The sequence below is a fragment of the Curtobacterium sp. MCBD17_003 genome (assembly GCF_003234885.2).
Lineage (GTDB): Bacteria > Actinomycetota > Actinomycetes > Actinomycetales > Microbacteriaceae > Curtobacterium.
Genome location: NZ_CP126275.1, coordinates 1,702,010 through 1,758,294, shown reverse-complemented (window position 1 = coordinate 1,758,294; position 56,285 = coordinate 1,702,010). Strand labels below are relative to the sequence as shown.

The window sequence follows — 56,285 nt, the reverse complement described above, 5'->3', positions numbered from 1 at the left end:
CGGGACGCGTGCGGTACTGAATGCCGATGATCGGATCCTCGAGCTCGTCCGAGACGTTGACGTTCAACGCGCAGAACGAGATCACCTCGTCTGGGTATAGCTATGACGGAGCGGGCAACCTCACGGCGTCGCCAGGAGTGACGTACACCTACAACGGAGCGGAGCAGATGACGTCTTCGACTACCGGCGGGAAGACCACCACCTACACGTACGCGGGTGCCGATCAAAACGAGCTGCTCAGCCAGAGCACGCCTGGCGGTGACTCGTACGTCTACACGTACGGCAGGGACGGCCGCCTGGCCCTGCAGGACAGCAGCGGACTCCGCTCCTACATGCTCAACGACCCGGCCGCCGGGCAGATCCTCGACGTCACCGGTCCCGATTTGACCACCGCGCTGTTCCTTGACCACGGCATCGGGAACCCCGTCGAGATGCTCAGCGACGGCGGCCAGCGGTTGTACTCAGTGTCCTTCGATCCCCACGGCGGGCGCATCTTCACCGCCGGCGGTAACTCGAACTGGTACCTCTACCTGCCCTATGGATACAAGGACGGCATCCGGATCTACGGCGACGGACTTGTCAAATTTGGACTCTGCTGGTGCCTGCCCGGCACCGGGTCGTGGACGCAGGAGGACACCCTCGACGCACCCCTCGAACCCAGCATCGCGAACCGCTACGCCTACGCTGCTGATGACCCAATCAACAATGTCGATCCGTCGGGGCGCATTCCTCATGCTCTGATCGCTAAGTTGATCTCGGCAGTATTTTCCGGGGCGAGCCTCGTATCGGTTCTAGAGGGCGAGAATCTGGCTGGTTACATCACCGGAACGGGGGTTGAGATCGCCTGCGACGCGTGCGTGACTGCTGCGACAGCGGGCATCGGGCTTCTTGCGTCAACCTTCGTATGTGGCGTTATTGGTGAGGCCGCCACCTACGCGATCAACGAGCAGGTAGAAGAAGCCGCGTAGATGATTCAGCGGTCAAATCCGAAGAGGAGGCAACCGAGGTGGCGAAGGACAACGGCCAAACACCGAGCGCAAGTCGCGTAATGCTCTTCGGCGCCGCCATTTTCAGCCTGGGCGTCATCGCGACCCTCATGCCAGTAGCTGTGAACGCTGCGAATCCACGTGTGGGCGGGGAAGCGCTCGTCATATTCGGCCTCCTTGGGGTTGTGCTCGGACTTATCCTCGTGGGTTACGGTCTGGCACAAAAACTTCGAGGGGGCGGAAAGTAGCAATTTCACATGCTCCGCGGAGGCAACCTAGTAGGGCGTTCGCGGATTGGCCCCGAAGGACTCGAGGCGGCGTCCATGAGTAGATTCGAGAAATGGGCAAGAAACCGCTGAGGGTACATCAGATGAACGCAACGCCACCCCAACCCTCATCATCACTCCACGAAACCAGTTACGGTTTCCGGCTCTTCGCAGCTGAGGGGGCAGCCGCCGGGGTGTGAGGGCTGGCGCGTTGAGCCGGGGAAGAAGGTCGAGGTCTCCCAGGATAGATGTTTTCACACTCACCGTCTGAAGACCTCGACGGGCACCACGCTACCTTCGCGACCCCCGACCTGACGACGCTCTGCTGTCTCAACTGCGAAGAGCCACTTAGATACCGAGGCGGTCTCTGCAAGACGGCGCCGCGCGGCCGTCCCACGCGCCGATAATCCATATTATGTCAGAGAGTAAGAGGGGCATCCGCGGATTCTGCTCTTCCCCAACGGCCGTGTACGTCTGCGTGAAGGATCGCCTCTCGCCCTCCGACCTGGGCTTTTGTTCCCCTAGTGGCCTCTTGGGAGCGGGATCCGGGGCTGGTTCAACTGCGTTCCGACGCCCCGAGCCAGACAGCCCCTGACCGGGGATTTCGGTCTTGTGCTCTGCACCTGATGCACTTGAACTGCAAAAACTGCACTCAGCGTGGAGGGCTCATGGCGGACGAAATCGGCGGCCTCTCGTTCCTGCCGCTCCCCGACCGGCAACCGGACGGGGATGGCTTCTTCACGCAGGTGCTGACAGGCTGGAAGCGATCCCAGGTCGCGCAGAACTTCACCGAGGGGACGATCCGTCGACGGCTCCGAACCGTCCAGCGCTTCGCTGATTTCACCGGCCGGTATCCGTGGGAGTGGACTCCTTCGGACGTGGACGACTACTTCGCGCACCTGCGCGGCGTCCGGAATGTTGCGCTCTCCACCGCCCGTGCGTACCAAAGCGACATCGCTCTGTTCTGCGCATACGCAACGAGTGAGTCGTACGAATGGAACGACGCCTGCATACGCACCTTTGGCACCGGGACGGCGCAGGTCGTTACCGACCTCAATCGCGCTCGGCATACGCAAGAGGCGGACATGGGCCCGGAGAAGCGGGCGTTCGACCTCGGGGAGCTTCAGGACTGCACAAGCGGTCTGTCGGGACGATGAATCAGGCGCACGTCGACGAGTACCTCGCGGAGGGCCCGTCGACGAGGAAGCACATTCGCAACTTGCTCCACTACCTCTCCAAGGAGCGAACGATCACGGGCATCGACGTGCCATATCGATTAGCGCAGACGATGCCGATGCTGACCCAGCAACAGCGGATCGACCACATCAAGACGCTCATGTCGACCGGCGAACTAGCGGTTTCGATCCGACTGTTTGGTCTACTCTTCCTGCTCTACGGCACACCGATCGGCAAACTCTGCATGCTTACCCTCGACGATGTGCACACGGACCCGACCGGGACCGCGATCAGGCTCGGCGCGCAGCCCGCGCCCCTCCCAGACGTCTTCGTACCGCTCCTGCTTGCCCACCTCGATGAGCTCGACCGACGGACCGCCACCAACGTCGACACCAACTGGTTGTTTCCTGGCACCCGGGCCGGACGGCCACGTGCGCCCTACACAATCCTGCCGAAGCTCCGGCAGATTGGCATCGAGATCCAGGGCGCCAGAAACACCACGCTCAGAACGTTGGTTGAAGAACTGGACCCCACTTCGCTATCACGCATGATCGGGTACTCCGCGATCACCCTGGACCGCCACGGCAATGCAGCAACAGTGCCCTGGTCCAGCTACGTCACGGATAAACATCCGCATCTCCGGAAGCCTCACGCGTAGACGACTTAAAGACCGGTTCTTGGTCACTCCACGGAGCTAACCGCTCCATCACCTTTCCCATCCCACTCCACCTTTGCTCCGAAGAGATCGAAAGCCTCCGCGTTGGCTCCGCGAACTGCTTCCACCATCGCGGTGAAGTTGGTTAGGGCGGAGTTCACCTTCTCGCGCGATTTGAGTCCTTGGTCGGTAGCTGTAACAAGTTGCGCCGTGAAAGACAGGAGCACATCAACAATCGGCTTCCAATTAGCCGCCGATGAAGCCGGGCTTACCTTCCTACTGAATCGAAGCGAGTAGCTATCTGGGACCGGACGTCCGACAATTGTTTCCAGTGACGCAGATACCGCAGAGACCAGGAGCAAGTTCGATCCACGAGTGCTGAAGAACTGTGCATGCCGCCTTTGTGTCTCAGTGCGGTCTGAGTCGGGAATCTTTGCGAGTCGCCGCTTCGTGTCATCCACGGCGGCAAGGAGGCTCTGTACAAATACGACGTGGTTCGCAGTCAGCGTCTCTCGGAACACGGAGGCGTATGTTCCGTCGGAGTCCCAAATCATACGAGTGTCGTTATAGGCAAGGTTTGGATTACCGTGGAATGCCGCAAGAGACTGTGCAACAGATGAATCGCTGAGCATCTGCCTGCTCCGCGAGATTGCATCGGTCGCACCGCCGCGACGCCCTCCTCGGTAGTCTGCGTCAGGAATTGCGGCGAACTCCTGACGAAGACGGGTTTGGACGGCATCTCCGCTGCGGAAGTCTGTCGCTTCAACCTTGTTCTGCGTATTATTGAATCGGACAATGCTGTCAAGGACCGTTGGGTCCGTGCAGGTGACAAAGCGGGCCATCACCCTCGCGTCCGCTAGCTCTTCTACGTCTGCAGCTGGCATCTCTCCTACTGCCCCAGTGGTCTGCCCGCCGTTGACGATGCCGATTCCAGTGGCGACAATGCTGCCTTCGTCATCGTTAACCCTATAGCCGTTCGTGAGTACGGTGATGCCATTATTATAGATGGCAAAATTCTTCGGCTCGCTCTTGGCGGTTTCTTTGATTCCATAGTTGATGTTCCCTGACTTCTTGACCACCCCAAGGTAGTCACGCACGTTGGGTGACATCAGTTGAACGCCGTGGGAGGTCCAAAGAGACCTCAGATCCTCGAGCTTGGTGGCCGTCGAATATGCCTTCCATCCGACACCACCAATCTCGAAACCGCCAGGAATCTCGAAGGTCCTCTCCTCGCTAACGAGGATCGGAGCGTTGCTCTGCTCGTAGTCTTTATCGATCTGATCTCGGCCTATCTCGAGGTGCCGAACATCGACGGTAGCGTCTGGGAAGTATTGTGCGATAGCGGACGAGGCAGACTTTGCCGCCTGCTTGAGTTCGTTCTCCACGTTCGTCGAACTTGGCAGATTGTGCACGAACCAAATTTCGAATTCAGAAACTTGGCCGTCCTCAAGAGCGGATCGCACTTCGGCCGCCGCACTGCGCAGCTTCTCCGGAACAGCATCAAGAGGACCCGTCAATAGCCAAGACACTGCCGTATTCATGTCTGATGCCTTGTTGGCGGGCCCGGCAGGTTTCTCGGTAAGGGCTTCATAACCTTGAGCGACGATAATCTTGCTTCTATCGGCAGTAAGGGCTACCATGTCGCATTTTTTGTCGTTCGAATGATCCGTGAGAGCGTTCGCAGCGAAGGCATCGACGTCATCGATGCCCAAGCGGAGTTCCGCGACAAAGAGAAGTAGTGCGTTAGGGTCGTGTATGTGCAGGTCTTCGCGTGCGTTATATGCAGCGAAGGCTGGCCTGGAAGCGGCCAATTGAGCTGCTAACTCGCTGACCCTCGCCTGGCCTTCATCCGACTGGGTGGGCTCTGGCGATGCACTCGGCGTCGAGTCTGCCTGCGTCATGACGCCATTATGGCAACGATTGGTGCGGAGCATCCGCTCCTACCGCCGTCGCGCTCTGCGTCAGTTCACCTTTCGCAGATATCGCGTCGAGCCTGAGGGCGCCACGCCTCCAGAGAGCAGCCTGGCCCGTGGGGCTTCTGCGCAGCTGGGGTTCCACCGGCCCGCTGGTCGAAGTCGCACCCTTGGCGCCAACCTTGATAGCCCACTTACCCAGTTGGCACCACCGCTGGACCGGCTTGGAACGGCGGACGGCCCCTGCTCGGAACGGCGGATGGCCCCGGCGTTCTGCCGAGGCCATCCGTCGATCCGCAGGAGTGTCACATGTGCTGCGAGATGATCGACGCCGCGACGATGATGTTCACGATCGCCGCGACGATGGCGATGGCGCCCAGGATGACGCCAGCCAGTGCCATGCCGCGCCCGCGCCCAGCGGCAGCGCCGCGTCGACGCGCCACGAGGCCGAGCACGAGCGCCAGGACGCCGCAGATGATCCCGATGATGGGGACGAGGAGCGCGAACACGACACCGATGACCCCGAGCACGAGGGCGGCGATCGTGAGACCGTTCGAGCGCGACGGAGCGGTGACGGGACCGCCGGGCTCAGTCGGTGCGGGCGGGTAGTTCTCGGACATGCGGGGTCCCTCTCGAACGGGACGCGCCCAGGGGCCGTCGGAGTGCGGCGTCGCGCGTCACCGCGGACGCTAGTCGCCGGACCCAGCCGTTGTCCGATTTTCGCTCACGGTTACTCGGCGTCCCGCTCTCCGAACCCGGAGGCCGTGAGCGCGACGAGCGCCTCGACCGCGTCCCGCGCGTCCTCCCCCGTCGCGTCGATGGCGACGGTCGCGCCCTGGGGCAGTGCGAGCGCCATGATCGCCAGCAGGCTCTTGGCGTCCACGCCGTTCACGGTGACCGAAGCGTCGTACTTGGCGGCGGTCTTGACGAACTCGGCCGCGGGTCGGGCGTGGAGTCCCGAGGCGTTCACGAGCTCGACCGTCGCCGAGACGACGGCCGTGGTCGGTCCGGCCGGGGTGTCACCGTCCGGTACGGACTCCGGCCCGTCCGGTGTGTCCGCTCCCCCGGCGGACTCCGAGGCCGAGACCACCGCGTGGGTGTCGCCTCCGGTCTGCGCCGCGACCGCGGCTGCGACGGTGCCCTCGACCAGCGGCGCGTGCGAGACGTGCACCCGACCACGGTCGTCGTCCGTCAAGAAGTCGAGTGCGGTGTCGGTCGTCAGGTAGGCCGAACCGAGGTCACACAGGACGACGACGCCGTCGGTGTCGCCGAGCGCGGCGATGCCGTCGGTGACGGCCTCGAAGCTCGTCCCGATGCCGCCGTCGTCGGTGCCGCCCGCGGTCGCGAACCGGACGTCCGGGGCCATCTGTGCCGCGAGCTCGACGACGCCCTCGGCGATCTTGGCGCTGTGCGAGACGACGAGGATCCCGACGCTCACGCCGGGCCGCCCGATGCGTCCACCGCTGCCCGGAGGAGCAGCGCGGTCGACTGCGCGCCCGGATCGCGGTGCCCCACGGCGCGCTCCCCCAGGTAGCTCGCCCGGCCCTTGCGCGCGACGAGCGGCTCGGTCGCCGCCGCGCCCTCGGCTGCCGCGTCGGCCGCCGCCACGAGCACGGCCTCCGGGGTCGCTCCCCCGGCCGCCGCGGCGGTGCCTGCATCGACGGCCGGCGTCCACGCGTCGATCATGGTCTTGTCGCCGGGCTCGGCCTTGCCGCGGGCGACGATGCCGTCCCGCGCGGCGGTCAGCAGGGCGACCACGGCGTCGGCGTCGAGCGTCTCACGATCCCCCAGCGCCTGCGACGCGCGCAGGAACGCGGTGCCGAAGAGCGGTCCCGACGCGCCGCCGACCGTGCTGATGAGCCGCGTGGCGACGAGCTTGAGGACCGCGCCGGGGGTCGGCAGGTCGCCGTCGTCGAGGGACTCGACGACGGCGTGGAACCCACGGTCGAGGTTCTCCCCGTGGTCGCCGTCCCCGATCTCGCGGTCGAGGGCGATGAGGTCGGTGCGGTTGTCCCGGATGACGTCGGCGGTCCTGCGGATCCACTGCGTCGCCCAGTCGGTGTCGAGCGGCATGTCGTTCCTCTCTGTCGGGGCGGTCAGCGGCCCCAGCGGAGCGCCGGGGTCTCGACCGGGGCGTCCCAGAGTGCGGTGGTGTCGTCGTCGAGCACCGTGACGGTGATCGAGAACCCCTGCATCTCGAGGGACGTGACGTGGTTCCCGACCAAGCTACGCGACAGCTCGAGTCCCTGGTCCGACAGGATCTCGGCGGCGCGGCGGAACACGATGTACAGCTCGGACAGCGGCGTCCCGCCCATCCCGTTGACGAACAGGAGCACGCGGGAACCGCGCGGTGCGTCGAGGTCCGCGAGCACCGGTTCGATCACCTGCTCGACGAGGACGTCGGCCGGGGCCATCGGGATGCGCTCGCGCCCGGGTTCGCCGTGGATGCCGATGCCGAGCTCGACCTCGTCGTCCCCGAGGGTGAACGACGGCTCCCCCGCGTGCGGCACCGTGCACGGCGCGAGCGCCAGCCCCATGGACCGTGTCGACGCGATCGCGCGTCGGGCGACGTCCGCGACCGCGTCGAGGTCGTCGCCGCGCTGGGCAGCGGCCCCTGCGAGCTTCTCCACGACGACGGTGCCGGCGACCCCGCGGCGCCCTGCCGTGTAGAGGGAGTCCTGCACGGCGACGTCGTCGTCGACGAGCACCGACACGACGCGGATCCCCTCGGCCTCGGCGAGTTCGGCGGCCGTCTCGAAGTTGAGGACGTCGCCCGTGTAGTTCTTGACGATGTGGAGCACACCCGCTCCCCCGTCCACCGCCTTCGTCGCGTCGACGATCGGGTCGGGCGTCGGCGACGTGAAGACCGGTCCCGGCACCGCGGCGTCGAGCATGCCGAACCCGATGAACCCGGCATGCAGGGGCTCGTGCCCGCTTCCCCCACCACTGACGATGGCGACCTTGCCGGCGACGGGTGCGTCGGCCCGGCGGAGGTGGACGGGGTCCTCCTGCAGGACGACCGCCCCGGCGTGGGCGAGCGCGAACCCGCGGACCGTCTCCGTGACGACCTCGCGCGGATCGTTGACGAGCTTCTTCATGCGGTGCCTCCCGTGGTCGGCCCGAGACGACGAGGGTGGTCACGGTCGTCGTCGTCCGGTGCTGGAGGTCAATGTAGCGCGAGGGCTCCGCAGCACTGCCTGCACGAACGTGCAGGATCGTCGGACCCTCGTGCGGTCGTCGAGCAGGAGCGGCCCGCTCCTCCCCCTGCACGTTCGTGCAACCCGTCCGCACGGCCGCGGATCGGCCATCCTGGGAGCCCTCGCCCGCCGCTATGCTCGGCGAGAATCACTCAACGGGGAGTGGCGGGTCGCCCGCACCTCCTCCTCATGACAAGGAGGTCGCCGATGGACGGCATCGGGATCAAGTTCCTCTCCGAGGTGGTGGGCACGGCGGTGCTGGTCCTGCTCGGCACCGGCGTCGTGGCGAACGTCGCCCTGACGAAGACCAAGGGGTTCGCGGCCGGCACGCTGATGGTCACGATCGGTTGGGGCTTCGCCGTGTTCGCCGGCGTCACGGTGTCGTACAAGTCGGGTGCGCACCTCAACCCGGCGGTGAGTCTGGCGCAGTTCATCCTCGGCAACATCTCGTTCGGCACGATGCTGCTGTACTGGCTCGCGCAGATGATCGGTGCGGTCATCGGAGCGGTGCTGTGCTGGCTCGCATACCGGCAGCACTTCGACCAGGAACCGGACCCGGCAGCCAAGCTCGGCGTGTTCTCGACCGGTCCTGCCATCCGCAACTACGCCTGGAACCTCGTGACCGAGATCATCGGAACGTTCGTCCTCGTCTTCGTCATCATCGCCTTCACGAACGGCAAGACCCCCGCGGAGCTCGGCGCCATCCCCGTGGCCTTCCTCGTCATCGCGATCGGCGTCAGTCTCGGCGGTCCGACCGGGTACGCGATCAACCCGGCGCGTGACCTCGGTCCCCGCATCGCACACGCCTTCCTGCCGATCCGCGGCAAGGGATCGAATGACTGGGCCTACGCCTGGGTCCCGGTCGTCGGCCCGCTCGTCGGCGGCGCGCTCGCGGCGGTGCTGTCCGTGGCACTGCTCCCGATCGTCAGCTGACGCGGGACCACGGGCCTCCACGACCACGGGCTTCCACGATCACGTCCCCGTCCCGGGCCCTGAGCGGACCCGCCGACCGGACCCCGTCCCTCCCGGACCGGTCCCAACCGAACCGTCGCGCCGCACCAGCGGCCGGCACCGACAACCCAGAGGAGCACACACCAATGGCCGACTACATCGTCGCCATCGACCAGGGCACCACGAGCACGCGAGCGATCGTCTTCGACCACTCCGGGTCCATCGTGTCCGTCGGGCAGAAGGAACACGAGCAGATCTTCCCCCGCGCGGGCTGGGTGGAGCACGACCCGACCGAGATCTGGGACAACACGCGCGAGGTCATCGGTCAGGCGCTCTCGCGGGCGGACATCACCCGGCACGACGTCGCGGCCGTGGGCATCACCAACCAGCGTGAGACCGCCGTCGTGTGGGACAAGACCACGGGCAAGCCGGTCTACAACGCGATCGTCTGGCAGGACACCCGCACGCAGTCCATCGTTGACCGCCTCGCGGACGGTGACACCGACCGCTTCAAGTCGATCGTCGGCCTGCCACTCGCGACGTACTTCGCCGGCACCAAGATCATGTGGATCCTCGAGAACGTCGAGGGGGCGCGGGAGAAGGCCGAGGCGGGTGACCTGCTCTTCGGGACGACCGACACCTGGGTGCTCTGGAACCTCACCGGCGGCACGGATGGAGGCGTCCACGCGACCGACGTGACGAACGCGTCGCGGACCCTCTTCATGGACCTCGAGACGCTCGAGTGGCGCGACGACATCCTCGAGCAGTTCGGCGTCCCGAAGTCGATGCTGCCGAAGATCTGCTCGTCATCCGAGGTGTACGGCACGGTCGAGCCGTCGAACCTGCTGCGCGAGGTCCCGATCGCGGGCATCCTCGGCGACCAACAGGCCGCGACGTTCGGCCAGGCCGCGTTCGACCAGGGCGAGTCGAAGAACACGTACGGCACCGGCAACTTCCTCATCTTCAACACGGGAACCGACATCGTCCGGTCGGAGAACGGGCTCCTCACCACGGTCGGGTACAAGCTCGGCGACCAGCCGACGCACTACGCGCTCGAGGGCTCCATCGCCGTCACCGGGTCGCTCATCCAGTGGCTCCGCGACAACCTCGGCCTGATCGGGAGCGCGCCGGAGGTCGAGGCGCTCGCGACGACCGTGGAGGACAACGGCGGCGTGTACGTCGTCCCGGCCTTCTCCGGGTTGTTCGCGCCGTACTGGCGCTCGGACGCCCGCGGTGCGATCGTCGGGCTCACCCGCTACGCGAACAAGGGCCACATCGCCCGCGCCGCGCTCGAGGCGACCGCGTTCCAGACGCGCGAGGTCCTCGACGCCGTCAACGCCGACTCGGGCGTCGACCTGACGGAGCTCAAGGTCGACGGCGGCATGGTCGCGAACGACGCCCTCATGCAGTTCCAGGCGGACATCCTCGACGTGCCCGTCGTGCGGCCGGTCGTCGCGGAGACCACCGCGCTCGGTGCGGCGTACGCGGCCGGTCTCGCCGTCGGGTTCTGGCAGAACCTCGACGAGCTGCGGGCGAACTGGCAGGAGGACAAGCGGTGGGAGCCCCAGCTCGACGAGACCGAGCGGGCGCGCCAGATCCGGCTCTGGAAGAAGGCCGTCACGAAGACCTTCGACTGGGTCGACGAGGACGTCCTCTGAGCCGCTGACGCCCGCCGACGGACGGCCCCGACCACGACCGTGGCCGGGGCCGTCCGCGTGTCGGTCGGGAGGACCGGCCTCCCCCGCCGCGCGGCCCGCCTCGTCCCCGAGCGTCCGGACCTGACGGGGATGGATGACGCGCGTCGTCGACACGCCCGTGCTCCGTGAGGAACGCCTCAGGCTCGGTGCTCGCCGACCCAGGCCGCGAGCTTCGCTTCCGCCGCTCCGGAATCGACGGCCTCGGCCGCGACCACGAGTTCCTCGCGGAACCGCTGCAGCAGCGGCCGCAACACCTGTGTGGGATCGGCGGCGAGCCGGAACGCGACGAGGCCGGCGGCGGCGTTGAGGAGCACGATGTCGCGCACCGCCCCGGTCTCCCCCGCCAGCACGCGCCGCACGATCGCGGCGTTCTCGGCGGGCTCGCCGCCCAGGAGGTCGGTCGTGCGGGCACGAGGGATGCCGAGGTCCCGGGGGTCGAGATCGTGCTCGGTCACGGAGCCGCCGCTGACCTCCCAGATGTGGCTGTGGCCCGTCGTGGTGAGCTCGTCGAGACCGTCGTCCCCCCGGAACACCAGGGCCGTCGCACCCCGTGTCTGGAACACGCCCGTGATGATCGGCACGAGGTCGAGCTGCGCCACGCCGACGGCGTTCGCCTCGCACCGAGCCGGGTTCACGAGGGGTCCGAGGAAGTTGAAGACCGTGGGGACGCCGATCTCCCGGCGGACCGACGCGGCGTGGGCGAACCCCGGGTGGAAGGCACTCGCGAACGCGAACGTCAGGCCGACGCGGCGGAACGTCTCGGCGACACGCGCGGCGTCGAGGGTGAGGTCGAGGCCGAGTGCCGCGAGGACGTCGGACGACCCCGAACGGGAACTCGATGCACGGTTGCCGTGCTTGACGACGGGCACCCCGGCGGAGGCGACGACGATCGCCGCCATGGTCGAGACGTTCACCGTCCCGACGACGTCGCCACCCGTCCCGACGATGTCGAGCGCCATGGGGTCGACGTCGAGTGGGACGGCGCTCTCGAGGATCGCGTCACGGAACCCGACGACCTCGTCCACCGTCTCGCCCTTGGCGCGGAGCGCGACGAGGAACCCCGCGATCTGGGCGGGTGTGGCACGCCCGGCGACGATGTCCTCCATGGCCCATGCGGATTCGCTGATCGACAGGTCCGTGCCGGCCATGAGGGAGCCGATGACCGACGGCCAGGAGAACGAGTCGTGCATGCCCCCGATCGTACTGATTTCGAAGGACCCGCCAGTTGCCTGCGAAAACACTGTCCGTGGTTCGGGCCATAATGGACGACGTGACAAGCACCCCTCTCTCCAGACCAGCCCAGGGCGCGGTCCTGAACCGGCCGAACCCCGTCGCCGTGGGGACCATCGTGTGGCTGGGCAGCGAGGTCATGTTCTTCGCCGGCCTGTTCGCGATCTACTTCACGCTGCGCAGCACGTCCCCGAAGCTCTGGGCGACCGAGACCGCGCACCTCGACGTGCCGTACGCCGCCACGAACACGATCGTCCTGGTCCTGTCGAGCTTCGCCTGCCAGTTCGCGGTGTTCGCCGCCGAGCGCTTCCAGGTGCACCGCACGAGCTGGAAGCCGCGCGACTGGGGCATGACCGAGTGGTTCTTCGTCACCTACTGCATGGGCGCGGTGTTCATCTGCGGCCAGGTCTACGAGTACTCGAACCTCTGGCACGAGGGCGTCACGCTGTCCTCGAGCGCCTACGGGTCTGCCTTCTTCATGACCACGGGCTTCCACGGCCTCCACGTCACCGGCGGCCTCCTCGCGTTCCTCCTGACCCTCGGCCGCGGCTTCGCCGCGAAGAACTTCGGTCACAAGGAAGCGACCACCGCCATCGTCGTGTCGTACTACTGGCACTTCGTCGATGTCGTCTGGATCGGCCTCTTCGCCGTCATCTACCTTCTCAAGTAGGAATCGGATAGCCCCACGCGCATGTTCTCTCGAAGCAAGTCCGAGCGCCGCACCGGCGCCAAGAAGGGCCGCCGCTCCCCGCTGGCGACCGTGTCGCTGATCGTCGTCGGCCTGATGACGACCGGCGGCGCGTACGCCCTGTTCACCTCATCGGCCAACGCGGACTCCTCGCAGTCGACCACGGTCGCGGCCACCAGCCAGTCGCGGGTCAACGAGGGGCAGAAGCTCTTCGCGTCGAACTGCGCCACGTGCCACGGGCTCAGCGCACAGGGCACGAAGTCCGGTCCGTCGCTCATCGGCGTCGGCGCCGCCTCGGTCGACTTCCAGGTCGGCACGGGTCGCATGCCCGCGGCGTCGAACGGCCCGCAGGTCGAGGAGAAGCCCGCGCAGTTCACGGATGAGCAGGTCGCGGACATCGCCGCCTACGTGTCGTCGCTCGGCCCGGGCCCGTCCATCCCGAAGGCGAGCCTCACCAACGGCAACGCCAACGCGGCCAAGGGCGCCGAGCTGTTCCGGGTGAACTGCGCGATGTGCCACAACGTCGCGGGTGCCGGCGGTGCCCTGACCGAGGGCAAGTACGCGCCGAACCTCAAGTCGGTGTCGGGCAAGCACATCTACGAGGCCATGCTCACCGGTCCGCAGAACATGCCCGTCTTCAACGACCTGAACATCACGCCGAAGCAGAAGGCGGACATCATCACCTATCTGAAGTACATCCAGGACACGAAGTCCCCGGGCGGGTTCGCCCTCGGTGACATCGGCCCGGTGGCAGAGGGCCTGTTCCTCTGGATCTTCGGACTCGGTGCGGTCGTCGCGGTGACCGTCTGGCTCACCGCGAAGACCAACTGATCGACCCGTGTCGCACGACACCACTGAAGGGAACACCATGACAGAGCGCGACGACGACGTACTGTCCGCGTCCTCCGCTGTCGAGAAGCACGACACGCCCTCGATCCCCGCCGGTACCGCGGTCCTGCCCGCCGAGCCGTTCCAGAACCCGGGTGAGCCGCCGCACCGCCCGCGGCGGACCGACGTCGACCCGAAGAAGGAGCGTCTGGCCGAGCGTCAGGTCGCGACGTTCTTCTACATCTCGATCATCGGCAGCATCCTGGCGATCGCGTCCTACGTCGCGTTCCCCGTCCGCGCCGGCGACCTGTCGACGGTCCGCTTCGGCAACCTGTTCCTCGGTCTGTCGATCACGCTGGCGCTCCTCGCCCTCGGGTTCGGTGCCGTCTACTGGTCCAAGACCCTCGTCGTGGACCGCGAGATCTCCGAGCAGCGTCACGCGACGCGTGGCTCCGAGGAGACCCGTGCGAAGGCCGTCGAGGCCTTCCGGCTCGGCGACAAGGAATCGGGCTTCAACCGTCGAACGGTCATCCGCAACAGCCTCATCGGTGCGCTCGTGGCGTTCCCGCTCCCTGGTGTCGTGCTGGTGCGCGATCTCGCGCCCGCTGCCGACCCCAACAAGCTCCTCAGCTACACGATGTGGAAGCAGGGCACGCGCCTGACGAAGGACCCGACCGGCCTGCCGATCAAGGCGTCCGACGTCACCCAGGGCTCGGTCTTCCACGTGATCCCCGACGGTCTGCTCGACAAGTCGGACATGCTCGAGGAGAAGGCCAAGGCGGCCGTCCTGCTCATGCGCCTGGACCCGTCGGAGCTCCATCCCCGCAAGGGCCAGGAACACTGGGGGTACGACGGCATCGTCGCCTACTCGAAGATCTGCACCCACGTCGGATGCCCCGTCGCGCTCTACGAGCAGCAGACGCACCACCTGCTGTGCCCGTGCCACCAGTCGACGTTCGATGTCGCGCACAGCTGCGAGGTCATCTTCGGCCCGGCGAGCCGGCCCCTTCCCCAACTTCCCATCACGGTCGACTCCGAGGGCTACCTGGTCGCGCAGAGCGACTTCCACGAGCCCGTCGGCCCCAGCTTCTGGGAGCGTGAGCGCGTTTCATGAGCACCACCACCACACGGACCACCGGTCCCACGCCGGCGGCGGCCACACCGCCGCAGAACGCGCCGACGCCGACGTCCCGGCTGGTCGGCGCGGCCGCGAACTACATCGACGAGCGCACGAGCATCTCCGGGCTGGTCAAAGAGGTCGGTCGCAAGATCTTCCCCGACCACTGGTCGTTCATGCTCGGCGAGGTGGCGCTCTACAGCTTCGTCGTCGTGCTGCTGTCCGGCACCTTCCTGACGTTCTTCTTCCAGGCGTCGATGGCGGACGTCTCGTACGACGGCTCGTGGGTACCGCTCAAGGGCATCGAGATGTCGGCGGCGTACCAGTCGACGCTCAACATCTCGTTCGACATCCGCGGCGGTCTGTTCGTCCGGCAGATCCACCACTGGGCGGCGCTGCTGTTCGTGGCCTCGATCATGCTGCACATGCTCCGGGTGTACTTCACGGGCGCGTTCCGCAAGCCGCGTGAGCTCAACTGGGTGTTCGGCTTCCTCCTCTGGGTCCTCGCCATGGCCGAGGGCTTCACGGGGTACTCGCTCCCCGACGACCTGTTGTCCGGCAACGGCCTCCGCATCATCGTCGGCATGATCGAGGGTGTCCCGGTCATCGGTGTGTGGATCGCCTACCTGCTGTTCGGCGGGGAGTTCCCGGGGACCGCGATCGTCGGCCGCCTGTACACGCTGCACATCCTGCTGCTGCCGGCGATCCTGGTCGCCGTGCTCGGTGTGCACCTCGTGCTCGTCGTCATCAACAAGCACACGCAGTACGCCGGCCCGGGCCGTACCAACGAGAACGTCGTCGGTGTCCCGATCCTCCCGGCCTTCGCCGCGAAGGCGGGCGGGTTCTTCTTCATCGTCGCGGGCATCCTCGCCCTGATCGCGTCGCTGTTCACGATCAACCCGATCTGGACGTACGGTCCGTACGACCCGTCCCCGGTGTCTGCGGGGACCCAGCCCGACTGGTACATCGGCTTCGCCGACGGCGCCCTGCGTCTGGTCCCGCCGCACTGGGAGTTCGTGATCTGGGGCAACTACACGCTCTCGATGAACATCCTCGCGCCGATCATCGTGCTCGTGCTGCTCATCAGCGCCATCCTGCTGTACCCGTTCCTCGAGGCGTGGGTCACGGGCGACAAGCGCGAGCACCACATCGCCGACCGCCCGCGGAACGCGCCGACCCGCACGGCCATCGGTGCCGCCGGCATGACGCTCTACGGCGGCCTCTGGGCCGCCGCGAGCTCGGACATCATCGCCACGCACTTCATGGTCTCCCTGAACCACGTCATCCACGTCGTGCAGGCGATGGTCGTCCTCGGCCCGTTCTTCGCCTTCTGGATCACGAAGCGCGTCTGCCTCGCGCTGCAGAAGAAGGACCGCGAGATCGTGCTGCACGGGTACGAGTCGGGCCGCATCGTGCGCCTGCCGCACGGCGAGTACATCGAGGTCCACGAGCAGCTCGACGAGTACGAGCGGTGGCGTCTGCTGCAGTTCAACGAGTACCAGCCGCTCATGCTCCGTCCGAACGCACGCGGCAAGATCAGCCCGGTCGAGCGGGTGCGCGCTCGGATGTCGAAGTTCTTCTTCGAGGATCGCATCGCCCCCGTCTCCAAGCCCGAGCTCGACGCCGCGCATGCGGCGCACCACGGGCCGGACCTCGAGGGCACGCACCAGGCGCCGCAGGTCGGCAGCGGCGGTCACTGAACCGACACACGGGAGCGCCCGACCACGATGGTGGTCGGGCGCTTCGTCGTTCGTCGTTCACCTGGGGACGATCGGACACGCCCACCCAGTTCAGGGCACGTTCACGCGCGGGTGCTGGACTGGTGTACGTGGCTGTGACAACGTTGGCCGCGCTGTTCCTCGACGAGTGATTGATTGCGAGCTCCATGGACATCCGGACGGCCGAACACCCCAGGCCGAACCACTTCCTGCTCCACCTCTCCGACACCCACCTCATCGCCGCTGACGGCGAGCTGTACGGAGACGTCGACTCGGCTGCGCGGTTGCAGCAGATCGTCGACGAGATCGAGGCGTCGGGTTCGCACCCCGAGGCCATCGTCGTCACGGGCGACGTCGCGGACCGCGGTGAGCCAGGAGCGTACGCACGGGTCCGCCGCATCCTCGAACCGGCGTCGGAACGACTCGGTGCCCAGCTCATCTGGGCGATGGGCAACCACGACGAGCGTGGCGCGTTCCGGCGTGAGCTGTTCGGTCTGCAGCCCACCGACCGGCCCGTGGACTTCGTGTACGACGTCAACGGGCTCCGGGTGATCACGCTCGACACGAGTGTCCCTGGCCACCACTACGGGGAACTGACCTCCGCGCAGCTCGACTGGCTCGCCGAGGAACTCAGCGTGGCGGCGCCGCACGGCACCATCCTCGCGCTCCACCACCCGCCCGTGCCGAGTGTCCAGGACCTGACGGTCCTCGTCGAACTGCGCGACCAGCAGGCACTCGCCGAGGTGGTGGAGGGGTCCGACATCATCTCGATCATCGGTGGCCACTTGCACTACTCGACGACGTCGCAGTTCGCCGGGATCCCCGTCTCGGTCGCCAGCGCGACCTGCTACACGCAGGACCTGGTCACCGAGGGCGGTGGCACCCGCGGGCGCGACGGTGCGCAGTCGTTCAACCTCGTGCACGTGTACGGATCGACCGTGGTCCACTCGGTCGTTCCGATCGGGCACTACGCGACCGTGGGCGAGCGCGTCGCGCCGGTACAGGTTGCCGAACGGCTCGCTGCGGCAGGCGTGGTCATCCCGGCCGCGGTCGAACCGCAGCCGGTCACCTCGAGCATCCCGGTGTTCCGCGACGAGGTGGTGCCGGCCTCCCCCGTCAGCCGGCGGTAGCGGCTCCGGCGGGAGCGATCCCATCGGTGGGCCGCTCCCACGGGGCCGGGAACGGGAAGTACTTCTCGAGGAAGTCCGTCACCCGGGCGGTGCGCTCGTCGTCGGAGACCTCCGGGAAGCTCCCGTCGTTGAGGCAGAAGAAGTCGACGTTTCGCCGGCGGAGCAGCTCGTCGAGCGCCGTGAGGCCGGACACCATGGTCGTGTCGACGTACTGCACCACCGCGTTCTCCTGGACGATGGCGCGCCCGGTCATGAGTGCGTAGTAGTGGTACAGCGAGTTGGTCACGGAGATGTTGTCGGCGGCGCGGAACCGTGACGCTGCGGTGCGCGCGAACTCGTCGGCGAACTCGTGCTCCATCTCGGACATGACGCTCTTGCGGAGCGGGGTGGCGGCGTGTTCGAGGTGCCGCGTGGTGATCGCGCCGAACCGCTGCTGGAGGAGCTGCCGGTTCACCCGTGCCGAGTTCTCGAAGCCGCTGCGCTGGGCATTGTTCGTCCCCAGGCCGATCCGGGTGGTGGCGAGGATGAACTTCGTGATCGAGCCGGGCGAGAAGAACATCGACGGGTCGACCCAGCGGCCGAAGAACATGTCGTCGTTCGAGTAGATGAAGTGTTCGCTCAAGCCGGGGATGTGGTGGAGCTGTGACTCGACGGCCTGCGAGTTGTGCGTCGGCAGGACCGACGGATCGGCGAAGAACTCCTCGCTCCGGACGATCCGCACCCGTGGGTGATCGGCGAGCCAAGCCGGGGCGGGGGAATCGGTCGCGATGTAGATCGTGCGGATCCAGGGCGCGAACGTGTGCACCGACCGGAGTGCGTACTTGAGCTCGTCGATCTGCCGGAAGCGGGCCGGGGCGTCGTCGCCCTCGCCCAGGACGGCGCTGGCCTGCTGGGCTTGCCGGGCGCGCTGGTACTCGATCGCGTTGCCGTCGACCCACGAGAAGACCATGTCGATGGGGAACGTGATGTCGCTGACGTGGTCGTCGAACATGTGCTCGATCGTCTGCCACGTGCGGCCGTAGCGCTCCACCTCGGTCCGGACGAACTCGTCGAGCGGCAGACTGCGGCGCATCATCGCGTTCTCGACGGGCGCGAGGACCTCGGTGTCGGTGACGCGCCAGAACTCGACCTGGACCGCGGTGTCCGCGCCGTAGCGGAGGCGACCGATCGGCTCCAGACGGGGACGGAACAGCCGCAGCACGTCCCTCCCGGACTGCCCGAGACCGTCGTCGGCGATCAGGACCGCGCGCTCCCCCGGTGGCTTCGCGTAGAACGGCTCGTTCGCGCAGGCGTCCATGAGCGTGCTCTCGGCGCGCTGTCGGTCACGCTCGTCGAGCGCGAGGACGGGCCGGGTGTCGTTGCCGCGGATGAGCATGTGGTCGACGTCGGCGGCCGTGAGCGCGTCGTCGATGAAGAGCAGGTCCTCGATCATCGACTGCTGCGGGGTGAGGTGCCCGTTGAGGAGCGTCAGCCGGCCCTTCCGGACCACGACGTCGGATCGTTCGAGTCCGCCGGAGGACGGATGAGGGTTCAGCAGCGGACTCTCGGTCTCCGGTGCGGTCTCGTCGGCCATCCACGCCCTTCTCGATGCGGTCGGGCACGGTGCCCGCCATCCGAATCCTATCGGTCCACGGTGGCGGCGTCAGTGCGGTCGGTCGGCGGCGTGAGGGCGCGCGTGACCGTCCGTCAGGTGCGGTCGTCGGGCACCTTCACGACGATGCCCACCGCGACGAACGCCGCGGCCGCGACGATCTGGAGGGCCGCCCACAGCTGGCCGGGGATCGGCACCGTCACGACGGGGTTCCAGCACACGGCGATCGCCAGCGTGACGGCCGCGGCGACCCACGCTCGCGCCCGGAACGCGAACACGATGACGACCAGCGCCAGGAACGTCACGCCGACACGCACGAACACGAAGCCGGACGAGCCGACGAGCGCGATGCAGGCCAGGAGGCCCACCGCGGCCAGGAGGCCGGGCGCGAGAGCGGGACGTGTGAAGTCCGGTTCCGCCTGTCGGCGGGAGCCGGACGGCATCAGCGCTGGAGGTCGCGGAGGTCCGCCAGGTTGATCGGACGCGACATGGGCGGCAGGTCCCGGAGCCGCTCGAGCGCGGGGAGGAGCTCGCCCACCACGGCGCGGTAGCCGTCCTCGTTGAGGTGCAGGTCGTCCTCGGTGAACCGGGGATCGATCCGGTCGCCCTCGGCGAGTGCCGGCCACAGGTCGAGGAACTGCGCGCGGCAGGTCGCGACGAACTGCCGGAGGTGCCGGTTCGCCTCCTCGATCCGGGGTGTGAACGACGCCGCGCGGGGCAGGATCGACACGAGCAGCAGCCGGACGCCCGGCAGGTCGCGGCGCAGGTCCACCAGGATGGACTCGACGTTGCGTACCACGTGCTCCGCGGTCGCCCGGTGGTTGCCGAAGTCGTTCGTGCCGATGAGCAGCACGATGACGTCGGGCTGTGCCGCGACGACCTCGTCGAGGCGCGCGAGCACGCCGTCGGTGGTGTCCCCGTTCACCCCGAGGTTCCGCACCCGCTCCCCCGGCAGCCACGACTGCCAGTCGCCGCCTGCCGTCAGGCTGTCGCCCACGAACAGCACGAGTTCGCCGTCGTGGTCCGAGGACGACGGCCGCTGGCGTGGGGCCTGGGTGGCGGACGAGTCCGCTGCTGCTTCCCCCGCGGGAGCCTCGTGGGCTTCGTCCGCGCCGCCTTGTTCGATTCCGGTCTGCTCGTCGGTCATGACTGCCTCCTCGACGTCGTGGTCCATTCTGCCGTGGGCGGGCTTCCGGTGCGACCCGGGGACCTCATCCGGCCGCCGAGCGTTCGCTCGCGGCGGTCTCGCGGTGTGGTGTGCCGAGCGGCGCCTCGTGTGGGAGGTCCTGGCGTCCGCCGCCGCGTTCCGCACGCGCCGTGATGCGCTCGACCATGCCGGGGAAGATGATCCCGTGGAACGGGAGGATCGACCACCAGTAGAGGCGTCCGGCGAGTCCCTGCGGGAACCAGATCGCCCGCTGGTGGTACTCGGAGCCGTCCTCGGTGGGCCGCACGGACAGCTCCAGCCAGGCGCGGCCCGGGGCCTTGAACTCCGCTCGCAACCGGAGGTAACGGCCCCGGTCGAGCTCCTCGACCCGCCACCAGTCCAGGACGTCCCCGGTCTCGAGTCGATCCGGGTTCCGTCGGCCGCGGCTCAGACCGACGCCACCGGCGATGCGGTCCATCCACCCGCGCAGGGCCCAGGCGAGGGGCAGCGAGTACCAGCCGTTGTCGCCACCGATCGACTCGATGACACGCCAGACGTCCTCAGCCGAGGCCGTCGTCCGGCGCGTTCGATCGTCGACGTCCACGACGTGGCCGGCCCACTCCGGGTCGCTCGGCAGCGGGTCGCTCGGCGCGCCGTCCATGCTCGCGTTGCGCCAGCTCGTCTCGACCTCGCCCTCGCGCGTCTTCTGCAACGCGAGTCGGACGGCCGTCCGGTACGGGGTCAGGCCGCCGTCGGGATGCGGGATGAACGCGTCGATGTCGTGTTCCCGCTGCACGCACTCGTACTGCAAGGACTCGATGATCGGCTTGGCGAGGGCACGCGGGATCGGCGTCACCAGGTTGAACCAGTGGGCCGCCAGCTCGGGTGTCAGGACCGGGAGGGTCGAGATAGGTCGCTGGGGCAGGCCCGCCTCGACCGCGTACGCGTTGAGCATCTGTCCGTAGCGGAGGACGTCGGGGCCACCGATGTCGAAGGTCCGGTTGACGTCCGCCGGTAGCTCGATCGCCCGGACGAGGTAGTACAGGACGTCGCGGACGGCGATCGGCTGGATGCGGTTCCGGACCCACCGCGGCGCCGGCATCCATGGCAGCACGTCGGTGAGGTGCCGGATCATCTCGAACGAGGTGCTGCCGGACCCGATGACGACCCCCGCCTGCAGGGCGACGGTGGGGACGCCCGAGTCGAGGAGGACCTGCCCGACCTCGGCCCGGCTGCGGAGGTGCTTGCTCGTCGCGCCGTCCGGGTGCAGCCCGCCGAGGTAGACGAACCGTCGGACACCGGCGGCGCGTGCGGCCGAGGCCATCGTGCGGGCGGCACGGCGCTCGGTCTCCTCGAAGTCGCCGCGCGTCCCCATGCTGTGCGCGAGGTAGTACACGGCCTCCATGCCGTCGACGGCGCGAGCGACCGCGTCGGCGTCGGTGAGGTCGCCCTGCACCACCTCGACGCGATCCCGCCACGGCACGTCGTCGAGCTTGCGCGGGGTCCGGGCGAGGACACGGACGTCGTGGCCCGCCTCGAGCAGGCGCGGGACGAGGCGGCCGCCGATGTACCCGGTGGCTCCGGTGACGAGGAGACGCATGTCCGGGACGGTACGCTCGGATGCTGTGGAATCCGCACTGTTCCCCGCGTCCGCCGACGACGTCCGTCGTCTCATCGATCACGCGATCCTCAAGCCCGAACTCGACCGCGCCGCCGTCGACACCCAACTCGACGAGGCGGCGACCCACCGGGTCCTCAGCGTGTGCGTCCGTCCGAGTGACGTCCGACACGCCGTCGAGCGCCTCACCGGTACCGGCGTGGGAGTCGGCACCGTCATCGGGTTCCCGCACGGCACGACGACCACGAGCACCAAGACCGCGGAGGCCCGTCAGGCGATCGCCGATGGCGCGTTCGAGCTCGACATGGTGCAGCAGATCGGCGCGGCGAAGAGCGGCGACTGGGCCGCGGTCGAGGCCGATGTCCGCGCGGTGGTGGAGGTCGCGGGCGACGTCCCCGTCAAGGTGATCCTCGAGACCGCGTTCCTGACCGACGAGGAGATCGTCGCCGCCTGCCACGCGGCGGTCCGCGCGGGAGCCTCGTTCGTCAAGACGTCGACGGGCTTCGCGGGCGGCGGCGCGACCGAGGACCACATCCGCCTCATGCGGGCGACGGTCGGACCGGACGTCGGGGTGAAGGCGTCCGGCGGGGTGCGCGGTCTCGACGCCGTCATCGCCATGGTCGCTGCCGGGGCGGATCGCATCGGCACGAGCGCATCGGCACGGATCATGGACGAGTACGCCCATCGGGCTCGTACCGGTGCGGCGTCCGGCCTCGGGGACGACACCAGCTCGTACTGAGCGGCCCCAGATCGCCCGGTCGGGCGACTCCTCCACAGGGCGGGATGCACCGACGACGTCGGAGCGACGGCCGCGCCAGACTCGTCCGGTGCGCCGCATCCACACCCCTGACGACCTCGCCCTCGCGGAGCTCTGCGCCGCGCGGCTGGACGGCGAGCTCTACGAGGTCGACGCCTGCTTCGCGTCCGTCGCGCTCCCCGACGACGCCCTGACGCGGGCGAGTGCGTTCGCGTGGTCCGTGTCCGACTCGCGCATCGTCGCCGAGCGGCTCACGGCGGCGTGGATCTGGGGTGCGCGGTCACGCGCCCCCGCCGTGCTGCAGGCCTGCGCCGGCCCCGGGACGCGTGCTCGGGCCTCCCGGCCGCGGCTCCGGGTGCGCGAGACCCGGCTCACTCGGTCCGACGTCGTCGTCGTCGGTCCGGCACGTGTCACCGCCCCCCTCCGGACGGCCGTCGACCTCCTGCGCGACGGTGAGTGGTGGGAGCGGGACGACGCCGAGGCGGTGCGACGGTTGACCGCGCTCGTGCATCCGGACGCGATCCGGACCGCGCTGGCGGCGACGCGGTCCGCGCCACACTCGCGACAGGCGGTCGGCCGGCTCGAGGAGGCCCTGCGATGACCCTCCCCCGCCGGCTCAGCCCGCGCTGACCCGGTAGACGTCGTACACGGCGTCGATGCGGCGTACCGCGTTCAGCACGCGGTCGAGGTGGGTCGTGTCACCCATCTCGAACACGAACCGGGACAGTGCCAACCGCTCGGACGAGGTCGACACCGTCGCCGACAGGATGTTGACGTGGTGTTCCGAGAGCACCCGGGTGACGTCGCTGAGGAGGCCAGCGCGGTCGAGTGCCTCGATCTGGATCTGCACGAGGAACACGCTCTTCGACGACGGGGCCCACTCGACCTCGATCATCCGGTCGGGCTCCTGCATGAGCGACTGCACGTTCGAGCACGTCGCCTGGTGCACCGACACGCCCTGTCCGCGCGTGATGAACCCGACGATCTGGTCCCCGGGTACCGGGGTGCAGCACTTCGCGAGCTTCACGAGGATGTCCGGTGCGCCGCGCACGAGCACACCACTGTCGCTGTTCCGGAGCACCCGACTCGACACCCGAGCGGGGAACGTCAGCTCGGGTTCGTCGGTCTCGGTCTCGGTCTGGACGCTCGCGAGGATCTTCTCGATCACCGACTGCGTCGAGACGTGTCCCTCGCCGATGGCGGCGTACAGCGCCGAGACGTCCTCGTACCGCATGCTCGACGCGACCTCGGCGACGGTGTCCTGGCTCATGAGTCGCTGGAGCGGCAGGTTCTGCTTGCGCATCGCACGGGCGATGGCGTCGCGGCCCTGCTCGATCGCTTCCTCGCGGCGTTCCTTGGTGAACCACTGCTTGATCTTGTTGCGGGCCCGAGGACTCCGGACGAAGGCGAGCCAGTCCTGGCTCGGGCCGGAGTCGGGGTTCTTCGAGGTGAAGATCTCGACGACGTCGCCGCTCGACAGCTCGCTCTCGAGCGGCACGAGCCGACCGTTCACCTTCGCACCCATCGTGCGGTGGCCGATCTCGGTGTGCACCGCATACGCGAAGTCCACGGGCGTGGCTCCGGCGGGCAGCCCGATCACCTTGCCCTGGGGCGTGAAGACGTAGGTCTCCTTCGCACCGATCTCGTACCGCAGCGAGTCGAGGAACTCGGTCGGGTCGCTCGTCTCCGCCTGCCAGTCCGAGATGTGCGCGAGCCATGCCATGTCGGCGTCGGAGTGGCTCGTCGTGTCGACGTCGCGGCCGTTCATCCGCTGCTTGTACTTCCAGTGGGCCGCGACCCCGAACTCGGCACGGAGGTGCATCTCGTGCGTGCGGATCTGGATCTCGACCGGGCGACCCTGCGGGCCGATGACGGTCGTGTGCAACGACTGGTACAGGTTGAACTTCGGGGTCGCGATGTAGTCCTTGAAGCGTCCCGGGAGCGGGGTCCACCGCGCGTGGACCGACCCGAGCACGGCGTAGCAATCGCGGACCGTCGGCACGAGGACCCGGATGCCGACGAGGTCGTAGATCTCGTCGAACTCCCGCCCTCGCACGATCATCTTCTGGTAGATCGAGTAGTACTGCTTCGGGCGGCCCATCACGTCGCCGCGGATGCGCGCGGCCTTGAGGTCCTTCTTGACCAGGCCGATGACGTTCTGCACGAACTGTTCGCGCTTCGGGGTGCGCTCCTTGACGAGGCTGTCGATCTCGACGTACAGCTTCGGATGGAGGACCGCGAACGACAGGTCCTCGAGCTCGAGCTTGATCATCTGGATGCCGAGACGGTGCGCCAGGGGCGCGTAGATCTCGAGCGTCTCCTTGGCCTTCCGGGTCGCGGAGGCGGACTCGACGAAGCCCCATGTCCGCGCGTTGTGCAACCGGTCGGCGAGCTTGATGACGAGGACGCGGATGTCCTTCGACATCGCGACGACCATCTTGCGGACCGTCTCGGCTTGCGCGCTGTCGCCGTACTTGAGCTTGTCGAGCTTGGTGACGCCGTCGACGAGCATCGCGATCTCGTCACCGAAGTCGTCGCGGAGTTCGTCGAGTGTGTACTCGGTGTCCTCGACGGTGTCGTGGAGCAGCGCCGCCGCGATCGTGATGGACCCGATGCCGAGGTCGGCCAGGATCTGCGCGACCGCCACCGGATGGGTGATGTACGGCTCGCCTGACTTCCGGCGCTGTCCGTCGTGGGCGCGTTCGGCCACGGAGTAGGCGCGCTCGATGAGCGTCACGTCCGCCTTCGGGTGGTGCGCGCGGACCGTCCGGATGAGGGTGTCGACGGCCCCGGCCGGTTGGGCGCGCGAGAACAGTCGCGGGAGCAGGGAGCGCAACGACCCGATCGAACCGGTCGTGTTGGCACCGGTCGGGGCGCTCGACGGCATCGTCGCCGGATCGGGTCGCGCTGCGGCGCCCTCGGCCGCCGCGGATTCCCGTGTGTCGGTCATGCGTCGCCTCCGGCCCCGGCACGTCGCTCGGAGCGTCGTCCCACTGATGTCCCTCGGCCGCGGTCGCGGTCGTCCGCACGCGGACTGCCCGACACTCGTGGTGCAGGCAACGCCGGGTGCTGTGCGTTCAACACTACGCGCGCGGACTCAGGCGTCCGAACCCGGTTCGCCCACGGCGTCGTGGTGCCCGCTCGCGTCGTCAGCGGCCGTCGTGACCGCTCCCCCGGCCTGCGCCCACGCGACCATGCCACCGGCCACGCTCACGGCCGGCACACCCGACCGCTCGAGCGCGTCGGCGACCATCCCCGACCGGTGGCCGGAGTGGCAGATGATCAGTGCCGGTTCATCGTCGGCGGCGATCTCGGTACACCGCTCCTGCAGGGCCGACATCGGCAGCAGGCGCGCGACCGGAGCGTGGCCCGCGTCCCATTCGTCCTGCTCGCGGACGTCGATGAGTCGCGCTCCGCCCTCGACGCGGCGCATGGCCTCGTGGACGTCGATCTCCTGCATGCGGTCGCCTCTCGGTGGTCAGGCCGGCTGTCGTGCCGCGGCCTGCAGCTTCTTCTGGTCCGACTTGCGGATCTTCTCCTCGCCGATCCGCAGGTGTGCGTAGAGCGGCGACGCGATGAAGATCGTCGAGTAGGTGCCCACGATGATGCCGATGAACAGCGCGAGCGAGATGTCCCGCAGGGTCCCGGCGCCGAGGACGTACGACCCGATGAAGAGGATCGCCGCGACGGGCAGCAACGCGACCACCGAGGTGTTGATCGAGCGGACGAGCGTCTGGTTCACCGCGAGGTTCACCGACTGCGCGAAGGTGCGCCGCGAGCCCTCGGCGTCCTGGGCGGTGTTCTCGCGGACCTTGTCGAACACCACGACCGTGTCGTACAGGGAGTACCCGAGGATCGTCAGGAACCCGATGACCGCGGCGGGCGTGACCTCGAAGCCGACGATGCCGTACACCCCGGCCGTGATGAGCAGGTCGTGGAGCAGCGCCGCCATGGCCGAGAGCGACATCTTCCAGGTGCGGAAGTAGATGGTCATGAACGCGGCAGCGAGGATCAGGAAGATCACGAGACCGCGGATGGCCTGGTCGAGGACGTCCGCACCCCAGGTCGCACCGATGTAGGACGACGCGACCTTGGTGTCCGACACGTCGTACGCCTTGGCGAGCGCGGCAGCGACGTCGTCGTTCTGCGTGGTCGTCAGCTGCGAGGTCTGGACCCGGATCGAGTCACGGCCGAGCTGGGACACCCGCGGGACGACGTCCGGGACGACTCGCTCGACCGCAGCGGTGGCCGGGTCCTGATCGAGGGTGGACACGTCGGAGATGGTGAACTCCGACCCGCCGGTGAACTCGATGCCGAGGTGGTAGCCACCGCGGAGCCACGGCACGACGACGGAGATGACGATCGCGGCGATGGCGATCGTATACCAGAGGCGTCGGCGCCCGACGATGTCGTAGGAGCGCTTGCCGGTGTAGAGGTCGCTGCCGAACTGGCTGAAGCTGGCCATCAGGAGTCCTTCCCGTCGGTCTCAGGGCGTTCGGAGTCCGTGGTCGTCGTCGTGCCCTGCGCCTTGCGTTCGGCGATCGTCTGTCGTCGCGCGGCCTCACGTGCGCTCCGCTGGCGCTTGCCGTCCACGACGGGGGCACGGAACTGCGCGCGGCCCCGGTACACCGCACCGAGTGCGGTCGGGTCGAGCCCGCTGAAGCGGTGTCCCTCGTTGAAGAACCGGGTGCGCGCGATGAGCCGGAGCATCGGGTGGGTGAACAGCGTCACGACGATGATGTCGATGATCGTCGTGAGCAGCAGGGTCAGCGCGAAGCCCTTCACGTCGCTCACCGCGAGGATGTAGAGGGTCACGGCCGCGAGGAAGTTGACCGAGTCGGACGCCAGGATCGTGCGGAAGGCACGGCGCCACCCCGCCTCGACCGCGCTCTCGAGCGCGCGGCCCTCGCGGAGTTCATCGCGGATGCGTTCGAAGTAGACGATGAACGAGTCGGCCGTGATGCCGATCGCGACGATGAGGCCTGCCACGCCGGCCAGGGACAACCGGTAGTCGATGCGCCACGACATGATCGCGATGACGAGGTAGGTGATCGCGGCGGACACCGCGAGCGACAGGACGGTCACGAACGCGAGCGCCCGGTACTGCACCACGGAGTAGATGACGACGAGGAGCAGACCGATGAGACCGGCGATCAGACCGCCGATGAGCTGCGCCGAACCGAGGGTCGCCGAGATGACCTCGTTGCTCTGCACGGTGAAGTTGATCGGCAGGGCACCGAACTTGAGCTGGTCGGCGAGCGTCTTGGCGGAGTCCGCGGTGAACGACCCCGTGATCTGCGCCTTGCCGTTGGTGATCGCGCTGTTCGTGGCGGGCGCGGTGATCACCGTGCCGTCGAGGACGATGGCGAACTGGTTCCGCGGCGCCGTGAGCGAGACGAGGCGCGAGGTGACCGCGCGGAAGTCCTTGGTGCCCTGGCCGTTGAAACTGAGGTTGACGGCCCACTCGCCGGTGGACACGCCCTGCGAGTTCGTGGCGATGCCGGACGTCGCGTTGCTGATGTCGGCGCCCACGACCTCGACCGGGCCGAGGATGTACTTGCTGGCGCCGTCCTGGTCACACGTGACGAGCGGCTTCGAGTCGGGGGCGGAGGTGACGTCGTCCGGCGCGTTGCAGTCGTAGTTCTCGTACAGGTCCTGGAGGCGCGCGCTCACCCAGTTCGGGTCGCTCGCGTTCGTCGGCTTCGCCGTGGGCGTGGCCTCGAGCGACGCGGGCGGGCTGTACGGCGTCGGTGAGGCCGTACCGTTCTTGCCCTTCCCGCCGACCGAGGTGTTCGTCGCCGCGGTCGTGTACAGGACGGGGCGGAAGGTCAGCTTCGCGGCTGCCTCGATCCGCTGGATGGTCTGCTTGTCGGGCCGGCCGGGGATCGACACGACGATGTTGTTCGAGCCCTGCGTGTTGATCTCGGACTCGGACACTCCCGAGGCGTCGATGCGCTCACGGATGATCTCGACCGCCTGCTGCAGCTGCTGCGCGTTGACGTCGTTGCCACCCGTTTGCTTGGCGGCGAGCGTGATCTGCGTGCCGCCCTGGAGGTCGAGCGCCAGTTCCGGCACCCAGCTCGCCGAGTCCCACCATCCGGAGGTCTTCGCGCTGTTGGCCAGGATGGTCGCCGTCCCGTTGAGCGCCGAGAGCGCGGCGATGATGATGACCAACCAGGTGAGCGAGCGAAGCGCCTTCTTGACCGGTGTCGTTCGTGCCACCTGTGCGTCTCTGCTTTCTGTACGGACTGCGCAGCCGATCGGCTACCGGGTGCGGAGGAGTCGCCCTCGGGCGGGCCGATCGGGGTCGGCCGGGCGGTGGGTCGGGGTCAGCGGTCGTCGCGCTTGGCGTCCGGGTCGACCACGCCGGTGGTGTCGCTGCCGAGACGTTCGCCGAATTCCGGCTCGCCCGTGGTCTCGACCGGGGCGATCACCGGCCGGGGTTCCTCGTCGCCCGTGGCCGTGGTGCCCACGACCGCGGTGGCGGCGTCGTCGCCGTTGTCGTCGACGACCCTCGACAGGGTCTGGCGGTGGACGGTGACGATCGTGCCGGGCGCGATCTCGACGTCGGCCGTGACCTTCTCGTCGTTCACGGACACGATGGTGCCGTAGAGCCCGAACGACAGCATGACGCGCGCGCCCGGGACCATCTTGGTGGTCATCGTCTCCTGCTGCTGCTTCCGCTTCCGGCTGTTGCGGAACATGAGGAACACGAGCCCCAACGCGAGGACCAGCATGACGATGGTGGTCGGACTAGACTGCATGGGATGGGCCTTCCGGGGGGGTGCTCGAATCGGGCGGGGGTAGTCTAGGGCACCGCGCTGGGAGCATCGTCCCGCCCCGCGTCGCCGCTCGGAGCGTCAGTCGCGCTCGAACAGTTCTGGCTGTGCCGTGGGAGCGGAGCCCTGCTGGGCGGCGCCGCCGGGTGTGAGTCCGAAGTGCCGCCACGCCGTCGGCGTCGCGATCCGGCCGCGGGGCGTCCGGGTCACGAGCCCGACGCGCACGAGGAACGGTTCGACGACCGACTCGATGGTCTCGCTCTCTTCGCCCACCGACACGGCGAGCGTGTTGAGACCGACCGGACCGCCGTCGAACCGCGTGAGCATGGTCTCGACGACCGCGCGGTCGAGGCGGTCGAGACCGAGCTCGTCGACGTCGTACAGGTCGAGTGCGCCACGGACGGCATCGATGCCGCTGACGGGCGCGTGCACGAGGGCGTAGTCGCGGACGCGACGCAGCAAGCGGTTCGCGATGCGGGGTGTCCCCCGGGACCGTCCGGCGATCTCGCGGAGGGCGGACCGGTCGATGGCGAGGTCGAGCAGCCCCGCGGCGCGGACGAGGACCTGCTCGAGCTCGTCCTGTTCGTAGAACTCGAGGTGGGCCGTGAACCCGAAGCGATCGCGGAGCGGGTTCGGCAGCAGCCCGGCCCGCGTGGTCGCCCCGACGAGGGTGAACGGGGCGAGGTCGAGCGGGATGCTCGTCGCGCCCGCGCCCTTGCCGACCATGATGTCGATGCGGAAGTCCTCCATCGCGAGGTAGAGCATCTCCTCCGCGGAGCGCGCCATGCGGTGGATCTCGTCGATGAACAGGACCTCGCCCGGCACGAGTGAGGACAGGACGGCGGCGAGATCGCCGGCGTGCTGGATGGCCGGGCCGCTCGACATCCGCAACGGTCGCCCCGACTCGTGCGCGACGATCATCGCGAGCGTCGTCTTGCCGAGCCCGGGAGGCCCGGCCAGCAGGATGTGGTCCGGCGTGCGCTCCTGCATCGCCGCGGCCGTGAGCAGGAGCTCGAGCTGCCCGCGCACCTTGCGCTGGCCGACGAACTCCGCCAGGGACCGCGGCCGCATGGCTCCCTCGAAGGCGAGCTCGGCCTCGGACTCGGGTGCGGAGGACGTGATCCCGCTCATCGCGCCGCACCCGACGGCCGGAGCGTGCCGAGCGCGGCACGGAGCAACGCCTGCGTGCCCATCGCTGCGACACCGGGCTCGTTCGCGATCGTCTCGTCGACGGCGGTGCGCGCAGCGTCCTCGCGCCAACCGAGGCCGACCAGGGCGATGACGACGTCCTCCGATGCTGGGTGCGGAGCCGCGGGCGAGGGGGTGGCCTCGTGCACGGCGGTGAGCTTGCCGGCGAGGGCCACCGTGATGAGCTTGGCCGTCTTCGGGCCGATGCCGCTCACCTTGCGGAAGGCCGTGTCGTCGTCATCGGTGACCGCGCGCGCCACCTGCGCGGGCGTCATCGTCGCGAGCACCCCCATCGCGGACTTCGGCCCGACGCCGGAGACGCCGCGGAGCAGGTCGAACACCTGCAGCGCCTCGGCGGTCTCGAACCCGTACAGCGACATGTCGTCCTCGCGGACGACGAGCACGGTCCACAGGAAGACCTCGGCCCCGTGTCGGACGGCCAACGCGTGCTGCGGGGTCACGGTCACGCCGTACCCGACGCCACCGACCTCGACCACCATGCGGGAGCCCGCCGTGTCGATGCAGGTGCCTCGGAGACTCGCGATCATCCTCCGAGCCTACGAGACACCACCGACCGCTCGGCCTCTCGCCACGCCCGCTGGGCCGGCGTGAGCGTGACGGCCCGCGCACCGGCCTCGGTCGGTGCGCCGACCCTCCAGGCGTGGCAGATCGCGAGTGCGAGCGCGTCCGATGCGTCGGCGGGCTTCGGGGCCTCGGCCAGTCCGAGCACCCGCGCCACCATCGTCGCCACCTGCTTCTTGTCGGCGTTGCCGTAGCCGCTGATCGCCGCCTTGACCTCGGAGGGGGTGTGCAACGTGACGGGGATCGACCGCGACGCCGCTGCGTGGAGTGCGAGTCCTGCCGCCTGGGCGGTGCCCATGACCGTGCGCACGTTCGCCTGGGCGAAGACTCGCTCGACGGCCACGGCATCGGGCCGGAACTCGTCCATCGCGGCACCGACGCCCGCGGCGATGCGGACCAACCGCTGCTCGAGCGCCATGTCCGACGGTGTGCGGACCACCGTGACGTGCACGAGACGGGCCCGACGGTCGGCCGCGACCTCCACGACGCCGACGCCACACCGGGTCAGGCCCGGGTCGACGCCGAGGACGCGGATCACGGACGGGGCCGGTCGGACCCGGTCACGGGACTAGTCCTCGTCCTCGTCGAGCTCGGCCTGCACCTCGGCCGGGATCGCGAAGTTCGCGTAGACGTTCTGCACGTCGTCGCTGTCCTCGAGGGCGTCGATGAGCTTGAACACCTTGCGGGCCGTCTCGGCGTCGACGTCGATGCGGAGCCCGGGGACGAACTCGGCGTCGGCGGCGTCGTAGTCGATCCCGGCGTCCTGCAGGGCCGTCCGCGCGGCGACGAGGTCCGAGGCCTCGGTGATGATCTCGAACCCGCCACCCTGGTCGGTGACCTCCTCGACACCGGCGTCGAGCACGGCACCGAGGACGTCGTCCTCGGTGAGGCCGTCGGTCTTGGTGACCGAGATGACGCCCTTGCGCGCGAAGTTGTAGGCCACGCTGCCCGGGTCGGCCATGGTGCCGCCGTTGCGCGTCATCGCGGTCCGGACCTCGGCCGCGGCGCGGTTCCTGTTCTCCGTGAGGCACTCGATCAGCATCGCGACGCCGTTCGGGCCGTAGCCCTCGTACATGATCGTCTGGTAGTCGATCGACTCACCGGTGAGGCCGGCGCCGCGCTTGATCGCGCGGTCGATGTTGTCGTTCGGGACGGAGGTCTTCTTCGCCTTCTGCACGGCGTCGACCAGCGTCGGATTGCCCGAGAGGTCCGCACCGCCCATCTTGGCGGCGACCTCGATGTTCTTGATGAGCTTCGCGAAGGACTTCGCACGGCGCTGGTCGATGACCGCCTTCTTGTGCTTGGTCGTTGCCCACTTGGAATGCCCGGACACGGTTCTCCTCGATCGGTTCTGGTGATCCCGGTCATCGTACAGGCCGGGAGGGACGGGACGGGTGGAGCCGCGCCTCCCCGCTGGCGCGCGCCGACCGGGTCAGGCGTCGGCGACGAGCTGGAGGAAGCGGCGGTGGAAGCGGTCCTCGCCGCTGACCTCGGGGTGGAACGCCGAGGCGATGACGTTGCCCTGCTGCACTGCGATCGGTCGGCCGTCGGGCAGGGCGCCGATGACCTGCACGTCGGGACCGTGGTCCTCGACCACCGGGGCACGGATGAACACGGCGTGCACCGGGGCCTCGCCGAGGTCCGGCATCGGGATGTCGATCTCGAACGAGTCGTTCTGGTTGCCGAACGCGTTGCGGCGGACCGTCGTGTCGAGCACGTCGAGCGTCTGCTGCCCGTCGATGCCGTCCTGGATGCGCGACGACAGCATGATCATCCCGGCGCAGGTGCCGTACGTCGGCAGGCCCTCGTGGATGGCCTGGGACAACGGCTCGGCGAGACCGAACGACCGCGCCAGTTTGTCCATCACGCTGGACTCGCCCCCCGGGATCACGACGCCCTGGAGGCTCGCGAGTTCCTCCGGGCGACGGAGCGGCACGACCTCGGCACCGAGCGCCGTCAGCGACGCGATGTGCTCCCGGAAGTCGCCCTGGAGTGCGAGGACCCCGATCCGGGGCCGGACGCTCCCGACGACGGGGCTACCAGCCACGCTCGGCGAGGCGGTGCGGCGCGGGGACGTCGGCCACGTTGATGCCGACCATCGCCTCGCCCAGACCGCGGGAGACCTCGGCGATGACCTTCGGGTCGTCGTGGAACGTGACGGCCTTGACGATCGCCGCGGCGCGCTTCGCCGGGTCGCCGGACTTGAAGATGCCCGAGCCGACGAACACGCCGTCCGCGCCGAGCTGCATCATCATCGCCGCGTCCGCCGGGGTGGCCACGCCGCCCGCGGTGAACAGCACGACGGGCAGCGCACCCGTCCGGGCGACCTCCTTGACGACGTCGTACGGAGCCTGCAGCTCCTTGGCGGCGACGTAGAGCTCGTCGTCCTTGAGGTTGCGGAGCGCGGCGATCTCCTTCGAGATCGTGCGGATGTGCCGCGTCGCCTCGGAGACGTCGCCCGTGCCGGCCTCGCCCTTGGAGCGGATCATCGCCGCACCCTCGGTGATGCGACGGAGGGCCTCACCGAGGTTCGTCGCGCCGCACACGAAGGGCGTGGTGAAGTCCCACTTGTCGATGTGGTTGACGTAGTCCGCCGGCGAGAGGACCTCGGACTCGTCGATGTAGTCGACACCGAGCTCCTGCAGCACCTGGGCCTCGACGAAGTGGCCGATGCGTGCCTTCGCCATGACGGGGATCGACACGGCGGCGATGATGTCCTCGATCATCGACGGGTCGGACATGCGGGCGACGCCGCCCTGGGCCCGGATGTCGGCGGGGACACGCTCGAGCGCCATGACCGCCGTCGCGCCGGCGTCCTCGGCGATGCGCGCCTGCTCTGCGTCGATGACGTCCATGATGACGCCGCCCTTGAGCATCTCGGCGAGGCCGCGCTTGACGCGCGAGGAACCGGTGATCGAGGTGCCGGGGGTCGAGGCGGGATCGGTGGTCGATGCGGTGCTGTCGCTCATGATCCACCCAGTCTAGTTGCCCGGCGGAGCGTGATCACGCTGGGCGAACACGCGACTCGTGCGGCCACGCCTCGGCCACCAGGCGCCGGGTCTCGCCGAGGAGCTGGGTGATCGCCTTCGTCCGCGCGATGATCGGGAAGAAGTTCGAGTCGGACGCCCAGCGCGGCACGATGTGCTGATGCAGGTGCGCCGCGACGCCCGCGCCGGCGATCTCGCCCTGGTTCATGCCGATGTTGAAGCCGTCGCAGTGCGCCACGGTCCGGAGCACGCCCATCGCGGTGCGCGTGAGGGCGGTCATCTCGGCGGCTTCCTCGTCGGTCGCCTCGTCGTACAGGGGCACGTGGCGGTAGGGGCAGACGAGCAGGTGGCCGTTGTTGTACGGGTAGAGGTTGAGCAGCACGAATGCCGTCCGGCCGCGGGCCACGATGAGGGCGTCCTCGTCCGGCAGGGTCGGCGCGACGCAGAACGGACAGTCGTCCTTCTGGCCACGCCCCTCCCCCGCGCGTCCCTGCTCGATGTACACCGCGCGGTGCGGCGTCCAGAGGCGCTGGAACGCGTCGGGCACGGCGGCCATGTCCGCGGAGGAGCGGATGACGAAGGGGTCGCCCTCCGTTCCCGGGGTCTCCGCCACGGTCAGACCTGAGCCCGTTCGCGGATGGCCGTCGTGATGCGATCCACGGCCTCTTCGATCGGCACGCCGTTGTGCTGGCTGCCGTCGCGGAACCGGAAGCTCACGGCGCCCTGCTGCCGGTCCTCGTCGCCCGCGATGAGCATGAACGGGACCTTCTGCTTGGTGTGGGTGCGGATCTTCTTCTGCATGCGGTCGTCAGAGTGGTCGACCTCGGCGCGCACGCCCTGCTCGCGGAGCCGCGTGACGACCTCGTCGAGGTAGTCGCCGTACTCCTCGGCCACCGGGATCCCGACGACCTGCACCGGTGCGAGCCACGCGGGGAAGGCACCCGCGTAGTGCTCGGTGAGGACGCCGAAGAACCGCTCGATCGACCCGAAGAGCGCGCGGTGGATCATCACCGGACGCTGACGCGAGCCGTCCGCGGCGGTGTACTCGAGGCCGAAACGCTCGGGCAGGTTGAAGTCGAGCTGCACCGTCGACATCTGCCAGGTGCGGCCGATCGCATCACGGGCCTGGACCGAGATCTTCGGACCGTAGAACGCCGCTCCGCCCGGGTCCGGCACGAGCTCGAGACCGGAATCGGCGGCGACCTCCGCCAGCGTGCTCGTGGCTTCCTCCCAGACCTCGTCGGAGCCGACGTACTTGTCCGGGTCCTTCGTGGAGAGCTCGAGGTAGAAGTCGGTGAGGCCGTAGTCGCGGAGCAGCGACAGCACGAAGTTCAGCGTGCGGGTGAGCTCGTCCTTCATCTGCTCGCGCGTCGTGAAGATGTGGGCGTCGTCCATCGTGAGACCACGGACACGGGTCAGGCCGTGGATGACACCGGACTTCTCGTTCCGGTACACGGTCCCGAACTCGAACAACCGGAGCGGGAGGTCGCGGTAGGACCGGGCCTGCGAGCGGTACACGAGGATGTGCATCGGGCAGTTCATCGGCTTGAGGTAGTAATCGGCGCCCTGCCGGGTGATCTCGCCCTCGTCGTTCCGTGCCTCGTCGAGGTGCATCGGCGGGAACATGCCGTCCTTGTACCACCCGAGGTGGCCGGACTGTTCGAAGAGGTCGCCCTTCGTGATGTGCGGCGTGTTGACGAAGGAGTAGCCCTCGGCCTCGTGGCGGCGCCGCGAGTAGTCCTCCATCTCGCGGCGGATGATCCCGCCCTTGGGGTGGAAGATCGCGAGGCCCGAGCCGATCTCGTCCGGGAACGAGAACAGGTCGAGCTCGGCCCCGAGCTTGCGGTGGTCGCGCTTGGCGGCTTCCTCGAGGCGCTCGAGGTACGCGCGGAGCTGGTCCTTGTCGGGCCATGCGGTGCCGTAGATCCGCTGGAGCTGCGGGTTCTTCTCGGAGCCACGCCAGTAGGCCGCAGCCACCCGCATGAGCTTCGCGGCGTTGCCGATGACCCGGGTCGTGGGCAGGTGCGGCCCGCGGCAGAGGTCCTGCCAGACGACCTCGCCGGACTTCGGGTCCACGTTCTCGTAGACGGTGAGTTCGCCGGCACCGACCTCGACGCTCTCGCCGGCGTCACCCTCGCTCGCCGCGCCCTTGAGGCCGATCAGCTCCTGCTTGTACGGCTCCCCCGCCATGAGCTCACGCGCCTCGTCGTCGCTCACCACGCGACGGACGAACCGCTGGCCCTGCCGGATGATGCGGTCCATGCCCTTCTCGATGGCCTTGAGGTCCTCGGGCGTGAACGGCTCGGCCACGTCGAAGTCGTAGTAGAAGCCGTCGGTGACGGGCGGTCCGATGCCGAGCTTCGCCTCGGGGTTGATCGCCTGCACGGCCTGCGCGAGCACGTGCGCGGTCGAGTGCCGGAGGATGTCGAGGCCGTCCTGCTCAGCGAGGGTCACGGGCTCGACGACCGCCCCGGCGGAGACCTCGGCCGCGAGGTCACGGAGCACACCGTCGACCCGGATCGCCACGACCGACCGCTCGCCCGCGAACAGCTCGGTCCCGGTCGTCGTGGTCGTCGCCGTCACGGTCGCGGGTGCCGGCGGCACGTCGGGCTGGTCGGCGGCGGGGACGACTGACTCGGTCACGGTGGTGGGGCTCCCTCGTTCGGTGGTGCACCAACACTAGTCGGCCGGGAGGCCCGCACCGCCCCGTCGACGACCCCGGCCCGCACCGTGGCGGGAGTGCTCGCTGCGCAGCGCGCGCGAGGCGTCAGGCGGGCGCGGCCCCGAGGGTGTGCACCGGCAGTCGACCCTCGAGACGAGCCCGGCCCCCGAGGCCGTCGAGTTCGAGGAGCGCTGCGAACCCGACCGCGTGGTACCCGGCACGTTCGAGCAGCGTGATGGTCGCCTCGGCGGTACCACCCGTCGCGAGGACGTCGTCGACCACGAGGACGCGCGTGCCCTCGGGCAGTTGTCCGGGGCGCAGCTCCACCGCGGCCTCGCCGTACTCGAGCGCGTACTGCTCGCTGAGGACCTCGCCGGGGAGCTTCCCCGCCTTGCGGACGGTGAGCACACCCCGGCCCCGCTGGACGGCGATCCCCCCGGCCAACGCGAACCCGCGCGCCTCGATGCCCGCCACCGCCTCGACGTCCGTGAACGGCTCGGCGAGTGCGCCACAGACGGTCGAGAACGCGACGGGATCGGCGAACACCGGGGTGACGTCGCGGAAGAGGATCCCCGGCTTCGGGAAGTCCGGCACCACGGCGGTGAGTCGTTCGACGAGGGACGCGGCGTGCTCGGTCATGCCCCAACCGTACGGGGACGGCGCTGGCCGACGTGCCGTCGGTACCGGCGCGCGACGGGGTACGCCGTGCGCCGATCCGGACCGCCCACCGGGGTACAGGCCGTCCTGCTGGCCGGCGAGGAGCACACGGCGTGGCGGTTGGCAAGCCCCTCCGGTCCGCGTGGACAAGCGGAACGGCGGCCGGTTGACTTGTCCCCCACACACGGCAGACGTACAGGACGTCTGTCAGCGATCACCCAGGGGAACAACCGATGAACCGCATCGTCCGTGCGGCCCTCGTGGCCGCCGCCGTCGCGTCGATCAGCACCACGACGGCCATCACCGAGACCGCCAGCGCATCGGCGGCGACCGCCACCGTCACACCGGCGACGATCCGTACTGCTCCGACGCAGACGATCTACCAGGGCGGTCTGTACGTCCAGCCCGACAGCCAGCCGGCGCAGGCGGCAGCGACCCTCGCCGCACAGGGCCGGGCCACCGAGGCAGCGGCGGCGCGGACGATCGCACGCCAGCCGATCGCGATCTGGTTGGGCGAGTGGTTCCAGGGCGGCCTGCTCGACAGCACCATCGCACGGAGCCTGGCGAGCGCAGAATCGAAGGGCACCACCCCGGTGTTCGTCACCTACGCGATCCCCGACCGGGACTGCGGCGGGTACTCCGCTGGTGGGCTGACGCCCGCGCAGTACACCGCGTGGAACCAGCAGATCGCGGACGACCTCCACGGTCATCGCGCGGTCGTGCTCGTCGAGCCCGACTCGCTCGCGATGCTCCCGTCGTGTTCGCAGGACGCGTCGACGCGGCTCCCGCTCCTCAGGACAGCGGTCGCACAGTTCCACGCCGCCGGTGTCCCCGCGTACCTCGACGGGGGGAACTCGAGCTGGAACGCGCCGGCCGTCACGGCCTCGGAGCTGAACCAGGCGGGCGTCAGCCAGGCGCGCGGGTTCTTCACGAACGTGTCGAACTTCAACGCCGTCGATCCGGAGCGCTCCTACGCCGGCAAGGTGTCCGCCCTCACCGGCGGATCGCACTTCGTCATCGACGTCTCGCGGAACGGTCGCGGTGCCCGCGGCGACTGGTGCAACCCAGCGGGTGCCGGCCTCGGTCAGGACCCGCACGTGACGTACGGCAGCGGCCAGCTCGACGCGCTGCTGTGGGTGAAGACACCCGGTGCGAGTGACGGCACGTGCAACGGTGGGCCGGCGGCCGGCGACTGGTTCGCGTCGTACGCGGTCGGACTCGTGCAGAACGCCGCGCGCTGACGCCCGTCCGGTCCGTGGCACCGCCCGGACAGGCGACGGGAACGCCCCCGGTGTCGATGCGACACCGGGGGCGTTCCTCCACCCGGAGTGGACCTAGATGTACTGCCCAGGGACGTTGGTTGTGTTGCGACGACTCGCTGTAGTCGTTGGGATGTGAGAAGGACCTCCTGCAGTGGAGTGGAGCTGTCTAGTTCACACACTCTCCGCAGGAGGTCCTCGTGTCCCACGCTAACGCTGCCCTGACACCACGCCAACGCCTCCGGATAGGTCGTCTGATCGTCGATGACGGCTGGCCAGTCCGGCACGCAGCCCTGTTCTTCCACGTGTCCTGGCCGACCGCGAAGCGCTGGGCCGACCGGTATGCGGCCATGGGCGCCGAGGGCATGCATGACCGCTCGTCCCGTCCGCACCGGTCCCCGAACCGCACCCGCCCTGAGCTGGTGAAGAAGGTCGTCGCACTTCGCTGGCGAAAGCGCCTCGGTCCCGTTGGGATCGGCGGGCAACTCGGCATGCCGGCCTCGACAGTGCACGCCGTGCTGACCCGCTGTCGGGTGAACCGGCTGCACCACATCGACATCCGCACCGGCGAACTCGTGCGCCGTTACGAGCACGAACGTCCGGGCGCGATGATCCACGTCGACGTGAAGAAACTCGGCAACATCCCCGATGGCGGCGGCTGGCGCTACGTCGGCCGACAGCAAGGTGGGCGGAACCGGTCAGCAACGCCCGGTAAGGGCCGCAGCAAGCATCGCGGCCCGCTGATCGGGACCGCGTTCGTGCACACCGTGATCGATGACCACTCCCGCGTCGCTTACGCCGAGATCCACGACGACGAGAAAGCAGCGACCGCGATCGGGGTGCTACGGCGGGCCGTGTCGTGGTTCGCCGCACGCGGTGTCCGGGTGGAGCGGGTCCTCTCCGACAACGGCTCTGCCTACAAGTCCCACGCCTGGCGCGAGGCCTGCACTGAGCTGGAGATCACGCCGAAGAAGACCCGCCCCTATCGGCCGCAGACCAACGGGAAGATCGAACGCTTCCACCGCACCCTCGCCGACGGGTGGGCGTTCTCACGGCACTACCCGACCGAGCACGCCCGCCGGAACGCCCTCCCGGCATGGCTGCATCACTACAATCACCACCGGCCCCACACCGCCATCGGGAACCGGTCACCGATCACTCGGTTGACCAACCTCCCTGGGCAGTACACCTAGACCCGCACGCGGGCGTCCCGGTCCACGGTGGCGACGAGCTGGTCGGCGACCACGTCGATCGCGATGGTCTCGCCGGCTGCGACCTCGGAGCGGACCATGAGGTCCGCGACGCGGTCCTCGACCTCGCGCTGGATGAGCCGACGCAGCGGACGGGCGCCGTACTCGGGTTCGTACCCGTGCTCGGCGAGCCAGTCGACCGCGGCGGGACGGACCTCCAGGTCGAGGTCCTGCGCGGCCACCCGACGTGCGGTGTCGGCGAGCAGGAGCCCGACGATGGCGTGCAGCTGCGCGCGGTCGAGCTTGCGGAACAGCACGATCTCGTCGATCCGGTTGAGGAACTCGGGCCGCATGGCCTCGCGGAGCTTGCCCATCACCCGGTTCCGCAGGTCCTGCTCCTCGTACCCCGAGGCGTCGGTCGCCGCCGAGAACCCCAGGGCGCCCGAACGGCTGGCGAGGAACTCGGACCCGAGGTTCGACGTCATGATCACGACCGTGTTCCGGAAGTCCACGGTGCGTCCCTGCCCGTCCGTGAGTCGTCCGTCGTCGAGCACCTGCAGGAGCAGGTTGAACACGTCCGGGTGCGCCTTCTCGATCTCGTCGAGCAGGATCACCGAGTACGGGTTCCGGCGGACACGCTCGGTGAGCTGCCCGGCTTCGTCGTACCCGACGTACCCGGGAGGGGCGCCGACGAGCCGACTGACCGTGTGGCGCTCCCCGAACTCGCTCATGTCGAAGCGGAGCATCGCGGTCTCGTCGCCGAACAGGCTCGACGCGAGCGCCTTCGCCAGCTCGGTCTTGCCGACACCGGTCGGGCCGAGGAACAGGAAGCTCCCGACGGGGCGACGCGGGTCGCCCATGCCGGTGCGGCTGCGACGGACGGACTTGGCGATGGCGGCGACCGCGTCGTCCTGCCCGATCACCCGTGCGTGCAGGTCGTCCTCGAGGACCGCGAGCCGGGCGCGGTCGTCCGCGGTGAGCCGCGAGGCGGGGATGCCGGTCGCACGGGCGACGACCTCGGCGATGTCCGCCTCGGTGATCGTCGTGTCGGCCTCCGTCCGGGAGGCGCTGCTCGCGTCGGTCGCGGTGGGCGCGGTGGCGGACTCGATCCGGGCCTCCAGTCCGTCGATGGCGTCACGGAGCCGCGATGCCTCCTCGTACTGCTCCTCGGCGACCGCGCGGTCCTTGGCGGACTGCAGATCGACGATCTCGGCACGCAGGGCGTCGACGTCGACCGTGCCGCTGAGGGCGAGACGGCGCCGCGCGCCGGCCTGGTCGATGAGGTCGATGGCCTTGTCGGGCAGGAAGCGGTCGGTCACGTAGCGATGTGACATCTCGACGGCCGCGCGGATGGCGTCGTCCGTGTAGGCGACGCCGTGGTGCTCGGCGTACCGCGGCGCCAGGCCGGCGAGGATCTGCACGGCGTCGGCCACGCTCGGCTCGCCGACCGTCACGGGCTGGAAGCGGCGTTCGAGCGCGGCGTCCTTCTCGATGCGGCGGTACTCGTCGAGCGTCGTGGCGCCGACCATGTGCAGGTCACCACGGGCGAGGCGCGGCTTGAGGATGTTGCCGGCGTCCATGCCGCCGTCACCACCGCTGCCGGCGCCGACGACGGTGTGCAGCTCGTCGACGAACACGATGAGCTCGTCGCGGTGCGCGGCGATCTCGTCCATGACCTTGGTGAGTCGCTCCTCGAAGTCACCGCGGTAGCGCGTGCCCGAGACCATCGCGGCCATGTCGAGTGCGACGACCCGCTTGCCCTGGAGCAGCGTGGGGACGTCGCCGTCGACGATGCGCTGGGCCAGGCCCTCGACGATCGCGGTCTTGCCGACGCCCGGTTCGCCGATGAGGACCGGGTTGTTCTTGGTACGGCGGAGCAGGATCTCGACGGTCTGCTCGATCTCACCGGCACGGCCGATCACGGGGTCGATTCCGCCCTCGCGTGCGCGGGCCGTGAGGTCGGTGCCGAACTGGTCGAGCGTCGGGGTGTCGGACTCCTGGCCCGGCGTGCCGGCCGCGGTGCTGCCGGCGACCGGGCGACCCTCGCGGGCGGCACGGGCGGCGTCCTGCGCGTACTGCTGCATGGTCTGCGGCGTCACGCCCGCGGCGACGAGCATCTGCCCGGCGACGGTGTCCTGCTCGACCACGAGCGCGAAGAAGACGTGCTCGGGGTCGACGTACGTGGATCCGAACGCGCGCGCGGCCTGCGCGGCGTCGAGGAGCGCGCGCTGCGCTGAGGGCGTGAGCGCGGGACGGCCCTCGGGGCGCTCGTCGGACGGCTCCGGGAGTCGTTCGTCGACCGCGGCGGCGAACCGATCGGGGTCGGCGCCGACGGTGCGGACGAGCCCGGCGAACGGCTCGGCGGTCACGAGGACGCGGAGCAGGTGCAGCGCGTCGATCTCGTGGTGGCCGCGCTCCACGGCGAACGTCGCCGCGGCGCGGAGCACTTCGTGGGTGCGGCGGCTGAGGAGCCGCGTGATGTCGACGGGCCGGCCGAACGGCACGGACCGCTGCTGGCCCTGGAGCAGGCGGGCGAGGAACTCGTCGAACGAGTTGTCGCTGCCGGTCGGGCCGAAGACGTCTGACAAAGGGACCTCCTGTGGAACTTGAGTGCGTCCGACTCAATACAACGCAGAGGTGCCCCGGCCATTCCCGGGTGCGGGAAGAAGTTGCGTCGACACGACTCAGGTCCGCGAGGAGGTCGCCACGGGGTCGGCTCAGTCCCGCGCGATCGCGGCCGTCGCGCCCGCCGTGACCGCGAGGAGGTCTCGCGGCGCGAGTTCGATGTCGAACCCCCGCCGTCCGCCGCTCACGAAGATCGTGGCGTAGTCCTCGGCCGACGCGTCGAGCACGGTTCGGAGCGTGGTGCGCTGTCCGACGGGGCTGATGCCGCCGACGACGTATCCCGTGCGCCGCTCCGCGAGGTCCGGTGCCGCGAGCGACGCCTTCTTGCCCCCGACCGCGTTCGCGATCGCCTTGAGGTCGAGTCGGTTCGCGACGGGGACCACCGCGACCACGAGCTGCTCGTCGACCTGGACGACGAGCGTCTTGAACACCTGGTCCTCGCGGAGCCCGAGCGCCGCGGCCGCCTCGGCGCCGAAGTTCGTCGCCGTCTCGTGGTGCTCGTACACGTGCGGCGTGTAAGGGACACCGGCACGGTCGAGTGCGACCGTGGCCGGGGTGCGCGGGGAGGCAGCGGTCATGCCGTGATCTTGCCTGGAGTCCGCTGAACGTGGTCCGCGGCGCGCGGGCAGCCGTCGCTCCCGCGGAACGGGATCAGCCGCCCTGACCCTCCTGCTGCGGGCCCTGGTCCACCGGGTCGTACTCCGTGCCCCGTCCCTGCTCCTCGTCCGGCAGCGGGTTGCGGCGCTCGGCGGAGACACCGCCCGTGTTCGTGGCCACGTAGTCCGCCGCACCCGACTGGGTGTCCTCGCTCATCGGCCGGGTGAGGTCGCCCTGCAGCACGCTGTCGGAGGTGCTCGCCGCTGCCGCCTCGGCAGCCGCAGCCGGGTCGCGCTGGTCGTGCCCTGGTTCCGTCATGTCGCCGAGCCTAGGCCGACGGCGACGACGACGTCCCTGGGAACGGGGGTCGCGGGCCGCGCCTACCGTCGGCGGGAGGAGCGCTCAGCGTGGGCGCCCCGGCCACGCGGACGAGGAGGCGTCATGAGCAACGACGGAACGAGCGGCAGCGACCACGAGTGGGAACCGCCCATCGTCGACGGGGAGCCGGTCACCGCGGAACGGCTGGAGCGCGACCTGTCCTTCGACAGCGATGCGGCGCCCGCGGACGACGCGCTCACGGACGACGACGCCCGGACCGCCGACCTGGAGGCCACCGAGGCCGAGGACTGACCCCGGCCGCTCCGCGGGCCGCTCCACGGAGCAGGATGGGTGGGACGAACGGCGGAGGACATGTCGGCACTCGATGACGGGGTCGGCGGCGCAGGCCCGGAGCCTGGCCGGCGCCGCGCGGCGTTGCAGGCGATCGCGTACGGGCCGGACGCCACGCCCGCCGAGGCGCAGGCCGCTCGCCGGGCGCTCGATGCCCTCGACCTCGCGCCTGGCCGGCCGGTCGCCGCCGAGACGCGCGATGCTCGACCGACCGGCGCCGACCGGACCGACTCGATGCCGATGGCTGCCGACCGGGTCCCGTCCGGTGCGGGCGCCGCTGCCCCCGCACCGCCCGACCCGACCTCGGCCCGGGCGAGCGACGTCGCACCGGTGACCGCGCTCGACGACGGGCGGTCCAGCGGCTCCGGCTCCGGTCGCGCGCCGAGGCGAGGAGCGTGGGGCCGCCTCCCGGTCCGGCTCCGCCGTGTCGGCCTCGTCGCGATCGTCGGCACCGCACTCGCGTCGTTCGGCGTCGGTGCATTGGTCGGGACGACGATCGACCAACAGCGGTCACGACCGTCGGTCGCGGCCGCCACGAGCGACGGGGAACGCACCCTCGCGGCGCTGCTCTCGGCGCCGCAGACGTTCGCCGACCAGATCCCGGGAGCGGTCTCGGCTCCCGTGCGGCTGCACTCCACACGCCTGGTGTTCACGAACCGCTCCCTGTCCGCGGACGACGCCCAGACGCCGTGGGACGTGTACGCGGCGGTCGGGACGAACGCGTCGCTCGTCTGCCTGCTCGCGACGGCGGACGGTCGGACGGCGAGCACGTCGTGCTTCCCCCGTGCCGACGCCCTCACCGGATCCGTCACCCTCGTGACGCAGAGCGAGAGCGGCACCCTCACCGTGCACGTCCGCGGCGGGGTCGTGTCCGGTCGTGTGCGGCCCTCGTCCTGAGCCCGCCGCCTCTCTCGTGGGCGCGACGCCTCTCTCGGGTGCGACGCCCCTCTCGTGGGCGCGACGCCTCTCTCGCCGCCCCTCTCGTCGGCGCTACGCCTCCTCGCGACGGAGCAGGGTGAGCAGGGCGTCGAGCGCAGGCACCTGACCCGCCACGAGGTCCGTCCGTGCCGCGGCGACGCTCGTCCACCGGGCGTCGTCGACCTCGGGGAACGACACCATCCGGCCCGACCCCCGCGGGAGCTCGACGAGGAAGGTCGTGCTCCGGACCGTCTCCACGACGAGGTCCGACGCGCCCGCGAACAGCGTGACGCGCTTGCCCGAGGCCTGGCGGAACGTGCCGAGTTCGACGTACGGCACGTCCGGTGCGGGGACGCCGATCTCCTCGTGGAACTCGCGCCGCGCGGCGTCGAGCGGTGTCTCGTCGAGGTACTCGCCCTTCGGGAACGACCACGCCCGTGGTCGCCGCCGCCAGAACGGGCCGCCCATGTGCGCGACGAAGACCTCGGTGTCGATCTCCGGGTCGGCGGCACCACGAGCGACCGGTGCCGCGGCCGATCGGTACAGCACGATGCCCGCGCTCGTCACCACGGCCGTCACGACCCGTCGGGACGACGTCGACGACGCACGAACGCCCAGACGACCACGACAGCGCCGAGGACGACCACCCCCGCGCCGATCGCCAGCCGGCCCGCGTCGGCGGAGGACCGAGCGGCGGCCGCACGAGCCGCTGCCGACGCGGACGCGGACGCCTGCGCGGACGCGCTGGCTCGTGCCTCCCGGGCCCGTGCCGCGGCCTCCGCGTACACGGCGCGGATGCGGCGTCCGGCGTCCGTGGCCATCGCTCCGGCACCCGCTGCGTTCGGATGCAGCGCCCCGGGTACGAGGTCGACGTCCCGGAGGCCGGACGACGCGGACAGGGTGATCCCTCGGACGAACGGCCGGGTCCTCGAGCACGGTGAGTGGGCGGCCGTCGCGGAGAGCATCGGAACGTAGGTCCCACCGGCCTGGTGCACGACGGCCCGCGTCGTCCGGTCGAGCCGCTGCTGCACGCCGTGGAGGTAGCGGACGTCCGTGTCCGTGAACGGGAACGCATCGCGCGGGAAGGACCCGGTCAGGCTCGCGGCGTCGAGCGCGGCGCGGAAGCAACCCGCCGCGGGTGTGTGGGCGGCGTCCGGGAAGATCGTGGGGTACCCGACGACGACGAGTCGGGCGTGCGGCGCGGCCGTCCGCACCGCACGCACCGCCGACCGGATGCCACGGGTGACGGGACCCTCGACGGCCGCCGCGAGCGCGTCGGTCCCGTCGGTGACCAGGCGGCTGCGACAGTTCGGCACGTCCGCCCCCGACAGCACGGGTCCGCGTCGGGACAGGGCGACGCACGAGGACGCCGTCGCGAACAGCCCCGCGTCGTTGCCGCCGATGGACAGCGTGACGAGCCGCGTCCGGTCGCTCAGCGCGTCGACCTGCGGTGCGGCACCGTTCTGGCGTCGCGAGACGACGTCGGCGCTCGTGGCCCCCGCGCACGTGACGTCCACGAGCCGGAGGTCCAGGCTGGCCGCGATGCGGTGCGGGTAGTCCTCGGATGACTGGCCGCAGGCCGGGACCGGGTCCCCCGTCGCATGTGGCAGGCCGTAGCCGGCGGCGTAGGAGTCGCCGAGCGCGACGTACTCCGCTCCGCGCGGGGGCAGACCGTCGCGACCGGCGCGCGCACCGTGGTGCGCGGTGGAGGCGGGCACCACGGTGGCCGCCGACGCCGCCGGTCCCGCACCGGGGTCGGCGGTGCCGATGACGACGACGGACAGGACGGCGGATGCGGCGATCACGGCCAGGGGACGGCAGAGCAGGATGGGGACCTCACCAAGCGGGGACGGGGGCGGCGGGGCGACCGATGCTACGCCTCCCGGCCCGCGTGACGATCGTGCGCGGCGGTCAGCCGACGAGTCGCCGCAGCCGACGACGGATGCGGTCGACGTCGTCGCACCCGGCCTCCTCCATCGCCTCGATCGCGCGTTCGGTGGCAGACGCGAGGGCCGCCGGCGTGGCACCGAGCGTCGCGTAGCGGTCGAGCGCGTTCGACACGGCCCGGGCGACGAAGCCCTCGTACTCGCCGAGCGACTCAGCGAGCTCGTGGAGGCCGACGAACCCGGCGACCATCAGGTGCGCCTCGAACGGGATGTCGACCTCGGGCGGGGCGTCCCCGATGTCGACCGCGCGCTGCAGCGTGGTGGCGCACAACTGGATCCACCCGACGTACGGCACCGGCAGGTCGATGTCGATGAGTTCGGCCTCGCGCTCGAGCCGCACGACGGCCCGACCGATGGGGTCCGACTGCTCCTGCATCGCGACGAAGACGGTCGACAGGGCGAGTTCGTCGAACGGGGGACGATCGGCGGCCGGCAGCGCGGCGAACACGCCCTCCTGCGTGAAGGACACGTCCATGATCGCCTGGACCATGTCGGTCTTCGACGCGAAGTGGTAGCTGACGAGGCTCTTCGCCACCTGCGCCCTGGCCGCTACGGAGGCGTAGGTCGTCGCCTGGTACCCGCGTTCCCCGAATTCCAGGGCTGCGGCCTCGAGGATGGCGTCCCTCGTGCGTCGGCGTTGGTCCTCACGCATGCCCATGGCAGACCACCGTAGTGGCAGGAGCGATGAGGGACGCCGCCCCGGCCTGGTTCCCGTCGATTTCCCAGGACGCGCGTCCTGTGGGAGACTTCGGGCACAGGCGCGGCTCCGGCCGTGCGACGGCCGTCGAGCGGCCGGATGGACGTGCCGATGTGGGGGGACGTCCAGGGCCCGCTCGACGGTCGTCGGGGTCAGCGGCGCCCGAGTCGCCGTTCGCCGCCCGCACCGGCCTGGTACGCGAGGCCGTAGTGCTGGTACAGCGTCGGTTCGACCGACGCCTCGAGCTCGCCGTCGGTGTCGATGGACGGCGCGTCCTTGACGAGCTTCTTGTCGTAGGTGACCTTGAGGTGCTTGGGCGACACGGTGGCGCCGTCGAGGGGCACGAACACGAGTCGCTGTCGGCCGATCAGACCGATCTGGACGCTCGCGAACGCCGGCTGCGACGTCGCGGTGTCGAAGTAGATGCTCTCCAGGCTGCCGATCCGGTCGTCGCCGGCGTCGACGACCGGCTGCCCGATCCAGTCGCGGATGTTCTCGGCCTCGAACACGTCGTTCCTCTCCCCGCGCCGGAACGATTCGGGCGCGGTGCCGCAGACGGTAGTCCCGGTGCGGGCGTCGTGTCGCCGGTGCGTCGTGTCGCCGGTGCGCCGTGTCGTCCGTGCCCCGTGTCGTCCGTGCGCCGTGTCGTCCGTGCTCAGGGTCGCGGTCCAGGATCGGGTCGTGACGGACCGACGAGCGACCCTGCCGCGCCTGGCCGACCTCGCCCGCGGCGACGACACCGCGACGGGGACGCTCCGCGACCGTGCTCGCCGGTTCGCGGAGCTGCTCGGCATCGCTCGGCGCAACGGGCTGCTGCCGTTCGGCCGCCTCGACTTCTCGCGGTCCCCGGGAACGGCGGGTCTCCGGGTCGAGCAGGCGACCGGGTTGCGGCGCGCACTCGAGGAGGCCGGCGGCGCGTTCGTCAAGATCGGTCAGCTGCTCTCGACGCGTGACGACCTGCTGCCGGACGAGTGGCGCGCCGCCCTCGCCGATCTCCAGGAGGACGTCACCCCCGCGCCGGCCGACGCGGTCGCGGCCCTCCTCCGTGAGGAGCTCGGTGCGCCCGTCGACGAGGTGTTCGCCGCGTTCGATCCCGTCCCGGTCGCGGCCGCGTCGATCGCGCAGGTCCACCGTGCCCGCCTCCGGGACGGCCGGACGGTCGCGGTCAAGGTGCAGCGACCCGGCGTCGCGGTCGTGATCCGCCGCGACGTCGACATCGCGCTGCGGGTCACCCGGTTCCTCGCGCGCACCTCCGCGCAGGCACGTCGGCTCGGGGTCGAGGACGCCGCGGCCCAGTACGCGACGGACCTCGTGCGGCAGGTCGACTTCGGCCGCGAGGCGACGAACCTCGCCGCACTCCGCGCGACGCAGGCGCGCAGTCGTCGTGCCGCGGAACTCCACCTGCCCGAGCTCGTCGACGAGCTGAGCTCCCGCCGCGTGCTCGTCATGGAGTTCCTCGACGGTCGCACGCTCGCGACGGCCCGCGCGGACGGGGCGGACACCGCGTCGCTGGAACCACTGATGCGGACCGTGGTCCGCGCCTTCATCCGGCAGGTGGTCGTCGACGGGGTCTTCCACGCGGACCTGCACCCCGGCAACATCCTCGTCATGCCCGACGGGCGGCCGGCGCTCGTCGACTTCGGATCGGTCGGGAGGCTCGACCTCACCCTGCGCGAGACCGTCCAGGAACTGCTCGTCGCCTACTTGCAGTCCGACACGCGCGGCATCGCCGACGGGGTGCTCCGGCTCGCCCCGCTCGCCGACCCCGTGGACGAACCGGCGTTCCGACGGGACATCGCGACGTTCGTCGTCGACGAGCTCGGACCCGGAGCCCGCATCGGGATCGACACGGTCGACGCCGCCGTCGAGGTCTTCGGCCGCTACGGCATGGCGGTCCCCGCGGAGTTCGTCGCGGCCGCCCGGGCGTTCGCGATCCTCGAGGGCACGCTGCGCACCGTCACGCCCGCGTTCGACCTGCTCGAGGAGGCCCGGACGCTCGCCCGCGACCAGATCCGGGACCAGGTGACCCCCGCCGGGGTCCGGGACCTCCTCGTCCGTGAGGCACTCGCGGTGCTGCCCGGACTCCGGCGCCTGCCCCGCCGCGTCGACCGCATCGGGGAAGCCCTCGAGACCGGTCACCTCAACGTGAACGTGCGTGTGCTCGCCGACCGACGCGACCGACGCCTGGTCGCCGGTCTGGTCCGTCGAACGGTCTGGACGGTGCTCGGGGCGCTCGCCGGCATCACGGCGGTCGTGTTCCTGGCGGTCCCGCGACCCGTCCACCCCGGCGCGCTGACCCCGGCGGCGGCGGGCTGGGTGCTCGTGGTGGTCGCCGTGGTGTCCCTCGGCGCGACCGCGATCGACGCGGCGCTGGCTCGGCGTCGCGAGTGACGCCGGCCGGATTCACCCCGCGAGGGACCGGTACCAGTCGCGGTCCTCGGCGTCGAGCTCGAGCGTGCCGAGTGGCTCCGGGTCGGCGACGTCGAACCACGCGTCGTCGAGCAGCATCGCGAGTTGGTGGGAGCTGAGGCCCCGACCGGCGGCGCGATCGCGGAACTCCTTCACGGACACGACCGGGGGCAGGGAGCGGCCGAGCACCTCGGCGGCGGTGACCACGACCTCGCCCGCGGCCACGGGCGGATCGGTGTGGACGGGGACGACGCCCGATGCGCGCGTGAGGGCGGCGGCCGCGATGCGGCGGCCGAGTGTCCGGACGTGCACGACGCTCACCCGCGCCGCGGTGTCCGGAACCGCCCCCACGGCCGTGACGAGGCGCAGCGCCGACGGGAACACCCATCGGTCCCCCACCCCGTGGACGACGTTCGGGCGGACGACGGCTCCGCCAGCTCCGAGGACCAACCGCTCCGCCTCCGCACGGCTCACGGAGGTCGCGGACTCGGGCCTCGCACCCGGACGCGGACCGCCCCGGTGCGGCCCGGAGCCGAACACCGCCGCGGTGGACACCAGGACCACGCGCGCTCCTGCCTCGGCCGCCGCCTCGACGACGATGCGCGTGCCGTCCACGTTCGTGCGGCGGACGGCGTCGTCGTCCCCGCCGATCGCGACCGCGCTGTGCACGACGGTCTGCACACCCGCGACCAGGCGGGCCACGGCCTCCGGGTCGAGCAGGTCCCCGGACACCGGGGAGAAGGCGGCGTTCTCGGGCACCGCACGACGCACGAGACCGCGGACCGGCACGGCCTCCGCCACGAGCGCGTCGACGACGCGTCGCCCGATGAACCCGAGCGGACCGGTCACCGCGACAGGTGTCGAGGAGGACAGCGAGGAGGACATTTCGGGGGACGATTGCACGCTGGGGGCCATCCATTCACGTCGAGGGGTGTCGTGCGGACGGTAACAGGACCTGAGCGTGGCTACCATGTCGGAGCGGCCGTCGGGGCCGTTGGGAGTCGGAGGGGACACCATGGCCCAGCAGGAGCGCGCCGTCGTCACGCGCGACAAGATCGTCCGGAGCGCCGCGACGATCTTCGAGCAGCGCGGGTACGCGAACGCGTCGCTCGACGTCGTCGCCTCGGAGGCGGGCGTCACCAAGGGTGCGCTCTACCACCACTTCAAGTCGAAGGAGGAGGTGGCGAACGCGGTCATCGAGCTGCAGTACGAGATCGCGCAGTCGTACGGCGAGCGGGTGTTCCTGCTCGGACGCACCGCGCTCGAGCGGATGATGTGGATGTCGCAGACCTTCGCCCAGCAGATGAAGGACGAGGTCGTCGTGTCCGCCGGGGTGCGGCTCACCACCGAGGCCGGCGGCAACGGTCTCGAGCGCGAGGCGCCGTACGCGGGCTGGATCCACACGGTCGAGGGGCTCATCGCGGCGGCGGTCGAGGAGGGTGACATCCGCGCCGACGTGGACCCCACGCGCCTGGCGGCGTTCCTCATCCCTGCGTACACGGGCGTGCAGCTCGTCTCGGACATCCTGCACAGCCGCGAGGACCTCTTCCAGCAGCTCGAGAACATGTGGACGATGTTGCTCATCCCCGCGCTCGTGCCGGCCGAGCGGCAGCCGCTCGTGGCGGACCTCCCGGCCCGGATCATGCGTTCGGCGGTCTGACCGCACGCCCCACGGCACCGCTCCGTCGGGCGGTGCGGCTCGGCCGGGCGGTGCGACGAGGCCGGACAGTGCCGCTCAGCTGGGCAGTGCCGCTCAGCTGGGCAGTGCCGCTCAGGGGGGCAGTGCGACTCAGGGGGGCAGTGCGACTCAGCCGGGGAAGGCGGAGGCGCGGACGCGCGACACGACGACGCCGTCCTGGCACAGGACCGCGACCTCGGTGCCGTCCTCGCGCTCGAGCGTGATCGTCACGGGACTCGTGAGCTCCGCGTGGGCGAGGAACTCGACCGTGACCTCGCGGGGCGTGTGCGTCGGATCGTCCGCGTGGGCGCGGAAGGCCTGCAGCGCGGCCTCGAGCACGACCATGCCCGGCACGTGGTCGAGCGGGTGGTCGAAGTACACCGGGTTCGTGGCGTCGAGCGAGAGCTCGAACGCGTCGCTGCCCGCGGCACCGGACAGCAGGACGAAGTCCGGCGTCGGCGCGCCCACCAGCCCGTGCGCGGCCGGACTCGGGCGAGGCGGCAGGCGATCGACGTCCGCTGAGGACGGCGCGCCCTCGCGCATCCGGCGGTACACGGGTCCGGGGATGGTGCGGGCACGACCGCCCCCGCGGGCGAGGACGTGGTCGCCGTCGCGGACCGTGAGCATCGAGTCGTAGGACGCGGCGACGCCCTTGCGCTCGACGAGCTCCGAGACCACGACGTCGATGGTCGGCGATCCGGGGCGGTCGGAGCGGCGGACCGCGTCCTCGGCGACCTCGACGCGCATCGACTCCATCACGAACGCCTGTCCGAACGGCACCCCGAGGTGCAGGTGCGCGAGTGCGATCGCGGTCTGACGGAGCGTCTCGAGCGCGAGCGCGGGTCCGACGGCGACGTCGTCCGTGCCCCACGGTCCGAAGTACGCGTGCCGCCTCGGCCAGTGCACGTGCGCCACGAAGGTGCTGTCGCTCGTCCGCTCGAGCGCAGTGAGCAGCACCTCCGTCAGCTGACGGCGGTGCACCAGGGCTCCCGGGAGGAGATGCGCGTGAGGGGACAGGTCGGTCTCTCGGGTTCGCGTACTGGACGTACGTTCGGTGGCGGTCATGAGCATCGTATGGGGCAGCGGTCCGTCGCGACACCACCCGTTCCACACGGTCGCGCCGCCCCGACGGCGACGTGCACCTCGCGCGGGGTACACGACGCGTGTCGTGCGGCACCACGCCCTCGCCGCCGTGCTGCCCGCGCGCCCGGAGTGCCGCGGATCGCGAGGAGCGGGGCGTCCCGCCGTCCGGGGTCCGCGCCTGCCCGGTCGACGGGCCGAGCGGTACACGGGGACAGGCTGCGTCCCCCGTTTTGGGGTCGAACCCCCGTCCTCCCCGAGCGCCGCCGGACCGACACCCCCGGAGTGGGGCCAAGAAGCATACCCAACAGTACGGTTTTGCCGTTACGCTGCTGGTGATCGGACGGAACGGCGCCGGTGTCGTGGTCTCAGGGGTGGTACCGGCGTCGTCCCCGTCCACCGCCGACCGACCCGGAGCCGACATGACCACAGCGCGCGTCACCGCACCGCGGAGCAGCACGATGCTCCTCGGTGGCACCGCGCTGGTGGTGGGCGCCCTGCTCAGCGTCATCGCCCAGCTCGCCGGTCCCACCGGCGGTCCCACCGGACCGTCCGGTCAGGCGTCGTTCGCGATGCTCGGTGGTGCCGCGACCTTCATGGCCGCGTTCGTGCTCGGGTTCGGCGACGGCGGCGCATGGGACGCCGTCCGTGGATCGTGGATCGGGCGGGTCTCGTTCGCCGTGTTCGGCGGCGCCGGCCTCCTGGTCGGGGTCGTGCCGCTGCTGCCCTCGCCGCCGATCGCGTCGGCCGGGGTCGTGGAGGCCGGCCTGATGGTGACGGCGGGAGCCGCGGCGGTGACAGCCGCCGTCGTCGTGCGGAGGGTCGCGGCGACACCACGCCGCATCTCGGTCGTCGTCGCCGCGATCGGCGCCGCCACCGCGGCGTCCGGACTCCTCGCGCTCGCGCCGTCCACGGGGCACCTCGCTCCGTTCGCCGCGGTCGCCGCAGGGCTGCTCCAGGCCGCGGTCGGCGCCGTCGTCCTCCGGCAGCGCCGACGGAAGGGCCGGCCCGTGCCGTGAGCCAGACCTCCAGCGTCGGTCATGCACGCGCTCCTGGTGGATGCATCCCCCCCCCTGCACCCGTCGGGACCGCGATCGACACTGGACCAGCCCGCCGCCAGGCGGGCCCACGGGGCGACCGAGCCGTGTTCGGGTCATGGCGCGATCGTCCGCGTGGACGCCCCGTCGCACATCGCGACGCCGGGCACCGGAGGGTCCGGGTGCGTTCGGGTCGCGCCCGGACCCTCTCCACGCTCGTCGACGCGGGTCGCGGGCGGCGTCGGCCGGGAGGCGCGGCATGGGTCGCCGAGGAGTGGTCTCCGACCGTCGTCAGACCCCGCCAGCCGCGGTCAGATGACGCCACCGGCCGCGTCGGTCGCGCCCGCGGTCACTCCGGCACCCTCCCAGGCGACGCAGGTCCACCCGTCGTCCGGTGACCCCTGGAGCTCGACGACACCCGTGTTGCCGAGGACGTGATCGGCCACGAACGCGAGGTCCACGTTGTCCACCCGGAGGCCGACCCACGCCCGGATGGCCGCGCCCGAGCTCACGGCGACCACGACCTCGTCGCCGGCGGTCGCGATGCGCTCCACTGCACCGTCGAATCGGTCGAGGAAGGCGCGGCCCGTGATGGTGCCGGGCATCGCACGGTCGAGGTCCCCCGCGACCCACGCACCGATCGTGCCGTGGTACCGCTCGACGGCGGCACGGTCGTCGTGACCCTCGAGCTCACCCGCCTCGATCTCGAGCAGGCCCGGGAGTTCCACCGCGACCAGGTCACGCCCCTGGAGGAGCGGGGCCGCGGTCTGGTGCGTCCGGACGAGCGGTGAGACGTAGACGGCGTCCAGCCGGCGGCTCACGAACGATGCCGCGAGGGCGTCGGCCTGCTCACGTCCCGTTGGGGTGAGGTCCGGACCCGGGACGCGGGTCTCGAGGCGCTTGACGACGTTCGTGGGGGTCTCCCCGTGGCGGATCAGGAACAGCTGCACGAGGGACAGCGTAGGGAAGCGGCGGCGCGCGGTGCGCGCCGCCGCTTCCGCGTGTCGGCACCGGAGGACCTCCCGGCGCCGTGCTCCCCGCCGCGCGCGGCCGCCTCGGGCCCGGTCGCGATCAGCGGTGTCGTGGTCGGTCGACGTCGTCGTCAGAGCCGAAGTGCATGCGAGGGAGCGGGCGCGTCGACGCCGTACTCCCAGCCGTCGTAGTCACCGTGGTGGTGACGGGCCAGGTCGGTGAAGAACCGCCGGGCGTCGGACACCGTGCGTTCGTCGATCACGGAGACGGTGCGGACCGCGATCACGGCCCATCCGTCCTCACCGACGGCCCGGCCGAGGCGACGGATGCCCCATCCGGACTCGCGCATGCGGTCGGCCGCTGCTCGGGCGTCCCGCTCGGTGTCGCAGTACCAGAAGTGCAACCACGGTCGTGCCGTGGTGACCGCGCCCGACACGGTCGCGAGCGACGCGCGGTCAGCGGCGGTGAGGAGCGCCTCCCCCGCGCTGCCGCTCGTGCGCCGACCGAACTCCCAGATCTTCCCCATGGCCGTCATACAACCATGCGTGAGCATGGTTCAGGAAAAGGATACTCGGTATGCTTTCTCCGTCCCCGTGTTTCCGCGGGAATCGGCCTTCCTGGACTCCGTCCGGCAATCCGATTCCCAGCCGTTTCCGAGCGGAGTGGAACGGACCGCCGTGCCGTGCACATCGGGTGCGGGAGCGCCGTCGCGTCGGGGGTCCGCCGTACCGTGCAAGGGTGACGAACGACGACGCGATCGACGACCGTGGCCACGGGACCGCCGCGCGACGCTCGCGGGGAACACGGGCGGCCGCCTGTGCGGGTCCGGTGTGCGGCTCGTCCTGCCGCCGCCCGGTCCCTCCGGACGCGCCGGTCGCGCTCTGCGCGCAGCACCTGGCCGTGGCGGCCGAGTGGGCCGGCGCCACGGGCGGTGTCGACGACGTCCTCCCCGCGCCGTGCGCCGCCTGCGGAGCACGGACCGGCGTGCGGTATCCGTCCGGGTGGGTCTGCGGGGTGTGCGAGTGGCGCGTCGGGGCGGTGCCCGACGGCGAGGCACGTCCGCCACGCGTCGACGTCGTCTACTACATCCGCTTCGAGGAGCGCATCAAGATCGGCACCTCCGCCAACCCCCGCCAGCGGCTCGCCCGGCTCTGGCACGAGGAACTCCTCGGGTTCGAACGGGGTGGGCGCGCCCTGGAACGCGCCCGACACCACCAGTTCGCGCACCTGCGGTACCCCGGGTCGGAGTGGTTCAGGATCGAGGACGACCTCCGCCAGCACGTCGGCCGCGTGACGGACGGCCAGCCGGCGCCGTGGGACCTCTACACGCGCTGGGTGAGCGAGGCCGTCGCGCTCCGGACCTGATCTCGGGCCCCGTGCGGACCGTGCCCGGTGTCAGTCGCGCAGGTAGGCGTCGACGAGCAGGTCCCCGCGCACCGCCCGCAGTTCGTCCACGAGCCGGGCGAGCGTCCGCCGGGACCACCCGCCGGCCTCGATGTCGTGCGGCCCGAGTGCCGGGAGCCGTCCGGTCCGGATGCGGATGACCTCCCACCCCGCGGCTCGGAGGGCACGGTCCTTCCGGCGGTCGGCGTCCTCACGGCGGCCCACGTGCTCGAGACCGTGGCGTCCCGTCGAGTCGTACTCGATCGCGACGCGGAGCTCCGGGAGCACGACGTCCGGCCACGCCT

Annotated in this window: 56 protein-coding genes (1 of these 56 cut by a window edge); 20 read left to right on the top strand and 36 right to left on the bottom strand. The window is 70.0% G+C overall.

What is annotated here, in order from left to right:
- Nucleotides 1-26 precede the first annotated feature (26 nt).
- The 3 genes from DEI88_RS08390 to DEI88_RS08380 all read left to right on the top strand — a co-directional run bounded on the left by DEI88_RS08390 (nucleotide 27) and on the right by DEI88_RS08380 (nucleotide 3,086).
- A complete protein-coding gene (locus DEI88_RS08390; RefSeq protein WP_111071555.1) occupies nucleotides 27-968 on the top strand; it encodes an RHS repeat-associated core domain-containing protein in 942 nt (313 codons plus the stop codon).
- 952 nt (nucleotides 969-1,920) lie between these two features.
- Complete coding sequence (locus DEI88_RS08385; RefSeq protein ID WP_111071556.1) at nucleotides 1,921-2,409, top strand: phage integrase N-terminal SAM-like domain-containing protein; 489 nt, start codon at nucleotides 1,921-1,923, stop codon at nucleotides 2,407-2,409.
- A 62-nt stretch (nucleotides 2,410-2,471) separates the two neighbouring features.
- Nucleotides 2,472-3,086, top strand: a complete 615-nt coding sequence (locus DEI88_RS08380) for a hypothetical protein (protein WP_146246028.1) — start codon at nucleotides 2,472-2,474, stop codon at nucleotides 3,084-3,086.
- 23 nt (nucleotides 3,087-3,109) lie between these two features.
- On the opposite strand, the gene DEI88_RS08375 is transcribed toward DEI88_RS08380, so the two are convergent.
- From DEI88_RS08375 to dhaK, 5 genes are all read right to left on the bottom strand, one after another.
- The gene (locus DEI88_RS08375; RefSeq protein WP_181441179.1) at nucleotides 3,110-4,984 is read right to left on the bottom strand and encodes an AIPR family protein; all 1,875 of its coding nucleotides are present in this window, start codon (nucleotides 4,982-4,984) and stop codon (nucleotides 3,110-3,112) included.
- A gap of 317 nt (nucleotides 4,985-5,301) precedes the next feature.
- Entirely contained in the window at nucleotides 5,302-5,616 is a 315-nt protein-coding gene (locus DEI88_RS08370) for a DUF4190 domain-containing protein (protein ID WP_111009053.1), read from the bottom strand.
- 110 nt (nucleotides 5,617-5,726) lie between these two features.
- Complete coding sequence (gene dhaM / locus DEI88_RS08365; protein WP_111071559.1) at nucleotides 5,727-6,434, bottom strand: dihydroxyacetone kinase phosphoryl donor subunit DhaM; 708 nt, start codon at nucleotides 6,432-6,434, stop codon at nucleotides 5,727-5,729.
- Nucleotides 6,431-7,069 carry a dihydroxyacetone kinase subunit DhaL gene (gene dhaL, locus DEI88_RS08360; RefSeq protein WP_111071560.1) on the bottom strand — a complete coding sequence of 213 codons (639 nt, stop codon included), beginning with the start codon at nucleotides 7,067-7,069 and terminating at the stop codon, nucleotides 6,431-6,433. The genes dhaM and dhaL overlap by 4 nt, the downstream gene beginning before the upstream one ends.
- Before the next feature lie 23 nt (nucleotides 7,070-7,092).
- Nucleotides 7,093-8,094, bottom strand: coding sequence for a dihydroxyacetone kinase subunit DhaK (gene dhaK / locus DEI88_RS08355; RefSeq protein ID WP_111071561.1), 1,002 nt, complete (start codon nucleotides 8,092-8,094; stop codon nucleotides 7,093-7,095).
- A gap of 306 nt (nucleotides 8,095-8,400) precedes the next feature.
- Between dhaK and DEI88_RS08350 the strand changes: the two genes are divergently transcribed.
- Together DEI88_RS08350 and glpK are read left to right on the top strand one after the other, a co-directional pair.
- On the top strand, nucleotides 8,401-9,126 hold the full coding sequence (locus DEI88_RS08350; protein WP_111025600.1) for an MIP/aquaporin family protein: 726 nt from the start codon (nucleotides 8,401-8,403) through the stop codon (nucleotides 9,124-9,126).
- Nucleotides 9,127-9,290: 164 nt separating this feature from the next.
- Nucleotides 9,291-10,802: a glycerol kinase GlpK gene (gene glpK, locus DEI88_RS08345; RefSeq protein ID WP_111009048.1), complete on the top strand. Its 1,512-nt coding sequence runs from the start codon at nucleotides 9,291-9,293 to the stop codon at nucleotides 10,800-10,802.
- Nucleotides 10,803-10,978: 176 nt separating this feature from the next.
- Here the strand turns inward: glpK and trpD are convergent, their stop codons facing one another.
- Entirely contained in the window at nucleotides 10,979-12,031 is a 1,053-nt protein-coding gene (gene trpD, locus DEI88_RS08340; protein WP_111009047.1) for an anthranilate phosphoribosyltransferase, read from the bottom strand.
- 71 nt (nucleotides 12,032-12,102) lie between these two features.
- On the opposite strand from trpD, the gene ctaE reads away from it, so the two are divergent.
- From ctaE to DEI88_RS08315, 5 genes are all read left to right on the top strand, one after another.
- Nucleotides 12,103-12,741 carry an aa3-type cytochrome oxidase subunit III gene (ctaE, locus tag DEI88_RS08335; protein ID WP_111009046.1) on the top strand — a complete coding sequence of 213 codons (639 nt, stop codon included), beginning with the start codon at nucleotides 12,103-12,105 and terminating at the stop codon, nucleotides 12,739-12,741.
- A gap of 21 nt (nucleotides 12,742-12,762) precedes the next feature.
- Complete coding sequence (gene qcrC, locus DEI88_RS08330) at nucleotides 12,763-13,590, top strand: cytochrome bc1 complex diheme cytochrome c subunit (protein WP_111009045.1); 828 nt, start codon at nucleotides 12,763-12,765, stop codon at nucleotides 13,588-13,590.
- A gap of 37 nt (nucleotides 13,591-13,627) precedes the next feature.
- Nucleotides 13,628-14,701: a cytochrome bc1 complex Rieske iron-sulfur subunit gene (gene qcrA, locus DEI88_RS08325; protein WP_111009044.1), complete on the top strand. Its 1,074-nt coding sequence runs from the start codon at nucleotides 13,628-13,630 to the stop codon at nucleotides 14,699-14,701.
- Nucleotides 14,698-16,404 carry a cytochrome bc1 complex cytochrome b subunit gene (gene qcrB, locus DEI88_RS08320; protein ID WP_111009043.1) on the top strand — a complete coding sequence of 569 codons (1,707 nt, stop codon included), beginning with the start codon at nucleotides 14,698-14,700 and terminating at the stop codon, nucleotides 16,402-16,404. Before qcrA ends, qcrB begins: the two co-directional genes overlap by 4 nt.
- A 185-nt stretch (nucleotides 16,405-16,589) precedes the next feature.
- Nucleotides 16,590-17,552, top strand: coding sequence for a phosphodiesterase (locus tag DEI88_RS08315; protein WP_111009042.1), 963 nt, complete (start codon nucleotides 16,590-16,592; stop codon nucleotides 17,550-17,552).
- On the opposite strand, the gene DEI88_RS08310 is transcribed toward DEI88_RS08315, so the two are convergent.
- The 4 genes from DEI88_RS08310 to DEI88_RS08295 all read right to left on the bottom strand — a co-directional run bounded on the left by DEI88_RS08310 (nucleotide 17,539) and on the right by DEI88_RS08295 (nucleotide 21,890).
- Complete coding sequence (locus tag DEI88_RS08310; protein WP_111071562.1) at nucleotides 17,539-19,125, bottom strand: stealth family protein; 1,587 nt, start codon at nucleotides 19,123-19,125, stop codon at nucleotides 17,539-17,541. The two genes, DEI88_RS08315 and DEI88_RS08310, sit on opposite strands and share 14 nt — an antisense overlap.
- Nucleotides 19,126-19,238: 113 nt before the next feature.
- A complete protein-coding gene (locus DEI88_RS08305; RefSeq protein ID WP_111013328.1) occupies nucleotides 19,239-19,586 on the bottom strand; it encodes a DUF6804 family protein in 348 nt (115 codons plus the stop codon).
- Complete coding sequence (locus DEI88_RS08300) at nucleotides 19,586-20,290, bottom strand: GDSL-type esterase/lipase family protein (protein WP_111025706.1); 705 nt, start codon at nucleotides 20,288-20,290, stop codon at nucleotides 19,586-19,588. Before DEI88_RS08300 ends, DEI88_RS08305 begins: the two co-directional genes overlap by 1 nt.
- Before the next feature lie 64 nt (nucleotides 20,291-20,354).
- Complete coding sequence (locus DEI88_RS08295) at nucleotides 20,355-21,890, bottom strand: SDR family oxidoreductase (RefSeq protein ID WP_111009039.1); 1,536 nt, start codon at nucleotides 21,888-21,890, stop codon at nucleotides 20,355-20,357.
- A gap of 25 nt (nucleotides 21,891-21,915) precedes the next feature.
- Here DEI88_RS08295 and deoC point away from each other — a divergent pair, with 25 nt between their 5' ends.
- Nucleotides 21,916-22,647: a deoxyribose-phosphate aldolase gene (deoC, locus tag DEI88_RS08290; protein WP_258374954.1), complete on the top strand. Its 732-nt coding sequence runs from the start codon at nucleotides 21,916-21,918 to the stop codon at nucleotides 22,645-22,647.
- A gap of 88 nt (nucleotides 22,648-22,735) precedes the next feature.
- On the top strand, nucleotides 22,736-23,266 hold the full coding sequence (locus DEI88_RS08285) for a hypothetical protein (protein WP_111071564.1): 531 nt from the start codon (nucleotides 22,736-22,738) through the stop codon (nucleotides 23,264-23,266).
- Between the two features lie 15 nt (nucleotides 23,267-23,281).
- Here DEI88_RS08285 and DEI88_RS08280 read toward each other — a convergent pair whose 3' ends face one another.
- From DEI88_RS08280 to DEI88_RS08215, 14 genes are all read right to left on the bottom strand, one after another.
- Nucleotides 23,282-25,552, bottom strand: coding sequence for a RelA/SpoT family protein (locus DEI88_RS08280; protein WP_111009339.1), 2,271 nt, complete (start codon nucleotides 25,550-25,552; stop codon nucleotides 23,282-23,284).
- Nucleotides 25,553-25,762: 210 nt separating this feature from the next.
- Entirely contained in the window at nucleotides 25,763-26,125 is a 363-nt protein-coding gene (locus DEI88_RS08275) for a rhodanese-like domain-containing protein (RefSeq protein ID WP_111071565.1), read from the bottom strand.
- 18 nt (nucleotides 26,126-26,143) lie between these two features.
- A complete protein-coding gene (gene secF, locus DEI88_RS08270; RefSeq protein WP_111071566.1) occupies nucleotides 26,144-27,130 on the bottom strand; it encodes a protein translocase subunit SecF in 987 nt (328 codons plus the stop codon).
- Nucleotides 27,130-28,887 (bottom strand): protein translocase subunit SecD, encoded by a 1,758-nt coding sequence (secD, locus tag DEI88_RS08265; RefSeq protein WP_111009034.1) that lies wholly within the window; start codon nucleotides 28,885-28,887, stop codon nucleotides 27,130-27,132. The genes secF and secD overlap by 1 nt, the downstream gene beginning before the upstream one ends.
- A gap of 107 nt (nucleotides 28,888-28,994) precedes the next feature.
- Nucleotides 28,995-29,429: a preprotein translocase subunit YajC gene (gene yajC / locus DEI88_RS08260; protein WP_111025594.1), complete on the bottom strand. Its 435-nt coding sequence runs from the start codon at nucleotides 29,427-29,429 to the stop codon at nucleotides 28,995-28,997.
- A 96-nt stretch (nucleotides 29,430-29,525) separates the two neighbouring features.
- Nucleotides 29,526-30,575, bottom strand: coding sequence for a Holliday junction branch migration DNA helicase RuvB (gene ruvB, locus DEI88_RS08255; protein WP_111009032.1), 1,050 nt, complete (start codon nucleotides 30,573-30,575; stop codon nucleotides 29,526-29,528).
- Complete coding sequence (gene ruvA, locus DEI88_RS08250) at nucleotides 30,572-31,180, bottom strand: Holliday junction branch migration protein RuvA (protein WP_111071567.1); 609 nt, start codon at nucleotides 31,178-31,180, stop codon at nucleotides 30,572-30,574. Before ruvA ends, ruvB begins: the two co-directional genes overlap by 4 nt.
- The gene (gene ruvC, locus DEI88_RS08245; RefSeq protein ID WP_111009030.1) at nucleotides 31,177-31,752 is read right to left on the bottom strand and encodes a crossover junction endodeoxyribonuclease RuvC; all 576 of its coding nucleotides are present in this window, start codon (nucleotides 31,750-31,752) and stop codon (nucleotides 31,177-31,179) included. The genes ruvA and ruvC overlap by 4 nt, the downstream gene beginning before the upstream one ends.
- A gap of 30 nt (nucleotides 31,753-31,782) precedes the next feature.
- The gene (locus tag DEI88_RS08240) at nucleotides 31,783-32,547 is read right to left on the bottom strand and encodes a YebC/PmpR family DNA-binding transcriptional regulator (RefSeq protein WP_111009029.1); all 765 of its coding nucleotides are present in this window, start codon (nucleotides 32,545-32,547) and stop codon (nucleotides 31,783-31,785) included.
- A 99-nt stretch (nucleotides 32,548-32,646) separates the two neighbouring features.
- Nucleotides 32,647-33,261: a pyridoxal 5'-phosphate synthase glutaminase subunit PdxT gene (gene pdxT / locus DEI88_RS08235; protein ID WP_111035859.1), complete on the bottom strand. Its 615-nt coding sequence runs from the start codon at nucleotides 33,259-33,261 to the stop codon at nucleotides 32,647-32,649.
- Complete coding sequence (gene pdxS, locus DEI88_RS08230) at nucleotides 33,251-34,183, bottom strand: pyridoxal 5'-phosphate synthase lyase subunit PdxS (RefSeq protein WP_111009027.1); 933 nt, start codon at nucleotides 34,181-34,183, stop codon at nucleotides 33,251-33,253. Before pdxS ends, pdxT begins: the two co-directional genes overlap by 11 nt.
- A gap of 34 nt (nucleotides 34,184-34,217) precedes the next feature.
- Entirely contained in the window at nucleotides 34,218-34,757 is a 540-nt protein-coding gene (locus DEI88_RS08225; protein WP_111013400.1) for an HIT family protein, read from the bottom strand.
- A 59-nt stretch (nucleotides 34,758-34,816) separates the two neighbouring features.
- On the bottom strand, nucleotides 34,817-36,784 hold the full coding sequence (gene thrS / locus DEI88_RS08220; protein WP_111071591.1) for a threonine--tRNA ligase: 1,968 nt from the start codon (nucleotides 36,782-36,784) through the stop codon (nucleotides 34,817-34,819).
- Between the two features lie 184 nt (nucleotides 36,785-36,968).
- Nucleotides 36,969-37,502: an adenine phosphoribosyltransferase gene (locus tag DEI88_RS08215; RefSeq protein WP_111071568.1), complete on the bottom strand. Its 534-nt coding sequence runs from the start codon at nucleotides 37,500-37,502 to the stop codon at nucleotides 36,969-36,971.
- A gap of 251 nt (nucleotides 37,503-37,753) precedes the next feature.
- Here DEI88_RS08215 and DEI88_RS08210 point away from each other — a divergent pair, with 251 nt between their 5' ends.
- Nucleotides 37,754-38,761 carry a glycoside hydrolase family 6 protein gene (locus DEI88_RS08210; protein ID WP_111071569.1) on the top strand — a complete coding sequence of 336 codons (1,008 nt, stop codon included), beginning with the start codon at nucleotides 37,754-37,756 and terminating at the stop codon, nucleotides 38,759-38,761.
- 218 nt (nucleotides 38,762-38,979) lie between these two features.
- On the top strand, nucleotides 38,980-39,972 hold the full coding sequence (locus DEI88_RS08205) for an IS481 family transposase (protein ID WP_284183510.1): 993 nt from the start codon (nucleotides 38,980-38,982) through the stop codon (nucleotides 39,970-39,972).
- Here DEI88_RS08205 and DEI88_RS08200 read toward each other — a convergent pair.
- From DEI88_RS08200 to DEI88_RS08190, 3 genes are all read right to left on the bottom strand, one after another.
- On the bottom strand, nucleotides 39,969-42,557 hold the full coding sequence (locus DEI88_RS08200) for an ATP-dependent Clp protease ATP-binding subunit (protein WP_111072752.1): 2,589 nt from the start codon (nucleotides 42,555-42,557) through the stop codon (nucleotides 39,969-39,971). The genes DEI88_RS08205 and DEI88_RS08200 overlap by 4 nt on opposite strands.
- Before the next feature lie 129 nt (nucleotides 42,558-42,686).
- Nucleotides 42,687-43,172, bottom strand: coding sequence for a Cys-tRNA(Pro) deacylase (gene ybaK, locus DEI88_RS08195; RefSeq protein ID WP_111025590.1), 486 nt, complete (start codon nucleotides 43,170-43,172; stop codon nucleotides 42,687-42,689).
- 73 nt (nucleotides 43,173-43,245) lie between these two features.
- The gene (locus DEI88_RS08190; RefSeq protein ID WP_111009022.1) at nucleotides 43,246-43,509 is read right to left on the bottom strand and encodes a hypothetical protein; all 264 of its coding nucleotides are present in this window, start codon (nucleotides 43,507-43,509) and stop codon (nucleotides 43,246-43,248) included.
- A 123-nt stretch (nucleotides 43,510-43,632) separates the two neighbouring features.
- Between DEI88_RS08190 and DEI88_RS08185 the strand changes: the two genes are divergently transcribed.
- Entirely contained in the window at nucleotides 43,633-43,821 is a 189-nt protein-coding gene (locus DEI88_RS08185; protein ID WP_111072753.1) for a hypothetical protein, read from the top strand.
- Between the two features lie 60 nt (nucleotides 43,822-43,881).
- The gene (locus DEI88_RS08180; RefSeq protein ID WP_111072754.1) at nucleotides 43,882-44,757 is read left to right on the top strand and encodes a hypothetical protein; all 876 of its coding nucleotides are present in this window, start codon (nucleotides 43,882-43,884) and stop codon (nucleotides 44,755-44,757) included.
- A gap of 93 nt (nucleotides 44,758-44,850) precedes the next feature.
- Here the strand turns inward: DEI88_RS08180 and DEI88_RS08175 are convergent, their stop codons facing one another.
- From DEI88_RS08175 to DEI88_RS08160, 4 genes are all read right to left on the bottom strand, one after another.
- Nucleotides 44,851-45,357 carry an NUDIX hydrolase gene (locus tag DEI88_RS08175; protein WP_258368467.1) on the bottom strand — a complete coding sequence of 169 codons (507 nt, stop codon included), beginning with the start codon at nucleotides 45,355-45,357 and terminating at the stop codon, nucleotides 44,851-44,853.
- Entirely contained in the window at nucleotides 45,354-46,583 is a 1,230-nt protein-coding gene (locus DEI88_RS08170) for an SGNH/GDSL hydrolase family protein (RefSeq protein WP_181441294.1), read from the bottom strand. The genes DEI88_RS08175 and DEI88_RS08170 overlap by 4 nt, the downstream gene beginning before the upstream one ends.
- Nucleotides 46,584-46,689: 106 nt before the next feature.
- Nucleotides 46,690-47,382: a TetR family transcriptional regulator gene (locus DEI88_RS08165; RefSeq protein ID WP_111009018.1), complete on the bottom strand. Its 693-nt coding sequence runs from the start codon at nucleotides 47,380-47,382 to the stop codon at nucleotides 46,690-46,692.
- A gap of 191 nt (nucleotides 47,383-47,573) precedes the next feature.
- Nucleotides 47,574-47,930, bottom strand: coding sequence for a PRC-barrel domain-containing protein (locus DEI88_RS08160; RefSeq protein WP_111035852.1), 357 nt, complete (start codon nucleotides 47,928-47,930; stop codon nucleotides 47,574-47,576).
- 172 nt (nucleotides 47,931-48,102) lie between these two features.
- Between DEI88_RS08160 and DEI88_RS08155 the strand changes: the two genes are divergently transcribed.
- Nucleotides 48,103-49,812, top strand: a complete 1,710-nt coding sequence (locus DEI88_RS08155) for an ABC1 kinase family protein (protein ID WP_181441296.1) — start codon at nucleotides 48,103-48,105, stop codon at nucleotides 49,810-49,812.
- A 12-nt stretch (nucleotides 49,813-49,824) separates the two neighbouring features.
- Here DEI88_RS08155 and DEI88_RS08150 read toward each other — a convergent pair whose 3' ends face one another.
- Nucleotides 49,825-50,679: an NAD-dependent epimerase/dehydratase family protein gene (locus tag DEI88_RS08150; protein WP_181441297.1), complete on the bottom strand. Its 855-nt coding sequence runs from the start codon at nucleotides 50,677-50,679 to the stop codon at nucleotides 49,825-49,827.
- A 166-nt stretch (nucleotides 50,680-50,845) separates the two neighbouring features.
- On the opposite strand from DEI88_RS08150, the gene DEI88_RS08145 reads away from it, so the two are divergent.
- Complete coding sequence (locus DEI88_RS08145; RefSeq protein WP_181434812.1) at nucleotides 50,846-51,490, top strand: ScbR family autoregulator-binding transcription factor; 645 nt, start codon at nucleotides 50,846-50,848, stop codon at nucleotides 51,488-51,490.
- 147 nt (nucleotides 51,491-51,637) lie between these two features.
- Here the strand turns inward: DEI88_RS08145 and DEI88_RS08140 are convergent, their stop codons facing one another.
- Nucleotides 51,638-52,573: a ScbA/BarX family gamma-butyrolactone biosynthesis protein gene (locus DEI88_RS08140; protein ID WP_502866967.1), complete on the bottom strand. Its 936-nt coding sequence runs from the start codon at nucleotides 52,571-52,573 to the stop codon at nucleotides 51,638-51,640.
- Nucleotides 52,574-53,010: 437 nt separating this feature from the next.
- Between DEI88_RS08140 and DEI88_RS08135 the strand changes: the two genes are divergently transcribed.
- Nucleotides 53,011-53,607, top strand: a complete 597-nt coding sequence (locus tag DEI88_RS08135; RefSeq protein ID WP_146244853.1) for a hypothetical protein — start codon at nucleotides 53,011-53,013, stop codon at nucleotides 53,605-53,607.
- A 329-nt stretch (nucleotides 53,608-53,936) separates the two neighbouring features.
- On the opposite strand, the gene DEI88_RS08130 is transcribed toward DEI88_RS08135, so the two are convergent.
- Both DEI88_RS08130 and DEI88_RS08125 read right to left on the bottom strand, forming a co-directional pair.
- Nucleotides 53,937-54,575, bottom strand: coding sequence for a histidine phosphatase family protein (locus DEI88_RS08130; protein ID WP_111013344.1), 639 nt, complete (start codon nucleotides 54,573-54,575; stop codon nucleotides 53,937-53,939).
- A gap of 152 nt (nucleotides 54,576-54,727) precedes the next feature.
- Entirely contained in the window at nucleotides 54,728-55,132 is a 405-nt protein-coding gene (locus DEI88_RS08125) for a ribonuclease E inhibitor RraB (RefSeq protein WP_181435093.1), read from the bottom strand.
- Between the two features lie 203 nt (nucleotides 55,133-55,335).
- Here DEI88_RS08125 and DEI88_RS08120 point away from each other — a divergent pair, with 203 nt between their 5' ends.
- Entirely contained in the window at nucleotides 55,336-55,962 is a 627-nt protein-coding gene (locus DEI88_RS08120) for a GIY-YIG nuclease family protein (protein ID WP_502866966.1), read from the top strand.
- A 30-nt stretch (nucleotides 55,963-55,992) separates the two neighbouring features.
- Here DEI88_RS08120 and DEI88_RS08115 read toward each other — a convergent pair whose 3' ends face one another.
- On the bottom strand, nucleotides 55,993-56,285 hold the end of the coding sequence (locus DEI88_RS08115) for a putative endonuclease domain-containing protein (protein ID WP_258375179.1). The gene runs 619 nt beyond the window's last position; only the last 293 of its 912 coding nucleotides appear in the window; its start codon lies off the right edge, out of view — the gene reads right to left on this strand; the stop codon is at nucleotides 55,993-55,995.

Coding starts and splice junctions, on each gene's coding strand:
- DEI88_RS08390 (WP_111071555.1), top strand. CDS start 27: ATGATCGGATCCTCGAGCTCGTCCGAGACGTTGACGTTCAACGCGCAG.
- DEI88_RS08385 (WP_111071556.1), top strand. CDS start 1,921: ATGGCGGACGAAATCGGCGGCCTCTCGTTCCTGCCGCTCCCCGACCGG.
- DEI88_RS08375 (WP_181441179.1), bottom strand. CDS start 4,984: ATGACGCAGGCAGACTCGACGCCGAGTGCATCGCCAGAGCCCACCCAG.
- DEI88_RS08370 (WP_111009053.1), bottom strand. CDS start 5,616: ATGTCCGAGAACTACCCGCCCGCACCGACTGAGCCCGGCGGTCCCGTC.
- dhaL (WP_111071560.1), bottom strand. CDS start 7,069: ATGCCGCTCGACACCGACTGGGCGACGCAGTGGATCCGCAGGACCGCC.
- dhaK (WP_111071561.1), bottom strand. CDS start 8,094: ATGAAGAAGCTCGTCAACGATCCGCGCGAGGTCGTCACGGAGACGGTC.
- DEI88_RS08350 (WP_111025600.1), top strand. CDS start 8,401: ATGGACGGCATCGGGATCAAGTTCCTCTCCGAGGTGGTGGGCACGGCG.
- glpK (WP_111009048.1), top strand. CDS start 9,291: ATGGCCGACTACATCGTCGCCATCGACCAGGGCACCACGAGCACGCGA.
- trpD (WP_111009047.1), bottom strand. CDS start 12,031: ATGCACGACTCGTTCTCCTGGCCGTCGGTCATCGGCTCCCTCATGGCC.
- ctaE (WP_111009046.1), top strand. CDS start 12,103: ATGGACGACGTGACAAGCACCCCTCTCTCCAGACCAGCCCAGGGCGCG.
- qcrC (WP_111009045.1), top strand. CDS start 12,763: ATGTTCTCTCGAAGCAAGTCCGAGCGCCGCACCGGCGCCAAGAAGGGC.
- qcrA (WP_111009044.1), top strand. CDS start 13,628: ATGACAGAGCGCGACGACGACGTACTGTCCGCGTCCTCCGCTGTCGAG.
- qcrB (WP_111009043.1), top strand. CDS start 14,698: ATGAGCACCACCACCACACGGACCACCGGTCCCACGCCGGCGGCGGCC.
- DEI88_RS08315 (WP_111009042.1), top strand. CDS start 16,590: ATGGACATCCGGACGGCCGAACACCCCAGGCCGAACCACTTCCTGCTC.
- DEI88_RS08310 (WP_111071562.1), bottom strand. CDS start 19,125: ATGGCCGACGAGACCGCACCGGAGACCGAGAGTCCGCTGCTGAACCCT.
- DEI88_RS08305 (WP_111013328.1), bottom strand. CDS start 19,586: ATGCCGTCCGGCTCCCGCCGACAGGCGGAACCGGACTTCACACGTCCC.
- DEI88_RS08300 (WP_111025706.1), bottom strand. CDS start 20,290: ATGACCGACGAGCAGACCGGAATCGAACAAGGCGGCGCGGACGAAGCC.
- DEI88_RS08295 (WP_111009039.1), bottom strand. CDS start 21,890: ATGCGTCTCCTCGTCACCGGAGCCACCGGGTACATCGGCGGCCGCCTC.
- DEI88_RS08280 (WP_111009339.1), bottom strand. CDS start 25,552: ATGCCGTCGAGCGCCCCGACCGGTGCCAACACGACCGGTTCGATCGGG.
- DEI88_RS08275 (WP_111071565.1), bottom strand. CDS start 26,125: ATGCAGGAGATCGACGTCCACGAGGCCATGCGCCGCGTCGAGGGCGGA.
- secF (WP_111071566.1), bottom strand. CDS start 27,130: ATGGCCAGCTTCAGCCAGTTCGGCAGCGACCTCTACACCGGCAAGCGC.
- yajC (WP_111025594.1), bottom strand. CDS start 29,429: ATGCAGTCTAGTCCGACCACCATCGTCATGCTGGTCCTCGCGTTGGGG.
- ruvB (WP_111009032.1), bottom strand. CDS start 30,575: ATGAGCGGGATCACGTCCTCCGCACCCGAGTCCGAGGCCGAGCTCGCC.
- ruvA (WP_111071567.1), bottom strand. CDS start 31,180: ATGATCGCGAGTCTCCGAGGCACCTGCATCGACACGGCGGGCTCCCGC.
- pdxS (WP_111009027.1), bottom strand. CDS start 34,183: ATGAGCGACAGCACCGCATCGACCACCGATCCCGCCTCGACCCCCGGC.
- DEI88_RS08225 (WP_111013400.1), bottom strand. CDS start 34,757: ATGGCCGCCGTGCCCGACGCGTTCCAGCGCCTCTGGACGCCGCACCGC.
- DEI88_RS08215 (WP_111071568.1), bottom strand. CDS start 37,502: ATGACCGAGCACGCCGCGTCCCTCGTCGAACGACTCACCGCCGTGGTG.
- DEI88_RS08210 (WP_111071569.1), top strand. CDS start 37,754: ATGAACCGCATCGTCCGTGCGGCCCTCGTGGCCGCCGCCGTCGCGTCG.
- ybaK (WP_111025590.1), bottom strand. CDS start 43,172: ATGACCGCTGCCTCCCCGCGCACCCCGGCCACGGTCGCACTCGACCGT.
- DEI88_RS08190 (WP_111009022.1), bottom strand. CDS start 43,509: ATGACGGAACCAGGGCACGACCAGCGCGACCCGGCTGCGGCTGCCGAG.
- DEI88_RS08185 (WP_111072753.1), top strand. CDS start 43,633: ATGAGCAACGACGGAACGAGCGGCAGCGACCACGAGTGGGAACCGCCC.
- DEI88_RS08180 (WP_111072754.1), top strand. CDS start 43,882: ATGTCGGCACTCGATGACGGGGTCGGCGGCGCAGGCCCGGAGCCTGGC.
- DEI88_RS08165 (WP_111009018.1), bottom strand. CDS start 47,382: ATGGGCATGCGTGAGGACCAACGCCGACGCACGAGGGACGCCATCCTC.
- DEI88_RS08145 (WP_181434812.1), top strand. CDS start 50,846: ATGGCCCAGCAGGAGCGCGCCGTCGTCACGCGCGACAAGATCGTCCGG.
- DEI88_RS08140 (WP_502866967.1), bottom strand. CDS start 52,573: ATGACCGCCACCGAACGTACGTCCAGTACGCGAACCCGAGAGACCGAC.
- DEI88_RS08135 (WP_146244853.1), top strand. CDS start 53,011: ATGACCACAGCGCGCGTCACCGCACCGCGGAGCAGCACGATGCTCCTC.
- DEI88_RS08125 (WP_181435093.1), bottom strand. CDS start 55,132: ATGACGGCCATGGGGAAGATCTGGGAGTTCGGTCGGCGCACGAGCGGC.